This is a genomic window from Pseudoalteromonas sp. M58 (assembly GCF_042604605.1).
In the GTDB taxonomy this organism is placed as follows: Bacteria; Pseudomonadota; Gammaproteobacteria; order Enterobacterales; family Alteromonadaceae; genus Pseudoalteromonas; species Pseudoalteromonas tetraodonis.
Genome location: NZ_CP152390.1, coordinates 460369 through 518039, shown reverse-complemented (window position 1 = coordinate 518039; position 57671 = coordinate 460369). Strand labels below are relative to the sequence as shown.

At 39.1% G+C, this 57671-nt stretch carries 54 protein-coding genes and 1 tRNA gene (1 of these 55 running past the window's edge); 11 read left to right on the top strand and 44 right to left on the bottom strand.

What is annotated here, in order from left to right:
- The 4 genes from AAGD16_RS02420 to dolP all read left to right on the top strand — a co-directional run.
- Nucleotides 1-206: the final stretch of a penicillin-binding protein activator gene (locus AAGD16_RS02420; RefSeq protein ID WP_013464046.1), read on the top strand. It extends 1675 nt beyond the left edge of the window; the window shows 206 of its 1881 coding nt (coding positions 1676-1881); its start codon lies beyond the left edge, outside the window; its stop codon occupies nt 204-206.
- A gap of 9 nt (nt 207-215) precedes the next feature.
- Complete coding sequence (locus AAGD16_RS02415; protein WP_013464045.1) at nt 216-587, top strand: YraN family protein; 372 nt, start codon at nt 216-218, stop codon at nt 585-587.
- A gap of 151 nt (nt 588-738) precedes the next feature.
- Nucleotides 739-1332, top strand: a complete 594-nt coding sequence (locus tag AAGD16_RS02410) for an SIS domain-containing protein (RefSeq protein ID WP_013464044.1) — start codon at nt 739-741, stop codon at nt 1330-1332.
- Nucleotides 1325-1891, top strand: coding sequence for a division/outer membrane stress-associated lipid-binding lipoprotein (gene dolP, locus AAGD16_RS02405; RefSeq protein ID WP_013464043.1), 567 nt, complete (start codon nt 1325-1327; stop codon nt 1889-1891). Before AAGD16_RS02410 ends, dolP begins: the two co-directional genes overlap by 8 nt.
- 681 nt (nt 1892-2572) lie before the next feature.
- Here the strand turns inward: dolP and AAGD16_RS02400 are convergent.
- The 9 genes from AAGD16_RS02400 to rplM all read right to left on the bottom strand — a co-directional run bounded on the left by AAGD16_RS02400 (nt 2573) and on the right by rplM (nt 8553).
- Nucleotides 2573-3010, bottom strand: coding sequence for a ClpXP protease specificity-enhancing factor (locus tag AAGD16_RS02400; protein WP_028834446.1), 438 nt, complete (start codon nt 3008-3010; stop codon nt 2573-2575).
- Nucleotides 3010-3636 carry a stringent starvation protein SspA gene (gene sspA / locus AAGD16_RS02395; RefSeq protein ID WP_013464041.1) on the bottom strand — a complete coding sequence of 209 codons (627 nt, stop codon included), beginning with the start codon at nt 3634-3636 and terminating at the stop codon, nt 3010-3012. The genes AAGD16_RS02400 and sspA overlap by 1 nt, the downstream gene beginning before the upstream one ends.
- Before the next feature lie 79 nt (nt 3637-3715).
- Nucleotides 3716-4459: a cytochrome c1 gene (locus AAGD16_RS02390; protein WP_008110862.1), complete on the bottom strand. Its 744-nt coding sequence runs from the start codon at nt 4457-4459 to the stop codon at nt 3716-3718.
- The gene (locus AAGD16_RS02385; protein ID WP_008110864.1) at nt 4456-5721 is read right to left on the bottom strand and encodes a cytochrome b N-terminal domain-containing protein; all 1266 of its coding nucleotides are present in this window, start codon (nt 5719-5721) and stop codon (nt 4456-4458) included. Before AAGD16_RS02385 ends, AAGD16_RS02390 begins: the two co-directional genes overlap by 4 nt.
- On the bottom strand, nt 5721-6311 hold the full coding sequence (gene petA / locus AAGD16_RS02380) for a ubiquinol-cytochrome c reductase iron-sulfur subunit (RefSeq protein WP_008110867.1): 591 nt from the start codon (nt 6309-6311) through the stop codon (nt 5721-5723). Before petA ends, AAGD16_RS02385 begins: the two co-directional genes overlap by 1 nt.
- A 565-nt stretch (nt 6312-6876) precedes the next feature.
- Nucleotides 6877-7224 carry a four helix bundle protein gene (locus tag AAGD16_RS02375; protein WP_036955980.1) on the bottom strand — a complete coding sequence of 116 codons (348 nt, stop codon included), beginning with the start codon at nt 7222-7224 and terminating at the stop codon, nt 6877-6879.
- Nucleotides 7225-7239: 15 nt separating this feature from the next.
- Nucleotides 7240-7689 carry a hypothetical protein gene (locus tag AAGD16_RS02370; RefSeq protein ID WP_377113396.1) on the bottom strand — a complete coding sequence of 150 codons (450 nt, stop codon included), beginning with the start codon at nt 7687-7689 and terminating at the stop codon, nt 7240-7242.
- A gap of 34 nt (nt 7690-7723) precedes the next feature.
- A complete protein-coding gene (rpsI, locus tag AAGD16_RS02365) occupies nt 7724-8116 on the bottom strand; it encodes a 30S ribosomal protein S9 (protein ID WP_024600778.1) in 393 nt (130 codons plus the stop codon).
- Between the two features lie 8 nt (nt 8117-8124).
- Nucleotides 8125-8553 carry a 50S ribosomal protein L13 gene (rplM, locus tag AAGD16_RS02360; RefSeq protein ID WP_002957960.1) on the bottom strand — a complete coding sequence of 143 codons (429 nt, stop codon included), beginning with the start codon at nt 8551-8553 and terminating at the stop codon, nt 8125-8127.
- Nucleotides 8554-8974: 421 nt separating this feature from the next.
- On the opposite strand from rplM, the gene AAGD16_RS02355 reads away from it, so the two are divergent.
- A complete protein-coding gene (locus AAGD16_RS02355) occupies nt 8975-9322 on the top strand; it encodes a four helix bundle protein (protein ID WP_024601818.1) in 348 nt (115 codons plus the stop codon).
- A gap of 44 nt (nt 9323-9366) precedes the next feature.
- Here AAGD16_RS02355 and mutM read toward each other — a convergent pair whose 3' ends face one another.
- Both mutM and AAGD16_RS02345 read right to left on the bottom strand, forming a co-directional pair.
- The gene (gene mutM / locus AAGD16_RS02350; protein ID WP_024601819.1) at nt 9367-10176 is read right to left on the bottom strand and encodes a bifunctional DNA-formamidopyrimidine glycosylase/DNA-(apurinic or apyrimidinic site) lyase; all 810 of its coding nucleotides are present in this window, start codon (nt 10174-10176) and stop codon (nt 9367-9369) included.
- Nucleotides 10177-10189: 13 nt separating this feature from the next.
- Nucleotides 10190-10690 carry a hypothetical protein gene (locus AAGD16_RS02345; protein WP_128583748.1) on the bottom strand — a complete coding sequence of 167 codons (501 nt, stop codon included), beginning with the start codon at nt 10688-10690 and terminating at the stop codon, nt 10190-10192.
- Nucleotides 10691-10807: 117 nt separating this feature from the next.
- Between AAGD16_RS02345 and AAGD16_RS02340 the strand changes: the two genes are divergently transcribed.
- The 3 genes from AAGD16_RS02340 to AAGD16_RS02330 all read left to right on the top strand — a co-directional run bounded on the left by AAGD16_RS02340 (nt 10808) and on the right by AAGD16_RS02330 (nt 14939).
- Nucleotides 10808-11731: a manganese-dependent inorganic pyrophosphatase gene (locus AAGD16_RS02340; RefSeq protein WP_013464036.1), complete on the top strand. Its 924-nt coding sequence runs from the start codon at nt 10808-10810 to the stop codon at nt 11729-11731.
- Nucleotides 11732-12043: 312 nt separating this feature from the next.
- A complete protein-coding gene (locus AAGD16_RS02335; RefSeq protein WP_377113389.1) occupies nt 12044-13426 on the top strand; it encodes an MBL fold metallo-hydrolase RNA specificity domain-containing protein in 1383 nt (460 codons plus the stop codon).
- A gap of 217 nt (nt 13427-13643) precedes the next feature.
- Nucleotides 13644-14939 carry an MFS transporter gene (locus AAGD16_RS02330; RefSeq protein ID WP_377114760.1) on the top strand — a complete coding sequence of 432 codons (1296 nt, stop codon included), beginning with the start codon at nt 13644-13646 and terminating at the stop codon, nt 14937-14939.
- A gap of 233 nt (nt 14940-15172) precedes the next feature.
- Here the strand turns inward: AAGD16_RS02330 and galU are convergent, their stop codons facing one another.
- From galU to AAGD16_RS02220, 22 genes are all read right to left on the bottom strand, one after another.
- Nucleotides 15173-16057, bottom strand: coding sequence for a UTP--glucose-1-phosphate uridylyltransferase GalU (gene galU, locus AAGD16_RS02325; protein WP_377113386.1), 885 nt, complete (start codon nt 16055-16057; stop codon nt 15173-15175).
- A gap of 169 nt (nt 16058-16226) precedes the next feature.
- Nucleotides 16227-18203, bottom strand: coding sequence for a polysaccharide biosynthesis protein (locus tag AAGD16_RS02320; protein WP_377113383.1), 1977 nt, complete (start codon nt 18201-18203; stop codon nt 16227-16229).
- Nucleotides 18204-18298: 95 nt separating this feature from the next.
- Nucleotides 18299-19474, bottom strand: a complete 1176-nt coding sequence (locus tag AAGD16_RS02315; RefSeq protein ID WP_377113380.1) for a DegT/DnrJ/EryC1/StrS family aminotransferase — start codon at nt 19472-19474, stop codon at nt 18299-18301.
- A gap of 45 nt (nt 19475-19519) precedes the next feature.
- A complete protein-coding gene (locus tag AAGD16_RS02310) occupies nt 19520-20158 on the bottom strand; it encodes an acetyltransferase (RefSeq protein WP_377113377.1) in 639 nt (212 codons plus the stop codon).
- Nucleotides 20151-20747, bottom strand: coding sequence for a sugar transferase (locus AAGD16_RS02305; RefSeq protein ID WP_377113374.1), 597 nt, complete (start codon nt 20745-20747; stop codon nt 20151-20153). The genes AAGD16_RS02310 and AAGD16_RS02305 overlap by 8 nt, the downstream gene beginning before the upstream one ends.
- A complete protein-coding gene (locus AAGD16_RS02300; protein ID WP_377113371.1) occupies nt 20731-21969 on the bottom strand; it encodes a glycosyltransferase family 4 protein in 1239 nt (412 codons plus the stop codon). Before AAGD16_RS02300 ends, AAGD16_RS02305 begins: the two co-directional genes overlap by 17 nt.
- 53 nt (nt 21970-22022) lie before the next feature.
- Nucleotides 22023-23135 (bottom strand): glycosyltransferase, encoded by a 1113-nt coding sequence (locus tag AAGD16_RS02295; protein ID WP_377113368.1) that lies wholly within the window; start codon nt 23133-23135, stop codon nt 22023-22025.
- On the bottom strand, nt 23128-24273 hold the full coding sequence (locus AAGD16_RS02290; protein WP_377114757.1) for an N-acetyl sugar amidotransferase: 1146 nt from the start codon (nt 24271-24273) through the stop codon (nt 23128-23130). The genes AAGD16_RS02295 and AAGD16_RS02290 overlap by 8 nt, the downstream gene beginning before the upstream one ends.
- A gap of 5 nt (nt 24274-24278) precedes the next feature.
- Entirely contained in the window at nt 24279-25037 is a 759-nt protein-coding gene (locus tag AAGD16_RS02285; protein WP_273002845.1) for an AglZ/HisF2 family acetamidino modification protein, read from the bottom strand.
- On the bottom strand, nt 25024-25668 hold the full coding sequence (hisH, locus tag AAGD16_RS02280; protein ID WP_377113364.1) for an imidazole glycerol phosphate synthase subunit HisH: 645 nt from the start codon (nt 25666-25668) through the stop codon (nt 25024-25026). Before hisH ends, AAGD16_RS02285 begins: the two co-directional genes overlap by 14 nt.
- The gene (locus AAGD16_RS02275; RefSeq protein WP_377113361.1) at nt 25665-26864 is read right to left on the bottom strand and encodes a glycosyltransferase; all 1200 of its coding nucleotides are present in this window, start codon (nt 26862-26864) and stop codon (nt 25665-25667) included. The genes hisH and AAGD16_RS02275 overlap by 4 nt, the downstream gene beginning before the upstream one ends.
- On the bottom strand, nt 26827-27936 hold the full coding sequence (locus tag AAGD16_RS02270) for a hypothetical protein (RefSeq protein WP_377113358.1): 1110 nt from the start codon (nt 27934-27936) through the stop codon (nt 26827-26829). The genes AAGD16_RS02275 and AAGD16_RS02270 overlap by 38 nt, the downstream gene beginning before the upstream one ends.
- Before the next feature lie 13 nt (nt 27937-27949).
- Nucleotides 27950-29365: a lipopolysaccharide biosynthesis protein gene (locus AAGD16_RS02265; protein ID WP_377113355.1), complete on the bottom strand. Its 1416-nt coding sequence runs from the start codon at nt 29363-29365 to the stop codon at nt 27950-27952.
- Nucleotides 29355-29870 (bottom strand): acyltransferase, encoded by a 516-nt coding sequence (locus AAGD16_RS02260; RefSeq protein ID WP_377113352.1) that lies wholly within the window; start codon nt 29868-29870, stop codon nt 29355-29357. The genes AAGD16_RS02265 and AAGD16_RS02260 overlap by 11 nt, the downstream gene beginning before the upstream one ends.
- 18 nt (nt 29871-29888) lie before the next feature.
- Nucleotides 29889-30953 (bottom strand): DegT/DnrJ/EryC1/StrS family aminotransferase, encoded by a 1065-nt coding sequence (locus AAGD16_RS02255; protein WP_377113349.1) that lies wholly within the window; start codon nt 30951-30953, stop codon nt 29889-29891.
- Between the two features lie 7 nt (nt 30954-30960).
- Nucleotides 30961-31542, bottom strand: a complete 582-nt coding sequence (locus AAGD16_RS02250) for an acyltransferase (protein ID WP_377113346.1) — start codon at nt 31540-31542, stop codon at nt 30961-30963.
- Between the two features lie 2 nt (nt 31543-31544).
- Nucleotides 31545-32501 (bottom strand): Gfo/Idh/MocA family protein, encoded by a 957-nt coding sequence (locus AAGD16_RS02245; RefSeq protein ID WP_138687241.1) that lies wholly within the window; start codon nt 32499-32501, stop codon nt 31545-31547.
- Nucleotides 32502-32514: 13 nt separating this feature from the next.
- Nucleotides 32515-33795, bottom strand: coding sequence for a Vi polysaccharide biosynthesis UDP-N-acetylglucosamine C-6 dehydrogenase TviB (gene tviB / locus AAGD16_RS02240; RefSeq protein ID WP_377113342.1), 1281 nt, complete (start codon nt 33793-33795; stop codon nt 32515-32517).
- Between the two features lie 59 nt (nt 33796-33854).
- Nucleotides 33855-34817 carry a Wzz/FepE/Etk N-terminal domain-containing protein gene (locus AAGD16_RS02235; RefSeq protein ID WP_377113339.1) on the bottom strand — a complete coding sequence of 321 codons (963 nt, stop codon included), beginning with the start codon at nt 34815-34817 and terminating at the stop codon, nt 33855-33857.
- A gap of 912 nt (nt 34818-35729) precedes the next feature.
- Nucleotides 35730-38396: an SLBB domain-containing protein gene (locus AAGD16_RS02230; RefSeq protein ID WP_128583717.1), complete on the bottom strand. Its 2667-nt coding sequence runs from the start codon at nt 38394-38396 to the stop codon at nt 35730-35732.
- Between the two features lie 122 nt (nt 38397-38518).
- The gene (locus AAGD16_RS02225; RefSeq protein ID WP_215521926.1) at nt 38519-39301 is read right to left on the bottom strand and encodes a YdiY family protein; all 783 of its coding nucleotides are present in this window, start codon (nt 39299-39301) and stop codon (nt 38519-38521) included.
- A 106-nt stretch (nt 39302-39407) separates the two neighbouring features.
- On the bottom strand, nt 39408-40226 hold the full coding sequence (locus AAGD16_RS02220) for a mechanosensitive ion channel family protein (protein WP_013464003.1): 819 nt from the start codon (nt 40224-40226) through the stop codon (nt 39408-39410).
- 1127 nt (nt 40227-41353) lie between these two features.
- On the opposite strand from AAGD16_RS02220, the gene AAGD16_RS02215 reads away from it, so the two are divergent.
- Nucleotides 41354-41429: transfer RNA gene (locus tag AAGD16_RS02215), tRNA-His, on the top strand.
- Between the two features lie 290 nt (nt 41430-41719).
- Here the strand turns inward: AAGD16_RS02215 and AAGD16_RS02210 are convergent.
- From AAGD16_RS02210 to trmJ, 11 genes are all read right to left on the bottom strand, one after another.
- A complete protein-coding gene (locus tag AAGD16_RS02210) occupies nt 41720-44272 on the bottom strand; it encodes an EAL domain-containing protein (RefSeq protein ID WP_215521925.1) in 2553 nt (850 codons plus the stop codon).
- Nucleotides 44273-44276: 4 nt separating this feature from the next.
- Nucleotides 44277-45818 (bottom strand): PAS domain-containing methyl-accepting chemotaxis protein, encoded by a 1542-nt coding sequence (locus AAGD16_RS02205; RefSeq protein ID WP_215521924.1) that lies wholly within the window; start codon nt 45816-45818, stop codon nt 44277-44279.
- 473 nt (nt 45819-46291) lie between these two features.
- Nucleotides 46292-47719 (bottom strand): NAD-dependent succinate-semialdehyde dehydrogenase, encoded by a 1428-nt coding sequence (locus AAGD16_RS02200; protein ID WP_013464000.1) that lies wholly within the window; start codon nt 47717-47719, stop codon nt 46292-46294.
- Between the two features lie 564 nt (nt 47720-48283).
- Nucleotides 48284-48622 carry an ISC system 2Fe-2S type ferredoxin gene (fdx, locus tag AAGD16_RS02195; protein WP_008113929.1) on the bottom strand — a complete coding sequence of 113 codons (339 nt, stop codon included), beginning with the start codon at nt 48620-48622 and terminating at the stop codon, nt 48284-48286.
- An 11-nt stretch (nt 48623-48633) separates the two neighbouring features.
- Nucleotides 48634-50496, bottom strand: a complete 1863-nt coding sequence (gene hscA / locus AAGD16_RS02190; protein ID WP_215521923.1) for a Fe-S protein assembly chaperone HscA — start codon at nt 50494-50496, stop codon at nt 48634-48636.
- 41 nt (nt 50497-50537) lie between these two features.
- Entirely contained in the window at nt 50538-51065 is a 528-nt protein-coding gene (gene hscB, locus AAGD16_RS02185) for a co-chaperone HscB (protein WP_008113925.1), read from the bottom strand.
- 70 nt (nt 51066-51135) lie between these two features.
- A complete protein-coding gene (iscA, locus tag AAGD16_RS02180; protein WP_008113924.1) occupies nt 51136-51459 on the bottom strand; it encodes an iron-sulfur cluster assembly protein IscA in 324 nt (107 codons plus the stop codon).
- Between the two features lie 9 nt (nt 51460-51468).
- Nucleotides 51469-51852, bottom strand: a complete 384-nt coding sequence (gene iscU, locus AAGD16_RS02175) for a Fe-S cluster assembly scaffold IscU (RefSeq protein ID WP_008467675.1) — start codon at nt 51850-51852, stop codon at nt 51469-51471.
- Between the two features lie 40 nt (nt 51853-51892).
- Nucleotides 51893-53110 carry an IscS subfamily cysteine desulfurase gene (locus AAGD16_RS02170; RefSeq protein ID WP_008113922.1) on the bottom strand — a complete coding sequence of 406 codons (1218 nt, stop codon included), beginning with the start codon at nt 53108-53110 and terminating at the stop codon, nt 51893-51895.
- A gap of 24 nt (nt 53111-53134) precedes the next feature.
- Nucleotides 53135-53626 (bottom strand): Fe-S cluster assembly transcriptional regulator IscR, encoded by a 492-nt coding sequence (gene iscR / locus AAGD16_RS02165; protein ID WP_008113921.1) that lies wholly within the window; start codon nt 53624-53626, stop codon nt 53135-53137.
- A 202-nt stretch (nt 53627-53828) separates the two neighbouring features.
- The gene (gene trmJ / locus AAGD16_RS02160) at nt 53829-54554 is read right to left on the bottom strand and encodes a tRNA (cytosine(32)/uridine(32)-2'-O)-methyltransferase TrmJ (protein ID WP_013463999.1); all 726 of its coding nucleotides are present in this window, start codon (nt 54552-54554) and stop codon (nt 53829-53831) included.
- Nucleotides 54555-54935: 381 nt separating this feature from the next.
- Between trmJ and AAGD16_RS02155 the strand changes: the two genes are divergently transcribed.
- A protein-coding gene (locus AAGD16_RS02155) for an IS3 family transposase (RefSeq protein ID WP_273180556.1) occupies nt 54936-56086 on the top strand; the annotation gives its coding sequence in 2 pieces (ribosomal slippage) (nt 54936-55206 and nt 55206-56086; 1152 coding nt in all).
- A 441-nt stretch (nt 56087-56527) separates the two neighbouring features.
- Nucleotides 56528-57469 (top strand): cyclase family protein, encoded by a 942-nt coding sequence (locus AAGD16_RS02150; protein WP_377113326.1) that lies wholly within the window; start codon nt 56528-56530, stop codon nt 57467-57469.
- Nucleotides 57470-57671 lie beyond the last annotated feature (202 nt).

Sequence of the window (57671 nt, the reverse complement as noted above, 5' to 3'; positions counted from 1 at the left end):
ATATTAGACAATTGAGTGTTACACCCGATAAATACTTTTCAGGGTTGAGCGGTAAATTGTCGATTAATAGTGCCGGTGATATTGAACGTTCACTGCAATGGGCTCAGTACAGCAACCGCCGAATAAAACCGGTGGAGTTAAAAACACAACGCCCTGTACCGCTATTTATGCAATCAGCTAACGATGGCATAACCATAATTAACTAAGGGGTCGACATGTCGTGGTTTAAACAGCTGTGGCAAAATAGTCGTGAAAAAGGCCAGTATTATGAGCGCCAAGCGCAAAAGTATTTAGAAGCACAAGGCTTAAAAGCGATTGAGCGTAATTACTACTGCCCCTATGGCGAACTTGATGTCATTATGAAAGACGGTGACACCTTAGTGTTTGTTGAGGTTAAGTTTCGTAAAAATAATATAAAAGGCGGCGCTAATTATGCTTTAAGCCCGCAAAAGCAAGCAAAATTAAGACGAGCTATTTATCATTACCTCGCGGCTAAAAATTTAAAAAATCAGCCATTACGTATTGATTATGTTGCTATAACAGGCGAGCCATCACTACACATAAACTGGCTAAAAAACGTATTTTAATACCGAGCACATACAAATGAGTGAGCAATTATTACAACAGCTAAATTGCATAATGCGTAGTTAAAAATTAACAAGCTGCTTCTAAAAATCATCATCCTTAATAAAGCGGGTGTGAGCTCACACAGAATTAGATATTAATTGTTGGTAATCCATGCAAGACACAATAAAAGAAATTTTTAAAGAAAGTATTCAAGTTCAAATTGCAGCAGGTGAAGTACTTCCTAGCGCATTGGAGTCAGCGGCATTCACCATTGCACAAAGCCTGATCAATGGTAATAAACTGATATGTTGCGGCACAGCAAACTGCCACATGTTGGCACAACACATGGCTGGCGTATTAGTAAACTTTTACGAAACAGAGCGCCCTTGCTTACCTGCAATTGCCCTTTCGCAAGAAAATATTAACCTAGGTCAAGGCCATCAAATAGATGACCACGATACCTTTGCACGCCAAGTACGTGCCTTTGCTCAGCAAGGTGATTTGCTCCTTGCATTAGCAATTAATGGCAATGAAAAACATATAATTTCTGCAGTAGAAGCGGCACTAACCAAAGATATGAAGGTCATAGTAATGGTAGGTGATGATGGCGGCGAACTCGTTGGCTTACTTGGGCACAACGATGTAGAAATACGTACACCGTCTAAACGCCCTAGTCGCATTATTGAATCGCATTTAGTTAACCTTCACTGTTTAAGTGAATTGGTAGATTTAACTCTTTTCCCGCAGGATGAAAATTATGTTTAAACGCTCCCTGATTATTTTAGGCACCGTTGTGTTATTACAAGGTTGTGCTGCTGCTGTAGTGGCTGGCACAGCCAGTGCTGTTACTGCAGCAAACGATAGACGAACCATTGGCTCGCAAATAGACGACAACAACATTGAAATAAAAGCCAGCATTGCTATTAGTGAAGATGAACGTCTTAATAAGTTTGCTCATATCAGCGTTATAAGCGTTAATGGCGTGGTTTTAATGGTAGGGCAAGTTCCTAACCAAGAAATGAAAAACCAAGCGTTTAAAACCATTGAGAACCTATCTGGCATTCGTAAAATTCACAACCAACTACGCATTGGCTCTAATATTGGTATTACCACGCAAACTCACGACTCATGGTTAACCTCAAAAGTAAAAGCGCAGCTTTTAGCGGCTGAAAACATCAGCAGTAATAATATAAAAGTAGTGACTGAAAATGCCGAAGTATACTTAATGGGGCTAGTATCTGACGCTGAAGCAAACCAAGCCGTTAATATTGCCCGTAATATCTCTGGCGTAGAGCGCGTTATTAAAGTGTTTGAGTATTTGTAAAGAATAAGGTTCGAGGTTCGAGGTTCGAGGTTCGAGGTTCGAGGTTCGAGGTTCGAGGTTCGAGGTTCGAGGTTCGAGAAGTTTAAAAACCTTGCGGTTAACATCGCAAGGTTTTTTTATACCTGTAGCAGCGGGTTCACCCCGCGTGTGTATTAGGTTCAAGGTTTTAGGTATGAGGCCCGTAACTCGTCGCTCGTGAACTTAAATCAAACTTGCACGGCGTAAGCCCCACTTAAAAAACATTTTTACCACAGAGTACACAGAGACGCTTCGCGCTACACAGAGAAGACAGGACAAATAAAGCATGTCTTTAATCATTTCCTCTGTGTGCTCTGCACCCTCTGTGGTAAATAGAATCTCTTTAAGATCTTTTTGCACAAAGAGAAGTGAATGAGGAGTAAATGAGAAAACAATAACCATGAGCCCGAGTGATTAATTGTTTTTTTCACTAGATCTAAAAGCGCAGCGCCTCTTACCTCTTTGTGAATAAATTTATTACCTAAAACCACATGCGCGGAATAAACCCGCAGCTACACCAATCAATCTCAACCCGTTTCTCACAGCTCGTCGCCCGTGAACTTTCACCTTTCACCTTTCACCTTTTCCCTTTCACCTTTCGCCTACTTTTAATCAGGTATAAAAAAACCGCTTATTAAGCGGTTTTTATCTAACATTTACGGGTTATTTTATAACGCGTAAATGTGAGCCTTTTTTCTTTTCAGGCTTAGGATCAGGTGTTTCATCAACTAGTTCAGGTGATGAATCAACACTTTCAAGCTCTGGAGCAAAATCGTCTTCGTCCTCTAAAAACTCATCTGCAGTAAAGACTGTGCCTTCGCCATTTTCGCGTGCATATATTGCAAGTACAGCCCCTAAAGGCACGTACACTTGCATTGGCTGACCGCCAAAGCGTGCGTTAAAGCTAAGCTGAGAATTATCTAACGAAAACTGCGTAACCGCTGAAGGGCTTATGTTCAATACAATTTGGCCGTCTTGGACAAACTGTGTTGGCACTTGCACTGCAGGAAAATCAGCATTAACCACTAAGTGTGGTGTGCATTCGTTATCAACAATCCAATCAAAAAAAGCGCGTAGTAAATAAGGACGATTAGAGGTCATTATAAACGGATCTCACGCTCTGCTTCAGTTAAAGAAGCTTGGAATGATTCACGTTCAAATAAACGGATCATATATTCTTTAAGTTCTTTAGAGCCTGCACCATTTAGCTCAATACCAAACTCAGGTAAACGCCATAATAGTGGAGCTAAGTAACAATCAACCAAGCTAAACTCTTCACTCATAAAGTAAGGCGCTTCACTAAAGATGGGTGCTATTGCAAGTAATGCTTCTGTCAGCTCTTTACGCGCTTGCGCTGCTTCAGACGTGTTGTTAATGATTTTTTCAGCTAGGCTGTACCAATCAGTATCAATACGGTGCATCATTAAACGACTACGACCACGCATGACCGGGTATACAGGCATTAGTGGAGGATGAGGAAAACGTTCATCAAGGTATTCCATGATGATGTTTGCCTGATATAAACCAAGCTCACGGTCAATCAGTGTTGGCACTGTGCCGTAAGGGTTAATTTCGTGAAGTGCTTCTGGCAGATTATCCTTTTCAGCCATATGAATATCTACACTTACACCTTTTTCAGCAAGTACAATGCGTACTTGGTGGCTATACATACAGTTAGCACCAGAAAAAAGGGTCATTACAGGGCGCTTATTGGCAGCTACGGCCATGCCTACCTCCATTAAATAACTAAAACAGCAATAGGGGCTTAAGCCCCTATTGCAAAATTACCTTTAAATATGTTCAAACTTAATGAACATCTCTCCAGTATTCTTTCTTCAGCATAAATGCCAAGATAAATAGAATCACTAAGAATCCAAGTACCTTAATACCTAGCGCTTCCGATTCGAGACGTGTAGGTTCACCTACATACTCTAGGAAATTCGTTAAATCACGAACTGCTTGGTCATATTCATCTACACTTAATTCGCCCGTACCATCTGTTTCTGTACCAGTAATATGAGTGGTTGTTTTACCATTTACTGTTACTTCTTCAGTAATTGCAGTAGGAACACCTTGCAACTCTTGAAGAACATGTGGCATACCCACCGATGGGAATAACGTATTATTTACGCCAAACGGACGAGATTCATCTTTGTAAAACGATTTTAAATAGGTATAAATCCAATCACTGCCACGCACACGCGCAACATTTGTTAGATCCGGCGGAGCCGCACCAAACCATTTTGCAGCATCTTCTTTCTTCATTGCATTATTGATATGACTACCTACTTTTGAACCATCAAAAATAAGTTGCTCTTGACCAATCTCTGTTGGAATACCAATATCGCGGAAAGTACGTTCATAACGTTGATACTGCATTTGGTGACAACCAAGACAGTAGTTCATGAACAACTTTGCGCCACGTTGCAAAGAAGGTTGATCAGATATATCGTTACCCGCTTCCATTAGAGGAACTGACGGGCCTGCCGCCATTGCTGGTAATACGTTTACTGATAAAGCGAATAAACCAATAAGTAGCTTTTTCATCATTTCGTTAACCTCTCAGGCAATGGCTTAGTTTTTTCATTCTTACTGTAAACAAATAACAGTACGAAGAACATAAAGTAAGTCACAGTACAGATTTGCGAAACAAGCGTTTTAAAGTCAGTTTGAGGTGTAGCACCAACCCAACCTAAAAGAACGAAAGTAACTACAAAGCCTGCAATGTTCCATTTGTGGAAACCACAACGGTAACGAACTGAACGAACCGAACCACGGTCAATCCAAGGCAATAATGCTAGCACGACAATAGATGCACCCATTGCTGCAACACCCATTAGCTTGTCTGGAATCGCACGTAAGATTGCATAAAACGGCGTAAAGTACCAAACAGGGAAAATATGCGCTGGTGTTTTAAGTGGGTTTGCCGGTTCAAAGTTTGGCGCTTCTAGGAAGAAACCACCCATTGCAGGCATAAAGAACACCACCCAACAGAACAAGATTAAGAAGCCAACCACACCCACAATATCTTTTACTGTGTAATAAGGGTGGAACGGTATCGCATCAATAATGTCTTTTTTATCTGTGTAGTATTCATGGAACTTAAATTTAGGCTTGTCTTCTTCAGCCACGGTTCCTTTTTTACGTTTGTTATCAATACCGTCAGGGTTGTTAGAACCCACTTCGTGCAATGCAACAATGTGTAAAAATACTAAGATAACAATAACCAGTGGTAATGCTATTACGTGTAATGCAAAGAAGCGGTTAAGCGTTGCACCCGAAATAACGTAGTCACCACGAATCCACAGTGTTAAATCATCACCAATTACCGGAATAGCGCCGAACAGTGAAATGATTACCTGTGCACCCCAAAACGACATTTGACCCCATGGTAATAAGTAACCCATGAACGCTTCAGCCATTAGGGCTAGGAAAATAAACATACCGAATAACCACAGTAATTCACGTGGTTTTTGGTAAGAACCGTAGATCATGCCACGGAACATATGCATGTAAACAACGATGAAGAACGCAGATGCACCCGTTGAATGCAAATAACGTAATAACCAACCGTACTCTACATCACGCATGATGTATTCTACTGATGCAAACGCACCTTCAGCAGATGGTACATAGTTCATCGTTAACCAAATACCGGTAAGGATTTGGTTAACTAGTACTAACATAGCGAGTGAGCCAAAGAAGTACCAGAAGTTAAAGTTTTTTGGTGCTGGATACTGTGCAATGTGCATGTTCCAAACACGTGTCATTGGGATACGGTCGTCTATCCACTCAACAATTTTTCCAAACATTAGGCCACCCCTTGTTCTTCGCCCACTAAAATAGTGGTCTCATCAAGAAAAGTATATGGTGGAACTTCTAAATTTAATGGTGCAGGTACCGATTGAAATACACGGCCGGCCATATCAAACTTAGAACCGTGACATGGACAGTAAAAACCGTCATCAGTCCCTTCCACTTTCTCACCAAAGCCACCTTGTAAAAAGCTAGGTGAACAACCCAAATGCGTACAAATACCTACAGCGACAAAAATCTCTGGGCGTAATGAACGGAAATCATTGGTTGATGATTCTAATTGTTGTGGCTCTTGCGATTGCGGATCACGAAGTTGACCTTCATGTTCTTTCATCTGCTCAAGCATTTTTGGGGTCCGTGATACAACCCATACAGGTTTACCACGCCACTCGACACGTATTAATTGTCCTGGCTCAAGTTTGCTGATATCTACTTCTACAGGCGCACCCGCAGATTTAGCTCGCTCACTTGGATTCCAAGACGCAATAAAAGGAACAGCAGCCCCAGCCGCACCAACACCACCAACAACAGAGGTAGCTATGGTTAAAAAGCGACGTCGGCCATTGTCTACAGGCGCATTGCTCATCCACTTATCTCCACTATGATTCTCAACACTTGCTATATTGAGAACATCAGTTACAGCAGGTTAATTTTTCGAATTTTAAAAGAGAAACGATCATAATTAAAACCCTTGTTTAAAACAAGGTTATTCACAGCCTCCTGCTCGAATAATCCTGACTTGCTCAAATAGTTGATTAAGTTAGCTCGAGTATGAAACCAAATGACTATAGTATCGCTTCCGTAAAAACAATTTGTAAACAAGTACAATCTCACCAACTAAGTACAGTAACCACTGAATTTGGCGACATTAAACTCATTCACTTTATTTGCCCGCCAATTGTAGCAAAAAAATTCACCAATTAACTGATGGATTTAAACTAATTGCGATAATTATTTAACTTTTTTTGCGTTAGTCGGCCATTTTTAAGCTTTCGTTCAATAAATACGCATACTTGGCCTATTTTGATCAAGCTAATGTCGACATTAGTCTTAAAGGGAAAATTGAAGATGAAAGGCGAAAGGCGAAAGGCGAAAGGTGAAAGGCGAAACATACTCATATATTTTTGAATGAATATTAAATTTTGAACCTCTTATTCCCAAGCATCGATTGATTTCATCAATGCTGAAATCATACGGGAAAGCTCACGAGTTTCCTCAATCCATTCAGTGGCCTTTGTCGTATCAACCTCTCCTATTTTTAATGCAATGTAAATTTGAGAGCGTAATTCTCCACAACTCCCCTTAGAATATGATAAAAATCGAGTATAATCTTTAGGTGTTACCCGTTCATAACCCTCTGCTATATTTGAAGAAATTGAAAGCGCAGATCGTGTTATTTGATCTTTTAAACCAAACTCTTTACTCTGCTTAAAATGTAAATAAATCTCGCAAGCTAAATCGGCTGAACGTTGCCATACCCTTAAATCTTCAAACCTCATAACATAACCAGTCAGCTAAAACATGCTTAACTTATAACTGTAAAATAAGAAAGACACAAAGCTTAGATCAAACTTATAGCTTGAACCTTGAGTCTTGAACCTTGAGTCTTGAACCTTGAGTCTTGAACCTTGAGTCTTGAACCTTGAGTCTTGAACCTTGAGTCTTGAACCTTGAACCTTGAACCTTGAACCTTGAACCTTGAACCTTGAACCTTGAACCTTGAGCTTTGAACCTTGAGCTTTGAACCTTGAACCTTGCTCCTTGAGTCTTGAACCTTGCTCCTTGAGTCTTGAACCTTGCTCCTTGAGTCTTGAACCTTGCTCCTTGAGTCTTGAACCTTGAACCTTGAACCTTGAACCTTGAACCTTGAACCTTGAGTCTTGAACCTTGAACCTTGAACCTTGAACCTTGAACCTTGAACCTTGAACCAAAATCTTATAGCTACAAAACAAAAAACCCAGCATAAGCTGGGTTTTTGAATTCTTGATAACGTAAAAATTAACGTTTTGAGAACTGTGGACGCTTACGCGCTTTCTTAAGACCCACTTTCTTACGTTCAACTTTACGTGCATCACGAGTAACGAAACCTGCTTTACGAAGTTGTGGACGTAATGACTCGTCAAACTCCATAAGTGCACGAGTGATACCGTGACGGATAGCACCAGCTTGACCAGTAGTACCACCACCAGCAACGGTGATGTGTAAGTCAAACTTTTCAGTCATGTCAACAAGCTCAAGAGCTTGACGAACAACCATGCGTGCTGTTTCGCGACCAAAGTACTCTTCTAAAGAGCGCTTGTTGATTACGATGTTACCAGTGCCTGGGCGTAAGAATACGCGAGCACTTGAACTTTTACGACGACCTGTACCGTAGTATTGATTTGCCATGATAGTGCTCCTTAAATGTCTAGAACCTGAGGCTGTTGTGCAGCATGATTGTGCTCAGTACCCGCGTAAACTTTAAGTTTACGGTACATAGCGCGGCCTAAAGGACCACGTGGCAACATGCCTTTAACAGCTTTTTCGATGATCATTTCAGGCTTTGCAGCTTGAAGTTTATCAAAAGTAGTAGACTTAAGACCACCTGGGAAACCAGAGTGAGCATAGTACACTTTGTCTTTGAATTTATTACCAGTAACAGTAACTTTCTCAGCGTTAATAACGATGATGTAATCACCAGTATCTACGTGCGGTGTGTACTCAGCTTTATGCTTACCGCGTAGGCGATGAGCGATTTCAGTAGCGATGCGACCTAAAGTTTTACCTTCAGCGTCAACTACGTACCAGTCACGTTTTACTGTTTCTGGTTTAGCAACAAACGTTTTCATTTATAAAAATCCAATGTTTTTCAATTAAAACCACAGGTAGTTATGTTTAACTACCGCTCTAAGTTTGCTACAACCCCTTCGAGTTTTAGACTTTTGCGCCGCTCACAAGTGGCTAAACTATATGAGGACATAGAACGCAACGTGGCAGACGCGGGAGTATACCAGCACTTAAATAACATTGCTACCGGCCGGTTGTTTTTTCCTCAAGAAAAGTTATTACTCAGCGGTCAGCGGTCAGCGGTCAGCGGTCAGCGGTCAGCGGTCAGCGGTCAGCGGTCAGCGGTCAGCGGTCAGCGGTCAGCGGTCAGAAAAGCTAATTATAACTTTAGAGTCAACAGAAAATACTTCCTTGCTGAAAATAGATATTTGTAGTTAATAAAATATCAACTAGGATAAAAACTGAGCATAAGGATTTTGTATTATGAACTTTGAAAACTTAGATGTATGGAAGCGCTCAGCTCGCCTTAGCGCTGGTATTTACAGAAATACACAACTAATTAAAGACTTTAGCTTTAGAGATCAATTAACACGCTCTGGTTTATCTGTTCCTAGTAATATAGCTGAGGGCATGACAAGAGAGAGTGATAAAGAAAAAACACGCTTTTTAGATATCGCTCGCTCTTCGCTTGCTGAGGCAAGAACCCAAATATATATTGGCATCGATATTAACTATATTGATACCGACATAGGTAAGTCTTGGCTAAATGAAACAGTCCAGCTGTCAAAAATGCTAACAAGTTTGATAGCAAAAATAAAAACAAGTGAGTAACCATTCTTACTGACAGCTGAAAACTTACAGCTGACAGCTATTCTCTACTTCTGACACACCTCACAAAAAACAGTGCTGCGTTGCCCTAGGCGGATTTCGGTTAATTCGCTCTCGCAATTTACACAGGGTTGGCCTTTTCGGCCATACACTAATAACTGTTGCGCAAAGTAGCCAGGCTTACCGTCACTTTGGGCAAAGTCTTTCAACGTTGTGCCGCCTTGAGTAATTGCAGCGGCTAAGGTGTCTTTTATAATTGGGATTAACGCTTGGTAGCGTTTAAGGCTTACCTTACCTGCTTCTTTTCGCGGATCGATACCTGCTTTAAATAATGATTCGTTAGCGTAAATATTACCAACCCCCACCACCACGGCGTTATTCATAATAAACTGCTTAACAGGCACTTTTTTATTGCGAGATTGCTCATAAACACGTTTAGCAAAAAAGTCATCGGTGAGTGGCTCGGGGCCTAATTTAGCAAGTAACTTATGCTTTTCATTGGGGGCTTGCCATAAACAACAACCAAAGCGGCGTGGATCGTTTAAACGAAGCGCCTTATTGTTCGCTAAAATAAACTCAACATGGTCGTGTTTTTTAAGTGGCTCGGCTTTATTTACTACGCGCAAGTTCCCTGACATCCCTAAGTGCAATATAGCCGCCCCAAGCTCACATTCTAGTAGCAAGTATTTTGCGCGGCGTTCAATACTGCTAACCACCAACCCCTCAAGTTGGTATACCTCATCTGGCACAGGCCAGCGCATACTGGCATTATGAATGTTTACCTTAGTAACGACTTGGTTTAGCACATGGGGGGTAATGCCCATGCGGCTAACTTCTACTTCTGGTAATTCAGGCATTTATAAAACTCACTTATGAAAAGGTAAAACTAGGAAATAATTGCTTGGCAGTGCTTAAATCAAGCAACATTAGCCGCTGACTGGTTTTCTCGAGAAGATAATACTCACCATTTGCTTTATATAATAAGTACATCCAAGGTAGGGGCTCACCCGCGAGTTCAAACGTCGCTGCCGATAGTGGCTTATTAATATCAAGCGCATCAGGTGTGGCTGTCGTCATTAACGCTGTATTTTGCCATAAATAAACAAGCTCACTAAGTTGCTGCTCTGAACCTTGCCAACTAAGCGGTACCTCTTTGATCAAAGCAGTAGTACGCCAGCTTGTACCAATGCGCTCAATTTTTTGGTCGCTAAATTTAAGTGTTAATACAAAGCTTTGCACAGGAAGTAGTGGCTGCAGTTGCGCCTGCGTTTCATCGGATCCAATCTTTTTATGAAGACCATTTAAAAAGAAGATCATGATCAACATAGAAAAAATAATAACATTGTTCCAACCTTTGCGGCTTAATCGCATATGCAGTTCCTAATTTATATAAGGTTTTCAAGTTTAGCTAAAACTTAATTGCACTGTCTATATGTTAAAAGCTGGATACTTTGCTAGAATATCGGCAAATTTTAAGGAGTTTAGTCAATGTCAATGTATGTAGTGGGCCATAAAATCCCAGATTCAGATTCAATATGTGGTGCAATTGCACTGGCTTATTTAAAAAACCAAATTGATGAGCCGGCAATTCCAACCCGCCTTGGTGAAGTATCACCAGAAACACAGTTTATTTTAGATAAATTTGGCTTCGAAGCACCTGAGCTTAAACTTAGCTACGCTGGCGAAGACGTTTACATTGTAGACCACACAGAAAAAACCCAAGCACCTGATGATATCGACCAAGCTCGCGTTGTTGGCGTGGTAGATCACCATAAGTTAGGTGACCTAACCTCATCAACCCCGCTTGAATGCTGGATCCGCCCTGTTGGTTGTTCTAACACCATTATTAAGATGATGTACGATTTTTATAACGTAGAGATCCCTAAAGATATTGCTGGCATTATGCTTTGCGCCATATTAAGCGACACGGTTATTTTTAAATCACCAACCTGTACCACTGCCGACATTAAATGTGTTGAAGCCCTTGCTGAAATTGCAGGCATTGAAGACTTTAAAGAACTAGGCATGGACATGTTCCGCGTTAAATCAGCCGTTGAAGATACGCCTGTACGTGATTTAGTAATGCGTGACTTTAAAGACTTTAACATGAACGGTAACCTTGTTGGCATTGGTCAGTTAGAAGTTATTGACCTTGCAGTATTTGACGAGATTAAAGCTGACCTTGAAGCTGACATTGCCAAGCTTAAAGAAGAAGGCGGTCGTCATTCAGTATTTTTACTACTAACCGACATTATGAAAGAAGGCTCACAAATGCTGATTGCATCAGACGATGCCAGCCTTGTTGAGCAAGCCTATGGTGAAAAGCCAGAAGACGGTAAAGTATGGCTAGATGGCGTATTGAGCCGTAAAAAGCAAGTAGTACCACCACTACAAGACGCTTTTAAGAGCTAGGTTCGAGGTTCGAGGTTCGAGGTTCGAGGTTCGAGAAATTTAAAAACCTTGCGGTTAATATCGCAAGGTTTTTTTATACCTGTAGGCGGGAGTTTACCCCGCGTCAGTATTAGGCTCAAGATGTTAGTTGCTAGGCTCGTCGCTCGTGGCACGCTGCCCGCCCGTTACGGTATGAAGTCCCACTAACATTAAAATACCTGCTATATTTACTTATAAAATAAAGGCGTTAGGCTCTAAGTGCTAGGCTCGGGCTTCAAGCCGTAACCCGCAGCCCGCAGCCCGCAGCCCGCAGCCAAAACATAAGGACATAAAATGCAAATACTTCACCACGGAGCGGCAAATGGCGTAACAGGCTCATGCCACCAGCTGATAATAAACGACCAAAGCTCTTTTCTAATTGATTGCGGACTATTCCAGGGTGAAGATTCTGTAGATGATCTAAGCATTGAATTTAATATAGACACAGTTCGCGCATTAATAGTTACCCATTGCCATATTGATCATGTTGGCCGAATTCCCTATTTGTTAATGGCTGGCTTTAAAGGCCCTATATTTACCTCTGTTGCATCAGCAAGCTTATTGCCTTTAGTCATTGAAGATGCATTAAAAGTGGGCGTTACGCGAGACCAAAAAATAATAGATACCTGCTTAAGGCTGCTTAAACAACAAGTTGTAGCTGTAGACTTTAAAGCCTGGTTTGAGCTTCCTTGCAAAGGTGAACACACAGCGAAAGCCCGACTACAACGAGCAGGGCATATTTTAGGCTCCGCTTTTGTAGAAATAGACATAAGCACGCCTCCTTATAAAGCGAGCAAGATTCATAGAGTGGTTTTTTCTGGTGATTTAGGGGCGCCCTACACGCCTTTACTACCCGCACCTAAAGCGCCCTATAAAGCCGATACCTTAGTGATAGAGTCGACCTATGGTGATAAAAATCACCAAGGCCGCAAGCAGCGTACGCAAACCTTAAAAAACGTGATTGAACGCGCTGTTGCCGACAACGGCATCGTTCTTGTGCCTGCCTTTAGTATTGGCCGCACGCAAGAGCTGTTATACGAACTTGAACAGCTAATTCATGCCTCTACAAAAAATTCACCTTGGCGCACAATACAAGTAATACTCGACTCCCCCATGGCAGCTAACTTTACTCAGCAATACCGAAAATTTAAATATTTATGGGATGAAGAAGCCAAACAAAAAGTAGCCAAAGGTCGTCATCCACTCGACTTTGAAAACCTCACTACAATAAACACCCATAGCGAGCACTTAGCGTTAATAAATTACTTAGCCAGCCGCCAAACACCTGCCATTATTTTAGCAGCAAGCGGTATGTGCACCGGCGGGCGTATAGTTAATTACTTAGAGCGCTTTTTAACCGACAAAACCACCGATGTACTCTTTGTAGGTTACCAAGGGCGCGGCACGCTGGGTCGCGATATACAAACCTATGGCCCACAAAATGGCTATGTGTTGATAAATAATACTAGGGTGAATATTAACGCCAAAATACACACTATAAGCGGTTATAGTGCTCATGCTGATCAAGCAGGTCTCATCAAATTTGTAACCGGTATGCGCAAAAAGCCCAGCCATATAAAAATAGTTCACGGCGATGATGACGCTAAAAATACACTCGCAGCAAAATACAGAGAAATATTGGGAGATGAGGTGACGGTAGAAATTGGCAAGGGATAGGTTCGAGGTTCGGTGTTAAGCTCTAGGCTCGTAGCTCGCTCCCCGTTGCCCACCGCTCGTCGCCCGCAACCCGCTGCCCTTTAAATCCTGTACAAGCAAGTATATTCACGTATCATTTTAAGGCCAGTAAATAAAAGGATACCTCTTGTTTAATCTCCCCCCCACTACGATTGCACTTATTATCGTTTGTAGCGGCTCTATTATTGGACCGCTTGGCATGGCAGGCGTTAATATCGCTATTCCTGACCTTGCTGAAGATTTACACGCAAGCGCAAAAATGATTGCGTGGATGCCCACCTTGTATTTACTCAGTAGCGTTATCTTTATGCTGCCGTGCGGTAAAATAGCAGACAACTATGGTCGCAAACGCGTGTATGCATTTGGTTTAGGCTTAAATGCACTGGCCTCGCTAATGTGTGCGTTAGCAAACTCTATTGAGTGGGTGCTTTTTTGGCGCTTTATACAAGGGGCTGCAGGCGCCATGATTTTTGGTATAGGCGTTGCCATTATCACCTCTGTTACGCCTGATAATAAACGCGGAATGGCACTCGGCATCTCTGCGGCGTGTGTATACATAGGACTCAGTGCAGCGCCTGCGGTTGGTGGCTGGCTCACTGAAATATGGGGATGGCGCGCTGTGTTTTACTCGCAAATCCCCTTGGTACTTATGCTACTTATTGCCATTAAACTATTTTTACATGGCGAATGGAAAAACGATAAAAAATCGCCGTTTGACTGGTGGGGTATGGTTATTTTCTCGCTCTTTGCACTGTGCATAGTATTAGGATTAAGTGATTTACCGAATATAGCTGGCTGGCTATTAACCGCACTTTCAATCATTTGTTTAATGCTATTTATTGTTCACCAAAGTCGCAGTCGACGCCCCTTAATTAGAGTACAAATGTTTTTAGAAAGTCGTGTATTCAGCCTATCGTTGACTACTTCGTTTCTCATGTATGCGAGTAACTTTTCACTAGCCTTTTTGTTAAGTTTGTACCTGCAATATATAAAAGGATTAAGCCCCGCACATGCAGGACAAATAGTATTACTACAAGCGGTTTCAATGGCTATCATGGCGCCCCTAGCAGGTAAACTTGCCGATAAAATACAACCACGCTTACTAGCCACGCTAGGCTGCGTAATTGTTCTGGTTGGATTTTTTCTGTTATCCCAGCTATCGGTTAGTTCAAGCACCGCTTACATTAGTGGCTCACTGTTATTATTAGGAATTGGGTTTGGCTTATTTTCGACCCCTAACAACAATGCCATTATGGGAGCGGTGGATAAAAGTGAGCTAGGTGTGGCGTCTTCCTCAATGAACTTATCACGCACTATTGGTAATTTATTTGGCATGAGCTTAATCAACTTAATTGTGCATTATTACCTTGGTGACAGCACCTTCTCAGCGCAAAATAGCTACGCACTAATGAGCACCATTTCATTGGCGTTTAAAATGTCATTAGGGTTTGTCATGCTGGCAAGTTGTATTTCTGCGCTGCGAGGTCGGGCTTAAAAGGCTGCTAGGTTCGAGCTGCAAGGTTCCAGGTTCCAGGTTCCAGGTTCCAGGTTCCAGGTTCGAGGTTCGAGGTTCGAGGTATTTAAAAACCTTGCGGCTAATATCGCAAGGTTTTTTATACCTGTAGCAGCGGGTTCAACCCCCGTCTGTATTAGGATTTAGGTTCGAGGCCCGAAGCTCGTCGCCCGTAACCCGTTGCTCGATGCCCATCGCCCAGAGCTCGCAACCCTTTAACCTTTAACCAACTTTTTCATATATTCAGTAAACTCATCGCCTAAGCTTTTATCGCGCATGCTGTATTCTACAATCGCTTTTAAATAACCGAGTTTATCGCCACAGTCGTGTGAGCGGCCACTCATATGAAACGCTTCTACCGTATCAATAGCCAATAATGCATCAATAGCATCTGTTAGCTGTATTTCACCGCCTGCGCCTACATGAGTTTTAGCGAGTAATGGCCAAATATTTTTACTTAAAATATAACGACCAACAACGGCTAAGTTTGAAGGAGCAACCTCTGCGGCTGGTTTTTCAACCATTTTTTTAATTGCTGCACTTTCACCAGCAGCAAGCTCTACACCATTAATATCAGCAATGCCGTACTTACTTACATCTTCAATAGCAACGGGCTCTAACATAATTTGGCTGGCATGGGTTTGCTTAAAGCGTGCGATCATCGCCGCTAAGTTTTCAGTTTTTTGATCTGCCGTATAAGCATCTAAAATTACATCGGGTAACACCACAACAAAGTCCCTATCACCAACTATTGGCTTGGCACATAAAATAGCGTGCCCTAAGCCTTTAGCCTCACCTTGACGTACATGCATAATGGTTACATCAGGCGGGCAAATAGAGCGCACTTCTTCAAGTAGGGTACGTTTTACGCGTTTTTCTAACGTGGCTTCTAACTCAAAACTGGTATCAAAATGGTTTTCAATGGCATTTTTAGAGCTATGTGTTACGAGCACAATTTCTTTAATACCCGCCGCCACACATTCATTTACTATGTATTGAATCAGCGGTTTATCAACCAAGGGGAGCATTTCTTTAGGGATTGCCTTAGTCATTGGCAACATACGGGTGCCTAAACCAGCAACAGGAATTACAGCTTTCACAAATAGTCCTTTAATATAAGTGAGTATATTTGCTTACAAAAGTAGCATAGCTAAATATATACAGCCTGAATCAGCTAAAGGTAAGAATAAATTATAGGTGCATAATATTACACAAAGTAAAACACCAAGTTGCTAACTCGGTGTTTTGATATGACTAACTGATAAATTATTAAAGCATAGCGCCTTTACCAGTTTTAGGTAAGTTAACTACATTGCAGCCACTGTTATGCTCTTTGAAATTTTCATGTCTAGCATTCCATACTAAATCACAAATCCCATCAGTCGGATTAAAGCTAGTTGGCGCATCGAGAAGTAATTGGCGAATCTTTTCATGATCAAAGTTATGACAGGCTGTATCTAGCGCGTCTATAAACACATTAAGCTCACGAAGCGGTAACATCACTTCATTAGCAGTCATAATTCGTTCATGAGTTGTTTGCCCTACGTTATCCCCTATTAATAGCTCTTCGAAGAGTTTTTCACCTGGGCGTAACCCTGTACAAAGTATTTCGATATCGCCATGCGGGTTAGATTCACTTTTAATTTCAAAGCCAGATAGCCTAACCATTTTAGTGGCTAAATCTTTAATTTTAACTGAATCGCCCATATCGAGAACAAATACATCGCCCCCTTTGCCCATAGCACCTGCTTGTATAACAAGCTGTGCGGCTTCAGGTATGGTCATAAAAAAGCGAGTTATGTCTGGGTGAGTTAATGTTATTGGACCACCCTCTTTTATTTGACGTCTAAATAAAGGTACAACAGAGCCACTTGAGCCTAGTACGTTACCAAAGCGCACCATGCAAAAGCGTGTATTATGCTTAGCACCTTGTTCTTGAGCTAACCCCTGTAAAACAAGCTCAGCCATTCGCTTGGTTGCTCCCATAACATTGGTAGGGCGAACAGCTTTGTCGGTCGATATAAGTACAAAGGTTTCTACTTTGGCATTTACCGCTGCCTTTGCCGCATAATAAGTACCAAATACATTATTACGCACTCCTTCAACTACGTTGTGCTCAACAAGTGGTACATGCTTGTAAGCAGCGGCGTGATAAACCGTGTGAACACCAAAAGCCACCATCACAGTTTCAAGTCGGTTAATACGCTGCACGGAACCCATAATAGGAATTAATTCTATTGAAAGTTGATTATGAGCAACATATTCACACAATTCTTTTTCTATTGAATATAGAGCAATTTCACTGCGTTCAAATAAAATTATTTTTAACGGGTTTTGTTTAATAATTTGTCTGCACAACTCAGAGCCTATAGAACCACCTGCACCTGTAACCATAACCACTTTATTGGTAATATTAGCCGCCATTAAATCGGTTTTAGGAGTTACAGGGTCTCGGCCTAATAAATCCTCAATTTCAACTTCTCTAAATTCAGAAAGTTGTGCTTTGCCCTCAATAACATCGGCCATACCAGGTACAGACAACACCTTAATCGAAAGCGGCTCTAATTGGGCCAATACTTCTTTTCGCCTTGCTCTAGATACACTAGGTATAGCTAAAAGCACTTTAGTGGCATTGCGCTTTTCAATTAGTTCCTGAACATCTTTAAAAGCAATGACAGGTATACCTTGTACAATAGAGCCATGCTTTGCAGTATCATCATCTATAAAAGCACTTACAAAATACTCAGGGCCTGCATTTAAACCAGTAGCTAGCTGCCGGCCTGCCGATCCTGCTCCATATATAATGACTGACTCTTTATTATTCGTCATTATTTTACCAATAATGGCCCTCACTAAAATCCGAGAACCACCGACTGTAAGCAAGCATAACCAAGCAAATATAAACGGCATAGTTCTAGGTATGTTTACACCAGTAAAAAAAGCCAGCAACACTAAGCTTATAGTCGTTATTAATGTGCCTAATATAATTGCCCATAAAGCCTGTGAGTTCATATACCTGAGTACAGCGCGGTATAAACCTAACTTAATAAATGCACTCAGACTTGTGGGAATAAGTAATGCTAGCAACAACCAATTATTTATACTTTTAAGAGGCTCTAAGCTGTCGAGCCTTACAATAAGCGCCAACCAAAAAGCTAACATAATAAAAAGCGAATCAATACATAACGTAATTATTCGTTTCTTTGCACGTGAGGCGTTAATAATAGAACGGATAATACTATCCAAAACAAGTTCCTTTAATACAAGACTCTAGGCTCTAGAGCTATACAAAATTTATTTAATATCATAAGTACAAAAAACTACACCTGAAACTGTTATTGCTATTTAGATGCAAGCTCAAATACTTCTTTCATTACTTGTGCCGTTTTAGCCATTTCGGTTTCGGTCAGTGTGGGGTGAACTAAAAACATAATTGATGTTTCACCCAGCTCAACCGCATTAGGTAAACGCTTGCTTGGTCGCCATGATGTATTATCAAACGCTTTTTCAAGATAAACCTCAGAACAACTCCCCTGAAAACAAGGAACGCCACGCTCAACAATTTCATTAATTATGCGATCGCGGCTCCAACCATCGGCCAAGTGCTGAGGTTTAACAAACATGTAATGTTTATATTCAGCATGTTTAGTATAGTCAGGTACTTCAACTAAGCGAATACAGCTGAAACCTTTTGCCGCCTGATCTAATAATGCTCCATAAGCTTGGCGTTTTGCAGTCCAATCATCCATTCGTGTTAACTGTATTCTGCCTATTACAGCCTGCATTTCAGTCATGCGCCAGTTTGTGCCAAAACTTTCATGTAACCATCTAAACCCAGGTGGATGCTCACGATTGTAAATAGCATCAAAACTCTTGCCATGATCTTTATAACTCCACATAGCAGACCACAACTCTTTTGAGTTAGTTGTAACCATGCCACCCTCACCACCTGTAGTCATAATTTTATCTTGGCAAAAGCTCCACGCACCAATATGCCCTATGCTACCTACCGAGCGACCCTTATACTTTGCACCATGCGCTTGTGCACAGTCTTCAATTACATAAAAGCCATGCTCTTTACTCAATGCCATTATGTCGTCCATTTCCGCAGGCATTCCCGCCAAATGCACCACAATAACCGCTTTAGTTTTAGGTGTTAATACCGCTTTTATTGACTCTGCCGTGATAGCTTGACTATTTAAGTCAACATCTGCAAATACAGGCGCTGCTCCAGCAGTTACAATACTTGATGCCGACGCTAAAAAAGTACGAGGTGTGGTTATTACTTCATCGCCAGCGCCTACACCGAGCGCTTTTAGGGCTATGTCGAGCGCTAATGTACCGTTACCTAGGGCAACTGCATATTCACTATCAGCCCAAGTAGCAAATTCTTTTTCAAACTCGCGGCCTTCAGTACCCGTCCAGTAATTAACTTTATTTGAAAGAACAACACGGCTTACGGCATCGGCCTCTTGTTGAGTGAAGCTAGGCCAAGGAGAAAATGGGGTATTTAACATGGTATTCCTATTTATTCTGTATAGAAAAAATCATACAAAGTATTTTTAGTGACTTTTTATTACGACAGCGGGAGAGCCAAATGCTGTTATGTTGCTAGGCATATTTTTTACAACTGTACTACCTGCGCCTATTAAACAATTATCGCCAATCGTTATTAATTGTTTTACTTGGCTGCCTATACCAACCCAGCTTTTTGTACCAACAGATACTCCACCGGCTAAAACTACATTAGGGCAAATATGGCTAAAATCACCGATACTGCAATCATGTTCAATAACTGCAGCTGTATTTATAATACACCCAACACCAATGTTCGCAAAAGCGTTAATAATAGCGCCTGCAAAAATCACTGTGCCCGGCGCTATCTTAGAATATTGACTTATAACCGCTGTTGGGTGAGTTAAGGTAGCCAAGTTAAAGCCATTTTGTTGTAATAACTTTATTTTTTGTTGGCGAATATCGTTATTACCAATAGCAACTACAACGTCATTACTAGACGTTACAGTTGAATTATTAAGGGCTATTAAGTCAGCGCAAGTTCCCTTAATTGGCCAATGCTCAATATGCGTTTTTTTAGGATAAGCATCATCGTAAAAGCTAAGAGTAAAACCAAGTTGTTCAGCAATATCAGCAGCAACCTTACCATGACCGCTTGCACCTACTATAGCGAGCTTTTTAATCATTATTAGAGCCCTTAAATGGCTCTATTGTGACATGTCCATCAGCATTAATGCCATCGCGAATAAATACCTTTTTTACTGTTAACAACAAAATTTTTAAATCTAACCACATGCTTTGATTATTCACATACCAAACATCAAGCTCAAATTTTTGTTCCCAGCTAATAGCATTTCGACCATTAACTTGGGCCCAACCAGTAATGCCTGGGCGCACATTATGCCTGCGAGCTTGTTCTTTGTTGTATAAAGGCAAGTATTGTACAAGCAAAGGCCTTGGCCCTACTAAACTCATATCCCCCTTCAATACATTAAATAGCCCTGGTAACTCATCTAAGCTAGTTGAACGTAAAAATGAGCCAAACTTAGTCATACGCTGTTCATCAGGTAATAAATTTCCCTGTTTATCTTTAGCATCTAACATGGTTCTAAACTTCATCATTTTAAAAATATCGCCATTTAAACCTGGGCGATTTTGAGTGAATAATATAGGCGAACCTAATTTAAAACGGATAAGTGCCGCAACAACGATTATTACTGGTAATAAAGTAAGTAATGCGCAAAGAGCAACTATAAAATCAAAGAGACGCTTCATTGAATAATTCCATATACCTTTTACTTAACACGCCAAAGCTTCTTTCGCTTATAAGAAACTTATAACCAAGCTCACCAATCTGCTGTCTATCTAACGGAGTCATTAGTTGGTATTTCTTGATCACACTAGCAAACTCATTACTGTTCTCAGCAGGCGTAAACTCCCCACATTTAGCTTCATTTACCATAGATGGGTAACCAGAGTACATACAAACAATAGGCTTTTTTGCATACATGTAATCGATAAACTTATTCAAAGACATTCCGTATTTATAAATTTTTTCATCTCGAACAGAGGCAACTAGTAGATCTGATAAGCTAAGTAAATGTTGTACTTGCTCTTTTACTACTTTAGGAGCAAAAGTTATATTCGTAAGCTCGCTAGCATTATCTTTCAGCTCCTCTTTTAAATAACCTTCCCCAACTAATAAAAAATGTATTTTACTTGTACGCTTCAATTTTTTTGCGGCTTCAATTATATACTCTAAAGCATTAGCTTCCCCAAAAGTCCCGGAATAAGTCACAATAAACTTATTCTTGGGTATGTACTGTTCAACATACTCTTCGCTTAATTTTTGTTGACTATTGTCATAAAAAGCTAAGTTTACACCTTGTGGAATACAATGCACTTTAGAGCCAAGACCTACCTCATTTTCAACATGGAGCTTTAAACCTGGCATAGTACCAACAATGGCGTCAGAATATTTATAACCTAATCGTTCTATTTTATTTAAAAGCCAAATTAAAGGGTGGTTTGAGCTAAACCCTTTTAAATCTATTAACGTTTGAGGCCAAATATCTCTAACTTCAAATATAAACTTAGCTTTATAAAATCTCTTATAAAAACAACCAGTTAAAACAGTAAACAAAGATAACGAGGAAGCGATAACAACATCTGGCTTTTCATATTTTTTTTTAAAAGCCATCATCAACACAAAAAAATCAAACCACAACCAACTACAAATTCGTTTAATACTTGTAGCTTTGGAGTATTTTAAAGTGTTTACCCAAGTAACATTAAAGTTATTACTTATTTCGTCGTAATAACGATTCTTGAATTTTGGTAAGTTATTATATAAATGAGAAGAGTTCGATGTAATCAGTCTCACTTTATGCCCAGCTTTTGCAAATTCTTCGCAAAAGCTGGCGTGTCTAGTATCTGCTCCATACTTTTTTATATTGGCATATTTTGATATATACCAAATATTTTTTGATTTAATCATCTATGTCAGCTTGCTCTAAATATTTTGATAATATATTACACATAGTTAATAAACTAAGATGATATTATTTTTGAATATATAGAAAATAATTTAATTACCTCGATATCCCAATTATACTTTTCTATTACAGCTTTTCTTCCATTACGACCCATAACCTCAGCTATGTCTGGATTATCTGCAATATGATTAACAGCATTTGCTATTGATTTGGGGTCAAGAGGATCAACACAAATCCCACATTCATTAGACTCTATAATTTCTTTCCAAAGAGGGAAATTTGAAGCAATAACAGGGAGACCGCAAGCCATATACTCAAACATCTTAACTGGTAAAGAATCCAAATAATTAATAATAGGGTGTAAGGTAACTAATCCAGCAATAGATTCATTTAACACTTCTTTTATGCCATCTCGATCTAGCCACTCTTTATCTATGACATGACTCCATGATTTGTGAGATTTGACATAACTCTCAAAGTTAACTTCTGTGAATTTACCACCAATAGCGAGCTTTAGGCCTGTATTATAATACCCTACAGAACTTACTATTTCACTAATACCACGAGCCGCATTTAATCCACCTACATAGCACACTTGTGACTTTTTATTTTGCCAATCATAATTTGGAATAAATAATTCATTCAATAATGGATAGTTATTAATATCCACAGAATATATTTTTTGTTTAGTAAATTTATCACAAATAAATGGAGTAGCAGAAACAACTGCATCTAACTTTCTACAAGCATATGTTTCGTATATAGCCGCAACCTCAGATAAAAATTTCCTAATAAAAAAATTTAAGTAAGGCTTGGATAGTATTTGCTTAGGAAAATCTTCATGTGCGTCAAAAATGACTTTTTTACCTAATTTCTTAAGTTTTAGACCTATTGGTATCAATTCGGGATCATGCAAATGGTATATTACGGCATTCAACTTCAAAGCTGCGCTAAGTATTTGTTTAGGTGTTTGCGTAATTCTATTAAACCGGCCATTTACCTTACCAACATCAAGAATATTTACATTTTGATTAACTTCATTACCTTTCCCATCAGCGACAATAAGATAAACTTCATAGCCCTCTTTACTCAAAGAGCGACATTGCTTCCAAAAGATACGTGTATCAAACCTTGGATGCGCTGAGGTTAAATGTGCTATTTTATCCATATTTGCTAACGCTTTTACCTAGAAGTTTCTGTAACATTTTCTGTATACCTTTTAACTTTGCATAACGAGAATCCCAGTTCTTATAATCTGAATAAAGATTACCTGGAGCTGAAATAAGCTTGTCAAGCTCTAGTTCTGGTATATCAAGTTTTTTTGCTATAAAAGCTTTATCCTCCTTAAGCTCATTTGGTTCATATAATGGCTTAGAAAGAAGTTCAAGAGCTTCATCTCGAGATATTTCACCAGACAATATCTGACTAGAAAGATGTGGTAGCCTTTTGTCTTGGTTGAACTTTGTTGGCAAATAATAATTTTGGAAAAACTTAGTAAAGCGAGATTCTCCATGTTTACGACCATATTCTTTATAACCAACTTTAGCTTTAAGAATAGATAACGCAGCTTCTTTACTATAGGGTAAATAATTAAGCGGTCTAATAGGCGTCATTTTTTTTATGAATGGATAATAAATATAATACTTCCAAAATGAGATGGTCTTATAGGTTTTAAGTTTAATTTTCCCAAATTTTTTATGAATATCATTAATATTAATAGCATCCATAGCGGAATGATGCCAAGTACTGGGAAATACAGACTCAGTTGCGATATTTCCACCGTTAATAACATATTTAATGTTATTTTTCATGGCAAATTGATAAAGCGTAGAGAAAAAAGCGTGATCTTGCACTACATCTTGATTTGCCACACCAGCTTTAAGATATGAAATTTGTAGATCTTTAATTTCTTCCCAATTCATGACATGAGTATATAATTCAAAATTACAAAATTTAACTATTTGCTCAATATTATAAACAGCTAGTTCGCTATTCCAACCAGCATCCACATGAACAACTAGAGGCCGAAGGTTATGCTCCTTTAAAATTAATGCTAAGTATGCACTATCAAGCCCACCACTCAAACCTAATATACAATCATAGTCTTTGCCTTTTCCATCTTTTTTAACTTTGTCAAAAGTTTTTTTTAACTTTTTTTCCCCCTCTAAATTTGGAAACCATCGTTTTGAAGTCTCTTCGTCAAATTTAATACAGTGATTACAAACACCTTCACTATTAAATACTATTTCAGGGTCACTTGTATCCATTACACAACGGGTACAAACTTGATAATTCTTATGATTCATATTTTTCAAAATAAATTCTCTAATTCTTGATATTTGGGGTAAGTAATCAATACAGCTTTATGCTTCCCATAAAAAACAAACATATCTCCAGCAGCAACACTTGCAGCATGCCCTTTATGATATGCATCAGCAAAATCATTTAATGAGCCGGCACCACCAGAAGCAACAACAGGAATATCAACTGCATTAGATATTACTTTTAAAAGCTCGTTATCATATCCAATTCTTTTTCCTTCGTTAGCAATATTACATACGATTAACTCACCAGCCCCCAATTCTTGCATTTTTATTGCGAACTCAACAGGATCCATTTTCGTATTTACCTTTCCATTCCTGACGTATACGCTATATTTACCGAATATTGAACGTTTAACATCTATAGACACAACAATGCTTTGATTTCCAGATATTGTACTAGCCTCACGAATTAATTCTGGCTTGTAAAATGCTGCTGAATTTATTATTATTTTCTCCACACCAATTGAGAATAAGCGTTTTATCTGTTCAAGATTATCAACTCCTCCCCCATAACCAAAAGGCATAAAGGCTTCTGAGGCGATATCTTTCAATAATTCAAAATTAGGGCCTTTGCCTGTTTCTGTTGCACTTATATCCAAAAAAACAAGCTCATCAACTTCTTTTTCATTAAAAATTTTTACTGCGTTAATTGGGTCGCCAACATATTTATGATTTTTAAATTGCGCCCCCTTTACTAGCCCTGAATTTTTAAGGAGTAGTGTTGGAATAACCCTAACTCTTAACATTAACTAACTCCAAGAAATTTTTAAAAAGCTGCATGCCAAATTTATGGCTTTTTTCAGGATGAAATTGCACACCATAAATATTGCCTTTATTAACTGCACAAACAAAATCATAGCCATATCGTGAACGAGCCAAAACATTATTTTCATTGTCACACTCAACTGCGTAGGAATGAACAAAATAAAACCTTAACTCTTCAGCTAAACCAAAGAACATGTTTTGCTTATCATTAGGATTCACTACGTTCCACCCCATATGTGGAATTTTTAAGCGCTTTGATTCGGGTAAATGCCTTAAAGAACTGAAATCAAACCTTTTAGCTCTTCCAGGAATCCATCCTAATCCAGGGATTTCACCTTCCTCGCTACAGGTCATTAGCATTTGCATACCTAAGCAAACACCTAAGAAAGGTACTTTTTCGATAAGAACTTTCTGCTCTAAATCATGCAAAATACCCAATTCCTTAAGGCGGGTCATACCATTGTCATATGATCCAACTCCAGGCAGAATAATACCAGTTGCTTTTTTAATGCTATCACTATCAGCGGCGATAACAGCATCTCCACCCACTCTTCGTATCATATTTAGTATGGAGCCAGAGTTTCCCATACCATAATCTAAAATTACTATCATAAGCTAGCCTCTTTTATTATGGTACAAATTTTATTGAGATATTCATTACCACCATACTTACTTAGGGTTTCAGCACTAATTATTGAATTATCGTATTTTGAATAGTTTTTTTCTATATACAACATTGCTTCAGCCATCGCGGCAGCATTATTCTTATCAACAAGCAGACCATTAGACTCTTTAATTATTTCTTCAGGTCCACCCGATTTTGTTGCGATAAGAGGAAGCCCAATAGCAGCAGCTTCAATTAAAACCACTCCAAATGTTTCAACATTACTCGATAAGATAAAGCAATTTGCTTGCTTTAATTCTTCAAATAACGGTTCTCGATTTAAATAACCTAAGAAAATCACCTGTTTATTTATACCTAATTTCTTTGATAAATCACGAAGTGAGTTAAGGTTGATGCCACTTCCAATTATTTTTAATAAATATGGCTTACCTTTAAACTCAGAAGCAAAAGCTTTTAAAATTATTTGTTGATTTTTGTTATCGTCTAAGGATGCAACGTTAATAAATATGAATGGACTACTCTTAGCTTTATTCTTGGGCTTCAACTTCGAAGCGTAATGGGTTAACTTCTCATCAAGCAAATTATATAATATAAGAGTATCTTTAACTATCTCAAAGTTTTTATCGTTAAATATTTTATTAATAGTATTTGATAGCGACTGACTAACAGTAGAGAAACACTCTGCAGAATTAATTGTTTGACTGTAGCATGCCAAATCTTCGGCCTCATTTTTGAATCGAATAAAAGAACTGCTATGTTCAGTTATAAAATATGGGACACCAAATTTCATTTTTATTTCATAAGCTAACAAGGAAGCATACTTTAAGTTGTGAGCATGGATCATACATGGTTGCCCATACTTGTTGATATATTCTGAGTAGCAATGTAGTCCATTAGAAATAAATATATCTCGTGCGCTCCTTTTATTTTTAATTCTATTTGGAATAATAGTTTTTTCATATTTTCTTATAATGTTTATACCTCCACATGATTCCCAAAGAGGGCTGGAATTTCTGTGAAAAAGGTACCTTGGTGTTATTATACCTACGGACAGTACACCAACTTGGAACCCATTTTTACTCAACAGCTCAGCCTCATGACGTTGAAATATACCTCCTAGAGGTTGCATATCTGTTTGATATAGTTCAGATGGAATTATTAGTATATGTTTTTTTGTATTCATTATTAGCCAATAGACAAAAAAGAAAAAAAGATAATGACAAGCCTTTAAATAAAGTTGTTTCGAAAAAAGCATACCCTAGCAAAAAGATCATATATAACATACTTTTTCTCTCTACATTACGTAAAATTAATATTATATAAATAAACAATAAAGAAAAACACAATAGACCAAAATCTGAGAAATAGCTGATATAACTGTTATGTGCAGAAAGAGTATCTCCATGTAATTCAAAAGTTGTATTATTTACACCTATCCCAAATAATAAAGAGCCTATATTATCGGATTTATCTAAAAAAACTTGATTAACAAATTCGAGTCTACCTGATGAGCCGGCCTCTAAAGCCTTTGATTCAAATCTACTATAAAAATCTGTTGGTAAAAAATATAGACCTATTGCCGGTAAAAAAGGTAAAAAAGGTAAAAAAATAATAAATCTATTTTTACCAAAAAATATTAAAGAAACAAAAATAGAGAACAATATTCCAGCCCTAGACATTGTCAAAAATATAGATATGAAAATAATTATAATTAACGGAATTAAATAATATTTATTCTTTTCATTAACAATCAAGCAACCGATGATACTTAAGCAAAATAGATTAACTGACATAGTATTTTGATTAAGATAAGGTCCACTTAATATATATTGAGTATGGGAGGTGGCGAATTGAGCTCCTAAAATGTATAAAATGTAACTAATCGTTAAAAAAGTAATGGTTATAAACAAATAAATTTTTTCAATTTTATATAGATTAAAACCATCACTCCCCTTCTTAATTGAAGAGAGTATAAATAAAACAAAAATAGTCATTAAAGCGTTCCATCCACCGCTTTTTATGCTTTCAAAATTATAGAAGGAAGAAACTAACATGCAAAAGAAAAGACTCAGTAGTATAAGCAAATTAGTCAGTTTTACTTTTATGTTTTTATTAATGATAAGTAAAAAAAGAAAAAAGGTAATAGCAACAAAAGTTAATACATTTAATAATGAGTATAAAGCAGGGCTTACAACCTCTAAGTAACTTCCTTTCAAAAGCAACAAGCATATAATTATAAATGTTAGAGCATTCATATATAAATAATTCTCAATTTTTAAGCTTAATAATAAACTTTACAGTTTGCTTAAATGTTCTTCTGAAAATTAAAAAGCCAATTACGTAGTAAATAAATACAGCAACAAGGGTGTATTTATATTCATCTAACTTTAAAAATGCAAAAATTGAAGCAAATGATAAAGCTATTAATGTGACAAAATAGATTTTAAGTCGATCAACTTTTTTCCACACCCAAATACTTACTTCTGTCCTTAAAACCAAATAGATCCAGTATGAGATAAGCATACCTATTGCAGCCCCAGTAGCTGAGAAGTAAAGCACTAAAAAGTAACTAATTGATATTCCTAAAATAGCAGATATAACTGTAGCGATTAAACCTTTGAAGGTTTTTTTCTCAATATTAATACCTATTGCCGTCATTTCCGATAATGAATAGAATAAGAATCCCAATGCGCAACAAGCAATAATGTATTTTATCGAGTTGTATTGTTCAGAAAAAAACAATGTAATTACAGGTGAACAAGCAATAACAAGGCCTAAAAATAAATATGTAAACATTAAATAAAAATTAATAAAATAATCCAAGTCATCAAGTTCACTATTAGAACTTAACTTTTCATATATGTAAGGAGACCAAAGCATATTAAAAACATTCGAAAAAACAGCGACTCCTGCTGCAATGCTAAAGGCAACACTGTAAACACCTAAATCAGATAAAGGTGAAAGCATCTTTAGTAATAACTTGTCTGATGATTGGAATAACCAGAATACGACTCCAGAAAAAGCTGCCGGCACCCCAAATTGAAACATTTTTTTATATTGAGTAGTTGGTGTATCAAATGAACTAAAATTGAACTTAGGCTTTCCTAAAATAAGAAAGTTAATTAGCAAAGCAAATAACAGTGAACAACTATGAGCAACTAGCAACCAAAAAAAATCACCGAATTCTATACCAAAATGATACGAGATAAGCAAAAAAACAAACAAAAAAGCTTTGGGAATAGATTGAACTAAAGAAAAAGACTTCCCTTTATTTTCCATTCTAAGTGGAAGTGATAAAAAGCGAATTAGAAATGAGGATAGTACAGCTAAAGCAGAAACATAAAAATATGCGCTGCTATCCACTTCAAATAACTCATTTACTATTAAAACTGGATCAATAAGTAAACAGGTAAGTATAAAAAAAATTAAGAGTCCACCACCAGGAAGTAAAACCTTGAAAAGTAGTAACTTTTTTTCTACAGTCTCGTGATAGCTCCTTATGTAGGATAAATCTAAACCAAAAGATAAAAATACTATAGAAAAAGTTATTAAAACTTGTAGAACAGCAAATTTGCCGATAGTTTCTGGTGAAAATAGACTTGCCATTAACGGTATTGATATAAAGCTTAAAATTACAACAAAAATAGGCCCTAGTAAGAAGTTAATAAAAGTCTTAGGATTCATTTTTGCTTCTTTTTTTGATTAATTTTGCTGGGCTTCCAGCTATTATAATATTACTTCCAAAATCAGTCGTAACTACTGAATTAGCACCAACTATTACATTAGAACCAATGGAGACGCCCTCTCTAATAAAAACGTTATCTCCGATCCAACAATCATTTCCTATTTTAATCGTTTTCTCATTATGTACTAGAGTTCCATTAATATTTGTTGTTGGTTTTTCCATAGAGTGTGTTAATGCTTTTATAGATACATTATAACCAATTGCACAACCTGAGCCTATGAACACATTTGACTCATCCCCACACGTTATATGCGCCTGATTTATGTATGTATAATCACCTACATGTATATTTTGCACATTACCAGTAAACACTGAGTTCACCCCAAAAGAGGCTAAACTCGAAACATTTTTCATTTTTTCCAATTGGGCTAAAAAAATAGTTTTTTTAGCCCAATTGAATAATGAGAAAATTAATTTGGCCATAAAAAAATTTATTTTATGCATTAGAAGCCCTAAGAGTAATCATAAGTACGAGTGCATTGGCAAGCTAAATACTTGCTTAGCTAATTTCGATGCAACAGGAAACGCTTCATCGGTGTAGCTTAATTGCTTAAAAGCAGTTTGCTGATGCATACAAGTACCATAGTAGATCATGGTTGGTATACCTTGCGCTTTATAGGCTGCCATATCTGCATCACGGTTTGTTGATACCAATGTGTATTGTGCCCAAGAGCTAATATAACCTTTTGGTACTTGCGGAGTTTTATATTTTCCTGCTAGTGTATTTTCGTAATTGTCAGCGGCTTTATTACGATTTATAAGCTCAGTTGGGAATTCTGCTAACTTTTCAAGCAATATCGCAGCCTGAATAGTATCTAACCGAGAATTCATGCCTATGCGAACATTGTCGTATTTATCACTACCTTTTCCGTGTACACGATAAGATTTAATTAACTCTGCATATTCGTCATTATTAGTAAATATAGCACCGCCATCACCATAACAACCAAGAGGTTTAGCTGGGAAAAAACTGGTTGTTGCTATATCACCAAAACTTCCTGCTTTTTTATCATTAATACTGCCACCAAAACCTTGCGCAGCATCTTCTACGAGTTTTAAATTGTATTTATCGGCAATTTTTTGTATTTCAGGATAATTGGCAGGTAAACCAAACAAATCAACCGCAATAATTGCCTTTGGAGTTAGTTTACCTTCAGCAATTGTTGCTTGAATACGCTTTTCAAGATCGATAGGGCAAATATTAAAAGTAGCCTCGTCTGAATCAACAAATACAGGTGTTGCGCCTTCATAAGCAACAACTTCTGCAGTCGCAAAAAACGTAAACGTCGGGCAAAATACAGCGTCGCCCTTTTCAATGTTTAGCACCATCATAGCAAGTGTAAGAGCATCTGTACCATTAGCACATGTTATGGCATGCTTTACGCCAACATACTCAGCTAACTTTTCTTCAAGCTCTTGCACCTCAGGGCCCATAATATATTTACCATGGTCTAATACATCTTGAATTCGTTTATCTATTTTTGTTTTTAAGTGCTTGTACTGCGCTGCTAAGTCTATAAATTGCATTTAATGATTACTCGTTAATTAAAGTCAGTGTTGAACCAGCTAGTTGATAAGTATCGCCTGTGTGCTCGCACTTTTCAGTACCCGTTCCGCTAATGGGTAACTTAAGCTGCTCACCATATTTACTGATCCAACCAATCTGCTTTGCAGGAACACCCACCATTAACGCAAATGCGGGTACATCTTTATTTATTACCGCACCAGCACCAACGAGTGAATACTCACCAATAGTGACACCACATACAATTGTACAATTAGCGCCGAGCGTTGCGCCTTTTTTTACTAATGTATCGCGGTATTCGGTTTTTCGTTCAATAAACGAACGCGGATTATACACATTAGTAAAAACCATGCTAGGGCCACAAAAAACATCATCTTCAATATGTACATTATCGTAAACCGATACGTTATTTTGTACTTTTACATTATCACCAATAGTAACTTTATTACCTACAAATACGTTTTGCCCTAGCGAACAACCTTCACCTATTTGCGCACCACTACACACGTGCACAAAATGCCAAACACGCGTGTCATTGCCTATTTTAGCTCCATCATCAACAATGGCGCTTTCATGCACATAATAATTCATAACTACAATACCTTCGATAGTGACGGGTGTGCTTTGTTACCCGCTTCAACAATTGGCATTTCACGAATTTTTTCAACTGTTTCAATAGCAACTCTATTTTCATCAATTCCAAAACCGTTACCTGCTAATATATTTTGGTAACTTTGAGTATGTAAGTCGGTAAAGCCACCTGAAAACTCAAGTTCTTCAGTGTCATTGCCGTCATTAATAGTGATACTCCGGTAAGTAAGCTTTTCACCTTTAACCGCATTTTCAGGTAAGTTATTTGCATCAATCGACAAGAACCATTTTACACGAGCTCGCTCGTATTCAAGGTAGCCACTAGTCGTTTTTTCATCTCTAAAATGAACTTCGTTGTGTTTAAGCTCACCAAAAATAAAGTGCAACATATCGTAAAAATGCACGCCAATGTTGGTAGCGACTCCACCTGACTTGTGGTCAAACCCTTTCCAAGATTTCATGTACCACTTACCACGCGATGTCATATAAGTTAAATCTACATCAAAAACTTTATCTGCTGGTGCTGAGGCCACTTTTTCTTTTAAAGCGATAATTGATGGGTGTAATCTTAATTGTAATATTGAATTAACATTCGCCCCGTATTTTGTTTCGTAATCTTTAAGAATATCCATGTCTTCTGAATGAAGTACCAATGGTTTTTCACAAATTACATCAATGCCATTTTTTAATGCGTACTTCATATGCGGGGCATGTAAATAATTAGGACTACAAATGGCAATGTAATCGAGCTTTTGACCCTTCATTGCACAGTCTTCGACATATGCAGTAAAGTCTTCAAACTCAGTAAAAAATTCGGCATCAGGAAAATGGCTATCCATAATACCTACAGAATCATTAATATCCATGGCCACTAAAAGGTTATGGCCTGTTTCTTTAATTGCTTTTAAGTGACGTGGTGCTATGTAACCTGATGCACCAATTAATGCAAAATTTTTCATTTTAAGTCCTTTATTATAAGCGGATATCTGAATCTTTAGTGCCAAACACATGCTTTACATCATATAAAACATGCTTTTGTTTGCCGAATTTACGAATAGAATCGCTACCCATTTCTTTAAATTCACTGTGATCTACAGCTAATACAATGCCATCGTAGTGATTTTCTTTTAATTCACTTACTAATGACAGACCATATTCATGCTCTACTTCCGCAGGGTTCGCCCAGTCATCATAAACATCAACCGACATGTTAAAGTCTTTTAACTCATTTACTATGTCAATAATTTTAGTATTACGGACATCGGGACAATCACCTTTAAAAGTAAAACCAAGGACTAATACTTTTGCTTCATCAACATGAATTTTTTGGCTTGATAGCTTTTTAACTAATTGCGTTGCTACATATTCACCCATACCGTCATTTATTCTGCGTCCAGCTAAAATAACTTCAGGTCGGTAGCCTACTTCCTGCGCTTTGTGGGTTAAATAATACGGATCAACGCTAATACAGTGCCCACCTACTAAGCCAGGTTTAAACTTTAAAAAGTTCCACTTTGTGCCTGCTGCATTGAGGACTTCTTCTGTATCAATACCTAAGCGATTAAAGATCTTTGCAAACTCATTAATTATGGCAATATTTAAGTCTCGTTGTGTATTTTCAATTACTTTTGCCGCTTCGGCTACTTTTATTGAGCCAGCTAAATGCGTACCTGCTGTTATAATTGAGCCGTATAACTCATTTACAAATTCACCAATTTCAGGCGTAGAACCCGATGTGATTTTCATAATTTTAGTTAGCGTATTCACCTTGTCACCAGGGTTAATTCGTTCAGGTGAATAACCAGCAAAAAAGTCTTTATTAAATACTAAGCCTGATACTTTTTCGATAATAGGCAAACATACTTCTTCAGTAGCACCTGGGTATACTGTAGATTCGTATATCACAACATCCCCTTTTTGAACAAACTCACCTAATAATTCAGATGCTTTACGAAGTGGTGTTAAATCAGGCGCATTACTTTCATCAATAGGAGTGGGCACTGTTACAATATAAACATTACAACTAGCTAATTCCTGCTTATCACAAGAAAAAGTTAATTGTTTGATATCTTTAAGCTCTTCATCGCTAACTTCTAACGTCGCATCATGCCCTGCGCTTAGCTCATCTACTCGCTTTTGGTTTATATCAAAACCCAAAACTGGATATTTTTTACCAAACTCTACGGCTAGAGGCAGGCCTACATAACCTAAACCAATTACGCCTATTTTAATTTTTTTACATGGTATAAACATTTAATTTTCTCTTAATTTAGGTTTTTTACATAGGAAGATGGGGTAAACCAAAAACAACTTTAATCCCTTTTAATATAGTGACGTATTAAAACGAGCAACGCCCCCAAAATACCCCCCAAAAAAACACCTAATACACATATTAACGCTCTTTTGGGCTTAAACTTTTGCTCAGGCACTATTGCAGGGTCTATGTTTTTAAATACATATTCATCACGAACATTGGCAAACATAATTGTTTTTGTTTGCTCTTCTACAAGTTTATATAAAACAGCACGTATATCAGCTATTTTAGTTTGTTGTATTTGTTTTGTTAAAAAATCGGTGCTTTTGTTTGCTTCGACGACATCACGTAGTTTCATGGTTGAATTAATATCTTGTATTAGCCAATTTACCCATTTCTGTGCTATGTAAGGCGATACATGCTCTATGGCAACTGTGACCATGCCAGTTTCTGTGTTTTTATTTGTAGTAATAATTTTACTAAATTCTTTATACGCCTCTTGCATTGAAGGCTCGGGTTTAAAGGGTAATTCAACTTTACGTATCCATTTATTTTGCTCTGCAATATAAAGCTCTTCGTCGTAAATAACCGTATTAGTTTCACGGTTCCATGTTTTTGCTGCCATTAAGTCGGGCAGTATATTGTGCTTTTTAATAAATTCGCTTGTGAACTGGCGTGATTTTAGTACTTCAAGCGCCATTTGCGTTTTATCAACCCCGCCGCCGGCACCTAAGTTAACACCTGCTAAACTTGCAAGCCCACCAAACTGGCCGGCTAATGCGCCTAAGCCACCTTGCTGATCTTGCTCTGCAGGGGCAAGTAACGCCTCTGATTTATAAATGTTTGGCTGGTTTATGGCGTAAAAAACAGATGCCACAGCAAATAGGGTAGTTATAGCGATAATTATCCATTTGCCTTGCCAAATAGCGGTAAATAGTTCGCGTAGGTCTATTTCGTCATCAGCAATGTTGTTTTGCATTGGTGTATTTGCCTGATTTTGGTTGTTTGAGTTGTTTTCCATTTAAATCTCATAAGTTCAGCTATCAGCTATCAGCTATCAGCTATCAGCTATCAGCTATCAGCTATCAGCTATCAGCTATCAAAAAATTGTATAACAAGAACATTAGGGCAAGTTATTGTTTTAGGAACTTTAGCTCGTCCCTGGTAACACCAAACCTGCTGCTACGTTTGCGCGGTATAAAGCCCCGCTTTAAAAATCATATGCACAAAGAGAAATAAATGAGAGTAAATAAGGAAACATACCCATTTTATTTATGTCTTCCTCTTAAGCGGAGCGCTCTCTTAACCTCTTTGTGAATAAATTTATTATCTTTAACGCGACATAAAGTCGCTGCTACATTTGCGCGGCATAAGCACCCGTCTACAAAACCATTTTGAACCACAGAGTACACCGAGGCGCTGCGCGCTACACCGAGAAGAAAAGCTTATATTGATGAAAGCCTTTAACTTTAATCTCTTCCTCTGTGTTCTTTTTACCCTCTGTGGTGAATAAAATCACTAACAGACGCGACATAAAGCCCCGCATATAAAACCATTTTGAACCACAGAGTACACCGAGGCGCTGCGCGCTACACAGAGAAGAAAAGCTTATATTGATAAAAAGCTATAACTTTAATCTATTCCTCTGTGTTCCCTTTACCCTCTGTGGTAAATAAAATCACTAACAGACGCGACATAAAGTAGCTGCTACGTATACGCGACATAAGGTCCCGTCTACAAAATCACTTTGGACCACAGAGTACACCGAGGCGCTGCGCGCTACACAGAGAAGAAAAGCTTATATTGATAAAAGCCTTTAACTTTGATCTCTTCCTCTGTGTTCTCTTTACCCTCTGTGGTGAATAAAATCACTAACAGACGCGACATAAAGTCGCTGCTACATAAGCGCGGGATAAACCCGCGCTACATTATATTAAATACCGCTTATGGCTGCTACTGCTACACCTAACTGGTAAAGTATTTGTGTTGCGGTGCTCCAAAGCGTTAGCTTATCCATATGACCTGCATCTAGTGGGACAACAATGGTATCGCCAGGTTCAAGTTGGTTTGAGTTATTAACTGCAAACCAGTTGCCGGTATTTGGTATTTTTACTGAGCCGTTGGCTTTTATAATGTAAATACGGTCATCAGCAGCGCGCTCTTTTAAGCCACCGCTTAGGTCTATATATTCGTCTACGCTGATACCTGCTTTATATAGGTGCGATGTAGAGTAATTAACCTCACCTATTACACTGATTGAGTCGCGTTCACTAGGCACATAAAGTACATCGCCATCTTGCAGTACTAGGTTTTGCTCATTGTTAACAATAAGCGGTAAATCTATAACTAAACGGCCTACGGCATCAACGTTAGCCAGGTCCTTTAGCAACTTATTCATTTCATCGTAAGTAAGTGTGTTGCTACTTACTGAACTTTGAAAGCTTTTTGATGCTATATCTCGGCGAAGCTCGGTAGATAAACGCGTTAGCTGTTGTTGCTCTTGCTTTTTAATTGATTGGCGAGTAAATACAGCGGCATTGGTTGCAGCAAACTCAGAAAAGCCACCGGCGCGCTTTAATAAGTTACTTAAGGTTTCACCGCGGCGAATAGTATAGGTGCCCGGAAATTTAAGCTCACCCTTTAGCTCTACTTTTAAGTTTTCTTGCCAATTTGGGATAGCAAATATATTTACGCTGTCTTTACTTTGTAATGAAATATTAGATGCCGTTTTACCTTGCATAGCACTTTTTAAATCAAACTTAATATGCTCAATGTTTGATACATCGTTATTGGCAATTCTTGTTACTTCAGCTTGTTGTGTGTAAGCCGATTCTAACAAGCCACCCGCTGCAGTAATTAGGTCTTTTACTTCACCGCCTTCCATTAACGGGTAAATGCCTGGGTACATTACACTGCCGCTAATTTCCACTATTTGCATCGCCTGCATTACACCGGCCTGCTGCTCTAACTTAGCAATTACGGGTTTAAGTAAATTATGGCGGCTAAACAACGCATAACTTTGCGCATTTTCTTCTTGCTCTTTAAGCTTTTTCTCAAGCATTTCCGCCATGCTTAAATTTGGATTTACCTCTTCAAACTCTGACTTTTTAACCGCCACACCAACGTATTTTTCAAACTCTTTTTGTTGGTATTCATGCCAAAGCTCTGCTTTGCGTTGTTGATCTTGCTGCTCTTTAGTTAACGCTAAATTTGCAAGCGCTATATCTTCTAAAGTTTTTTCTTCAAAACGACTGAATACAATAATTTTATCGTTAGGGTTAAGTTGTAAGTTGTTCTCAGTATTTTTTGTAATGGCTTTTGCTAAATCAAACTGGTGAATTTCAATATCACCATTTACGTTGGTTTCGCGCACTACTAGCGCATAATCTAAATCGGCCTGTGGTAGTAAGTCACCACGTACTGAGCCTAATATGTCTGAAATACGTTTACCCTTGTACCACTGGTAATTACCTGGGCGTACTACAGCACCAATTAAACTAATTGAAGTTTGGTATTGCTCACCAATCGCGCTAAAGCGAATACGATCGCCATCTTTTGGAATGTAGTTAACTTGCTCTTTGCTAAAATCTACCGAAAGCACTTCTTTATGTTGGTTATTAAAACGTTCAACTATCACGCTTTTAGCGTAAGCATTTGGCTTGATGCCGCCCGCCATTTTTAATAATTGTTCTGCCGTTTCGCCTTTTTTAAGCTCAAAAATAGCAGGGCGTTTTACTAAACCATCAACGGTTACTTGCTCGCCAACCGACGGTATAAATACCACGTCACCCGGCTTTAAAATAATATCGTTACTGCTATCACCGCGAATAAGTAAATCGTATAAATCAAAGTTAGTAACAACCTTACCACCGCGCTTTACTTGAATATTACGCAGTGAGGCTATATCAGACACGCCACCACTTACAAATAATGCATGCGACACTGTAGTCAATGACGACACACTATAGCTACCTGGTTTGTATGCTTCACCCAATACTAAAATACGAATACTGCGAAGTTTACCAAGCGAGACAAACGCTTTAACACCTATAATCTCTTGTTCAACTTTTACTTTTATTAACTCTTTAACTTCAGCAAAGGTTAAACCAGCTACCTGAACAGGACTTAAGTCGGGAATGTTAATACGTCCTTCCCTATCAACGATGACTTCGTAGCTTGCGCTTTCTTTACCGTAAAAGTTGATTAATAGCTGATCGCCACGCCCCACTAAATACGTATCGGGTACTGCGGCGTTTTCGTTGGGCATGAATGTGGTGGGTTCGCCGGCAAATAAGTCATAACCGAATGGTTTTACCGTGTTATCTTCTGGCTTAAAGCGTTCTTCATCTGTAAAAGCTTGTTCGTCGGCGGTATTACGCTCACCTACTGTGGGTTTATCTTGTTCGTTATTTTTGCCACTGGCATTGCCTGCACCTTCAAGGCTTGAAATATCTACGCCATATTGCTTTGCAAGTGCCTGCTGTTGAGACTTAGGCAACTTTTGAAACTGCTCTAGTTGAGCGGCTGTTGGCGCAAATGCTAATGTGCTAAAGCTACATATAAGTACAAAAGCACTTAATAAATGTTTAATAACGTTCACGAGTAGGTATTTCCCTAGGTCTACAACCAAAATTGGTGGGTATCATACATTATTTATGGGCAAATAAAAAAGGGACTTTAGCCCCTTTCATAGTTTTATTACAATTAATTTACTACTTGATGTTAAAAGCTGTAAACCAATGTTAATGAGGTCTCAGTGTCGGTTGCTTCTTTGTCATCAGCCACATCTGAGTTATTGGTGATATTGTAGGCTACTTTCATTTGTAATGAGCCATTAATTTTAGTAAGTAGCGCAGTTTCTGAGCGAGTTTTGGTATTGGTATCACCATATTCTACCGATACTAACTGGGTAAAACGCGCGTTGTCTGAAATTTTCCAGCTAAAGTCTAATTTACCTAAAGCAATTACTTCGCCTTCGTATTCACCCGCTAGTGAGTTGCCGTTTTCATCAACCTCTTCGCTTACATCTGGGTATTTAAAGTACTTATAACCTGGACCAATTTCAGCATTTAGTTTCATGTTTGACTCGTTTAGTAAACGTAAACCATAACCCGCTGAAATAACCGACTCACTTCGGTATGCACCAAAGTAGTCAGATACGTGTGACCCATAAATAAATAAGTGGGCGTGCTTTTCATTTAACTTGTAATTACCTTGTGCTGAAATAGAGTACTTTTCGTTAGTACGCTGTTTTTCTTTTATGCCGTTTTCGTTCTCTACTTCATCTTCTTTGTAGATGCCGTCTAACTTATACTCGTTATTCCAGCTTTCTAAGTTATGTAATACTTTAATACCGCCTTTTAAGGTCGTTGTTTCGGTATTACCGCTGGTAATAATAGCGCCTACTTCGCTGGTAACTTCCCAGGTTTTTTGTTCATCTTCTGCTGCAAATGCATTGGTTGTAGCTGAGGCTGCTACTAAAATTGATAAAAGCTTAAGTTTCATTAAAAAATAACCCTGTAAAAAATGTATTAATACCTATTAAAAAAACAGCGCGCATATTAATAAATCGAATTTGAGCGCTGCCTTAATAAATAAGTATTTTAAAAAATTAGTCTTGCTTGTGTAAATGTACATCCATTTGCGGGAATGGAATGGTAATGTCTGCGTCGTCTAACGCTATTTTAATGTTTTCCATTAACGACCAGTATGTTGGCCAGTAATCTTCTGAGTTAACCCACGGGCGCACTATAAAGTTAACGCTTGAATCGGCAAGTTCAGATACCGATACGTTATATGCAGGATCTTTTAAAATACGCGATTCGTTATCAAGCACTGATTTAAGTACTTCTTTTGCTTTTCGTAAGTCGGCGTCGTAGCCAACACCAATCACAAGGTCAACGCGGCGTGTTGATTCGCGCGAGTAGTTAATAATTGCATCTGACATAATTTTTGAATTAGGCATTACAATAACTTTGTTATCGGGTGTACGCATTTCAGTTGAGAATATTTCGATTTTTTTAATCGTACCGGCTTTACCGCCCGCTTCAACGTAGTCACCTGATTTAAATGGGCGAAGTAGAATAATTAATACGCCTGACGCAAAGTTAGATAACGACCCTTGCAGTGCTAAGCCAACGGCTAAACCTGCCGCACCTAAAATAGCAATGAATGACGTGGTTTCGATGCCAATTTGTGACAGCGCCATTAAAATAGTGGCTGCAAATACAATGGCATATACAATACTAGAGACAAACGATGAAACCGCTTTATCTACTTTTTTCTTGTCGAATGCTTTTTCGGTTAACTTTGCACAAAATTTAGCAATTCGTCCACCCAGCAAAAATATAACAAGCGCTATGACTGCTTGAATACCGTAGTGTAAGATTAAGCCTGAATTTTCATTCAGCCAATTGAGTATTGAATCCATATTAACTCCTGATAGTGTTATTAAGCAGTTTAGCGGTGTTGTTTATTGTATTGTAAATCTTTAATACGTGTTTGCAACAGCGTATTTCGAGGTTCGAGGTTCGAGGTTCGAGGTTCGAGGTTCGAGGTTCGAGGAATTTAAAAACCTTACGGTTAATATAGCAAGGTTTTTTATACCCGTAGGCGGGAGTTTACCTCGCGCAGGGTTTAATAAAATGCGCGGGATAACCACCGCTCACGTTCAATACAAACATCATGCTTGGCTTAATCTCTACCTAAAACCTAAAATCTTTGTCTTTAATCTCTTCCTCTGTGACCTCTGTGGTAAATAGTGTTTTAATTTTTTGCACCACAGAGTACACCGAGGCGCTACGCGCTTCACAGAGAAGACAAAAATCATTTCCTCTGTGTGCTCTGCCCCCTCTGTGGTGAATAAAATCTCTTTAAGATCTTTTTGCACAAAGAGAAGTGAATGAAGAGTAAATGAGAAAACAATAACCATGAGCCCGAGTGATTAATTGTTTTTTCACTAGCTCTAAAAGCGCAGCGTCTCTTAACCTCTTTGTGAATAAGTTTATTGCCTAAAACCTACCTGCGCGTGATAACCCCCGCCTACAAACCATTTTGAACCACAGAGTACACCGAGGCGCTTCACGCTCCACAGAGAAGACAAAACAAATAAAACATGTCTTTAATCATTTCCTCTGTGTGCACTAACCCTCTGTGGTGAATAAAATCTCTTTAAGATCTTTTTGCACAAAGAGAGGTGAATGAGGAGTAAATGAGAAAACAATAACCATGAGCCCGAGTGATTAATTGTTTTTTCACTAGCTCTAAAAGCGCAGCGTCTCTTAACCTCTTTGTGAATAAGTTTATTGCCTAAAACCACCTGCGCGTGATAACCCCCGCCTAAAAAACCATTTTGAACCACAGAGTACACCGAGGCACTTCGCGCTACACAGAGAAGAAAATCTTGCGCGGAATTAGGGATTCGAGCTGCCCGTTACCCGTTGCCAATAGCTTAAATATAGAATACTTAAAATAAGTTTAATTTTTTTGATTTTTTGCTTCACAAGCATGGGGATATTATGTATTATGCGCGCCACACCAAACAAGGTGTATGTAGTGGCGGTTGTAGCTCAGTTGGTAGAGCCCCGGATTGTGATTCCGGTTGTCGCGGGTTCGAGCCCCGTCAATCGCCCCACTATTTTCTAAGTTTCCTCAGTAATATCTAAAGCTAATCTCTAAATTATATTTACCCGATACGAAGCCAAGTCAGAAATAAAGAAACTACGCCAACTTGTCTGTAGGCATGAGTTTACCTTACGCATTTATTAGATCTTAAACCTGACGCGACATAACGTCGCTGCTACCATAGATTTAAAAACTACACACGTAGCAGTGGATTTACCCCGCGTCTCGAAGCCCGATGCCCGCATTTGAAGCTTTGAACATATAAACTTAATAAACGCAAAATAAAGTCGCTGCTACATATTATTTAAGGCGTTCTTTCCACTGTGCAATAGGCAGTGGCTTTGAAAATAAATAGCCTTGAAATAAGTTGCAACCGCGCTGCTTTAAATAATTAAATTGCGCAGGTTCCTCAACGCCTTCAGCAACGCTATTTACGCCTAAAGCACTGGCCATGTCGATGATCATATTCACAATAGTTTTACTTGAATTATCGTCAGTATCCATAATGCCATCGACAAAGTATTTATCTATTTTAAGCTCAGAAATTGGCAACTCTTTCAAATAACTCAGGCTTGAATAACCCGTTCCAAAGTCATCAATTGAAAACCTAAAGCCCTTTTTATTAAGTTCAAGCATAGTCTCTTTTACTAGTTCGATGTCTGACACTAAAGTCGTTTCGGTCAGCTCAATCACTAAGTTACGTGGTGACACTTGCCACTTATGAACACTGGCGAGCAATTTTTCCTTAAAATCGGGGGCTACAATTTGTTTAGCGCTAATGTTAACGGCAATACAGGTGTTTTTTCCTGCTCGGCTGACTTCATGCAGCAACTTACATACTTGATCAACCACCCAATCGCCAATTTTAATAATGGCTTCACTTTCTTCTGCTAGGGGTATAAATTCCCCAGGGCTTATTACGCCTAATTCCTCAGAATCCCAACGTAATAATGCTTCGGCTGAATTAAAGGTATTTTCATTAATAAATTGTGGCTGTAGTACCAGTGTTAATTCATCACTTTTATCAACATTTATTAGTAAGTAACGAATTTTATTGGTACGTTCGTAACGTTTTAATGCATCTAAATCTGCAAAGTAATAACCAAAAGGAGACAACTTTTTGGCTTGTTTTAGTGCGTATTCCAACTTATCAAACATAGAGCTATAGGAGTCTCTACTCGCATTAATAATTGTACTGCCCAAAGAGGCGCTTAGTACCACATCAAGATCACTGATCTTATGTGAGAAGTTATCTAGCGCTAATATTTTAGAGTCTATAGTTGGTTGTTGTTGCTCTAGGTAGGATAAGTCATTACTTATATTGGCGCTTATAATTAAAAAAGAATCAACTCCGCTTTTGTATAGCTTGTACTCGCCCTGTACCGCATTTGATAGTTTTTTAGCCGTTAAAATGAGTGCTTCGTTGCCCGCCTCAATACCGTACTTAAAGTTAAATTGCGCTAACTTATCCATATCTAATAATGCAGCATATATATAGCCATTATTAATGCTGGCACTTTGAAGTAAACTTCTGCATTCGCGCTCAAACCACCGCTTATTTTTTAATCCTGTTATGGGATCTGAATAAGCTAAATTATAAATGGTATCTTGCGCTTTGAGTTTTTCACTAATATCTCTAACTACACCAATATATTCAACGCTTTGCTCATTAACTGCTTTGGTAAGTGACAATTCTATTTGAAAAATAGTGCCGTCTTTTTTTCTTGCAGGTAGTTGCCTACCAACACCAATAATTTTAGCCTCACCTGTTTGCTCATAATTTCGCATATACGAGTGATGCTTAGATGCATAAGGCTCAGGCATTAAGTTGTTAATCGACAAGCCAAGCATTTCATTTTGCTTATAGCCAAACATAGTTAATGCGGTTGAGTTACAGTGAACAATAACGCCTTGCTGATTAATAGTGATCACTGCATCATTTAAGTTATTTAAAATAGCTTCAAGGCGATTATTTTTATCATCAACCTTGGCCTTTAACTCATACTCTAAAGTGACATCTTCAAAAGCACCATGCACTTTAATAACCTGATGATCATCATTAAAAACAGGGTGACCACTCGTACGTACCCACTTTTTATTGCCATGAGCATCTACAAACTCAAAGTCTTCACAATAAGGAAGGCCATGTGTTTGCAAACGATTAAAAAAATCACGAATACGCGCTTGCTCTTTTTCACCAGCATAATGCGCAATCGCTTGTGTGGTCGTGAGCGGTTTGCGCTTATCAAGGCCATAAATATTATAAACCTCGGGTGAATAATTTAGCTCGCCGGTTGAAATTGTGTATTCCCACGTGCCTACCTTCGACATAGCTTCAACAGCACTAAATAGTGATTGCTGTGAGCTTGATTTATCTTCTAAAAAACACTTTTGCAGGAACACTGCTGTATAACTCGCAAAGCTAATTAGCCTTGGTAGGTAGCGTTCGATTGTTGGATCACTATTTAAATAAAGACCAACCAGTACGCCGCTTAATTGGCCTTCATCATTGCTTATAGAGACGCCAATGTAAGCTTGCGCATTTATAGTTTTTAGTAGCTTATTTTCAGGATAGTGTTGTTGTAATTCATCCGTTATAAAACACGCACTTTTTGAAGGCAGCTGTTCACAAGGCGAGCCTTCTAGCGAATAAGAAAAGTTATCAACGACCTCTGCGTTATGTAAAACCAACTGCGTAGTTGCTAATTTATCTTCATTTACAGAGGCAATAAATAAGTAATCGGCTTTAATTTCGTGCTGCAGTACTCTCAATTGTGCACTTAAATTTGCACATTGAGAATACGATACATCATAGGCTGCACCTATATCTAACTGCTTGCTATCCTTGCTCACTTTACTAACCTACTTTGAAAGAAAGACCTAATGACGCTAATGCTTTAGAGTGCTTTTCAATCGCATCAGACTCTGCTCCTACACAATGCGCTTGGGCTAAGTTTTCTGAAGACGCACTACTAATATTGGAAATATTGCGGCTAATTTCTTGCGATACCATGCTTTGCTCTTCCGCAGCGGTTGATATTTGCGTTGCTAAATCGGAAATATCTGTAATTGCCGCATAGACTTTTGAGACGATATCTTGGCTATTACGGGTTTCTTTAACACATGTTTCAGCAGCGTGTTTACCCGCTTCCATTGTTTTGGACCAGTTGAGTAGCGTAGATTGCATTTCAGATATTGAGACTTGAATTTGCTCTGTGGCGGTATGCGTTCTGCTTGAGAGTGCACGTACCTCATCAGCAACAACCGAGAAGCCTCTACCATGTTCACCAGCACGCGCAGCCTCAATAGCGGCATTGAGTGCAAGTAAATTTGTTTGATCGGCAATCCCTTGTATCTCTTGCATTATACCACCAATTTTTTCAGCCTCTGTTGCTAACTCACTCGCAGAGCTTGCTGAGTTATCAACTTCAGTTGCAAGTAACGACACCTCTCGCATTGTCCCAGACATCGCTTGCGTTGCGCTTTCGCAGTCTTGGTGAGCTTGTTGCACTCGTTGGTTAGTTACTAAAGTATTTTTTGCTACTTCATCAATTGAATGCACCATTTCCTCAACGGCAGACGACACTTGATGTAATTCAGACGCTTCTTTTTCAACACCGGCCTGCGCAGCTTCAGCACAAGTTTTAAGGGAGTCAGCACCTTTACTCAGGCTTAAAGTACCATCAATAATACGGCCAACAATGGTCGTTACTTTACCCTCAAGTAATTTAATCTGAAAATCACTATAGCTGAGGCTGTCGCTACCAGAATAAATATGCCGAGATACGCTATCTGGACCTGCTTTGGTTTTTTTGATTGTGCTTTGCGAACGAATTAACTCTTCATAAAAAATAACAAAAGGCAGAGGAACAAACAGTAAACATAACCAGAACATATAACTTGTTAACCAAGCAATTAAAGCGGCACACCCAATAAATAGAGGCAATTTAAATGCAGCTAATTTTTCAGTTAAAGGCGTAATTGATTGACCGTTGTTTAAACGTTGGTAAAGCTTTTCTGCGCGGCTTTTATATTCTGGAAGGAGTTGTTGGCGAACTGATTGATAACCTACTTTTTTACCGTTTTCGTAAATAGGGGTAACAAATGCATCAACCCAGTAATAACGCCCATCTTTACATCTATTTTTTACAGCTCCTCGCCATGCGGTATCGCTTTTTAAATTAGACCACATATCACCAAATGCCGCAGGTGGCATGTCTGGGTGGCGAACCATGTTATGGTTTTTCCCTTTTAATTCATTAATGGTATACCCTGAAACTTTACAAAAGCTATCATTTGCATAGGTGATAACCCCTCGTAAATCTGTTGTAGAAACTAACTCTTCGTCAATGCCAAACGAAACTTCCTGGTCTACCGTTGCTTGATTTCTTCTACTCATAGTGGGTGCTTCATTATTTTTTAATGGATGAATTTGCGGAATGTTAATTTATAAGTGTATAAAACACAATTATACATTATTACTATATTCTAACAGTTCAAAAGAGCCTGAAACTTCATATTACACCTCAGCTTAGTAAAAATATACATTTAAAAACATGAGGTTACAAAAACTCACAAAAACAAACGAGAATAGTTATTACTTTATTTTAAGCTTATATACAAAGTTTAAACACCAATCACTGCTTATAGAGTAATTTTAGACCGAAGCGATAAGGTTCGCCAAAAAAGTGGCTAAAAAAAATGCCACCAAATGGTGGCATTTACACACGGGGGTATTTCTACTTATAGAAATTTTTTTACTATTTTGTTACGAAAAATATATATTAAAAAGGTAACATTTAGCCCATTATCTAGCAACATTTAACCGAGTTTTATCTTACAACCATTAACTCATCGGAACAGTCTTAATCATTACAGCTTAATACATACGTATTTTTCTTCTAAGTACTCATCTAAACCCTGATGCCCGCCTTCACGACCAAGACCTGATTGCTTTACACCACCAAACGGCGCAACTGGGTTTGATATAACTCCCTCATTTACACCTACCATGCCAAACTCTAGCCCTTCGCTTATACGATAGATTTGTTTAATGTTTTGGCTATAAAAGTACGCAGCTAACCCATAAGGGACGTCATTAGCGAGCGCAAGTACTTCGCTTTCTTCATCAAATGGGATCACCGTTAATACAGGACCAAACACTTCTTCGTGATAAATATCCATTTGTGTAGTGACATTGGTGACTATTAATGGGTTTTGAAAACTGCCACCTAAATTGCTGTTATCTCCAATTAGCGTAGCGCCTTTATCAAGAGCGTCTTTAATCAGTTGTTGCACTTTCTCTTTTGCTTTGGGGTAAATAAGCGGCCCTATGTCGGCATTTTCATCAAAACCGTTCGCAACTTTGAGCGCAGCGACTTTGGGTGTAATTTTTTCAAGCACGTCATTTAATATATTACGCTGAATAAAAATACGATTTGCTGCAACACAAGCTTGTCCTGAGTTTCTAAATTTGGCCGCCATTAATCCATCAATCGCATCGTCAATATCAGCATTATCAAATATTATAAACGGGGCATTTCCCCCCAATTCCATTGAAGTACGCTTTATTGTAGATGCACATTGAGAGAGTAACTGCTTACCTACACCTGTAGAGCCAGTAAAAGTAAACTTACGTACCACCTCTGAGTCTGTCAGCATTTTGCCAACCTTTTTGGCATCTTGTGACACAAGCACATTAAATGCACCTTTAACAAAGCCAGCCTGATCAGCTAAATAAGCTAAAGCGATAGCACATAATGGTGTGTGCTCAGAAGGCTTGAGTATAAAACTACAGCCCGCGGCATAAGCCGGCGCGACTTTTCGAGTCACCATAGCAACAGGAAAATTCCATGGCGTAATACCTGCTACCACGCCAATAGGTTGCTTGAAGCTAGTTAAACGATGACTGTTATCGGTGGCGGGGATCACATCGCCGTAGCTGCGTTTAGCTTCCTCTGCAAACCATTTAATAAAACCGGCGCCATAATCTATTTCACCAAGAGATTCTTTAAGCGGTTTTCCCTGCTCTTTAGTCATAAGTGTAGCTAGCGTTTTTTTGTGCTTTATTACTAGATCATACCAACGCATCAGGGTTTCGCTTCGCTCGGTCGCATTGGTGGCTTTTAATTTTACAAAAGCGCCTTGTGCTGCTGTTATGGCATTTTTTACGCCTTGCTCGTCAATATCACTTACATCAACAATACTTTGTTCGGTGGCCGGATCATCAACGCTAAAGCGTGAGTTGGTTTGATAAAATTCACCGTTAATAAACGAGTCTGAAAAAATAAGATCACTCAAAATATACCTCCAAAATGGGTTTTGGGTTTTGGGCTTCGGGTTTTGGGCTTCGGGCTTCGATAAATTAAAAAAGCCTTGTGGTTAACGCTACAAGACTTATTCATTTTAATTTACCCGCCGCCCGTAACCCTTTACCTTCAACCTTTGTATTTATTCACTTCCTCTGCGCACTCTGTAATCTCTGTGGTAAATAAAATTACTAACAAACGCGGGATAAAACCGCTTTAAAAAGCATATGCACAAAGAGAAGTGAATGAGAAGAAAATGAGAAAACACTAACCATTAGCCTGAGTAATTAATTGTTTTGTCACTTCCTCAAAAAGCGCAGCGTCTCTTAACCTCTTTGTGCATAATTTTATTACCTTTAACCACATTTGCGCGGCGTAAATCCCCGCCTACAGGCTATTTTAATTTACCCGCGTCTCGCAGCCCGCCGCTCGTAACCCTTTACCTTTCGCCTTTAACCTTTAAAAAGACGCGGGATAAACCCGCTGCTACCAAATACAAACAAAAAAGCCGCTGTATCAAACAGCGGCTTTTAATATGATAGTCATTAATTAAAAACTAGTGTTCTTCATTAACGATATTGAGATTGTACTTAGGTATTTCAACCACTAAGTCTTCATCTCTAATAATTGCCTGGCAACCTAAGCGCGATTCAGGCTCTAAACCCCATGCTTTATCTAGCATGTCATCTTCTAGGTCATCACTTTCATCTAATGAGTCAAAACCTTCACGGATCACTAAATGACACGTTGTACATGCACATGATTTTTCACAGGCATGAGGAATGCTAATGCCATTTTTAAGCGCGATATCAAGTACCGTTTCGCCAGCGGGCGCTTCTATTGCTGCACCGTCAGGACACAACTCCGGATGGGGAAGAAAAACAATTTGTGGCATTCTAATCTCTCTTATATATTGTCTACTGACTGACCCGTTAAGGCTTTTTTAATTGACGCGTCCATTCTGCGCGCGGCAAAATCACTGCTCGCATTATCCATTTTTTCAATGGCCGCTTTAATTTCGCTTGGCTCTTGCGCACTCTCGCGTACTTTCGCAAGTTCGCTTATTTCCACTTTTAGCGTCGCTAATTGCTCAGGCTCAAGTAAATCGCCATCAGCAGCTAATGAGGCTTCCATCGCTTCTATTACACGAAGCGCTTCAACTTGTTGCTCTTTAAGCATACGCGCTTGCATATCGCCTTTAGCGTTACTCATCGACTCTTTAAGCATATTAGCAACTTGGTCGTCAGACAAACCAAACGACGGTTTTACTTGTATTTCTGCTTGAACACCCGTTGATTTTTCCATTGCCGACACGCTTAATAAACCATCAGCGTCTACTTTAAAGGTAACGCGAATATGCGCCGCCCCCGCCGCCATAGGAGGAATGCCTTTTAAGCTAAATTTAGCCAGCGATCGACAATCGTCAACCAGTTCACGTTCACCTTGTAATACATGCAACGACATGGCCGTTTGACCATCTTTAAACGTAGTAAATTCTTGCGCACGCGCAACCGGAATCGTGGTATTGCGTGGAATGATTTTTTCAACCAAGCCACCCATTGTTTCAAGGCCTAACGACAACGGTAACACATCAAGTAATAACATGTCTGAATCTGGCTTGTTACCAATTAATACGTCAGCTTGAAGCGCAGCACCAAGTGCAACAACACGATCAGGGTCAATTGAAGTTAGTGGCTGTTTATTAAAAAACTCGCCAACTTGAGTACGAACCAACGGCATGCGGGTTGAACCGCCAACCATTACAACTTGTAATACTTCTTGGTTTTCAATACCGGCATCTTTTACTGCACGACGACATGAACGAAGCGTTTTTTTAACCAGTGGCATAGCGAGCTCATTAAATTTTTCTCGCGTTACTTCAACCATGTATTTTTCATCGTCAAACTCAAGGCCAACATTCACTTTTTCGTATTGGCTTAGTGCTTCTTTACAGGCTTTGGCTTTATTAATGAATAAGCGTAATACCGAAGGAGATAAGCCTGTCACGCCGGTTTCTTGTTTTAGGTAATCAACTAATAATGAGTCAAAGTCGTCACCGCCTAGGCTAGAATCGCCACCGGTGGCCAGCACTTCAAACACGCCTTTATTAAGACGCAGAATAGAAATATCAAAGGTACCGCCTCCTAAATCATAAACGGCGATAATACCTTCTTGCCCTGAATCTAAACCGTAAGCAACGGCAGCGGCAGTAGGCTCGTTTAGTAAGCGCAGTACATTAATACCGGCAAGCTCAGCCGCATCTTTGGTGCTTTGACGCTGTGCATCATCAAAATAGGCTGGTACAGTAATCACTGCCCCTAAAATATCTTGATTACCAAAGCTTTGCTCAGCGCGTACTTTTAATGCATTTAAAATATGACTTGAGGCTTTAACTGGGCTGATCTTTCCCGCAGCCGTTTCGATAGCCAATGCACCATCATCATCGCAAAACTGATAAGGCAGTTGACCATAGCTTTGTTCTATTTCGGTTTGCGTTTTACCTAAAAAACGCTTCACTGAAATAAGCGTATTAACCGGATCGAGTGTAGCCGCTTGCATTGCATCATTACCCACGGTAATGCCGCCAGCTTGATAACGAACCACTGAGGGTAACATCGCTTCGCCTGACTCATCAGTAATAGTGCGTGCTTCGCCGCTTTGTACGGTTGCCACTAATGAATTTGTAGTGCCTAAATCAATTCCAATGGCTAATTTGTGTTCATGTGGTGCCGCGCTCTGCCCCGGCTCAGCAATTTGCAATAATGCCATAATGCTCTTTAAACTCGTGTTGCTCGCTTTGCAGCAAGTAATTAATCGTCAAATAAACTGTCTTCAATGCGTTCAAGTTCGTCTTGTAACTTATATACAAATTTTAATTTGCGAATGTTGTCAGCAGCGTGTTGATATTGTTGCTCATCGTTGCTTGCAAGTTGCTCAGCTAATTCGTTGCTATACTGGGCTTTTAATTGCTTTATTTGCGACTCAAAATTAGCAATAGCGATATCTGGATCACTTGCAGAGGGAAGTTCTTCAAGCTCTTCGCGCAGTTCCATTTGTTGCATCAAGAACATGGGATCTTGCAGTGTTTGCTGCTCAGCGCGAATATCAACGCCCAGCTCACTCAACATATATTCAGCACGTTTAACCGGATGCTTAAGTGTTTGTAATGCGTCGTTAATTTCAGCGGTACTTTGTACGGCCATTAATTTATCACGACTGCTGGCATTAGCATGACGATCAGGGTGTACAGCACGTTGAAGTTCTAAGTAGTGCTTGTTGATCATTGCTAAGTCAATATTGTAGTCAACCGGTATTGCAAATAACTCAAAATAACGCATAACTTCTCACAAATGACAAAGCCCTACATTAACTGGCAGGGCTTATTTATATCTTAAAACAAGTTTGAGCTTAAACGGTAAAGCTTTCGCCACAGCCACACTCATCAGCTTGGTTAGGGTTATTAAATTTAAACCCTTCATTTAAACCTTCTTTAGTGTAGTCGAGCTCAGTGCCGTCGATATAAACTAAGCTTTTAGCGTCAACAATTAAGGTAACGCCTTTGGCCGCAAATGTTTCATCGTCATCGTTTAGCTCATCAACAAACTCTAGAACATAAGCAAGACCTGAACAGCCCGTCGTTTTAATGCCAACTCGCAGGCCAATGCCTTTACCACGGTTTGCTAAAAATGATTGTACGCGGTTTGCTGCCGCATCTGTCAATGTCACTGCCATGAATATCTCTTAGTTTGTATGTTTGCTTTTGTAATCTGCAATTGCTGCTTGAATTGCATCTTCTGCTAAAATTGAGCAGTGAATTTTCACTGGTGGTAATTCTAGCTCTGCGCTGATATCGGTATTTTTGATAGTCGCAGCTTCGTCTAATGTTTTGCCTTTAACCCACTCTGTTACCAGTGAAGATGAAGCAATTGCGCTACCACAGCCGTACGTTTTGAATTTTGCATCTTCAATAACGCCGTCTGCCGATACTTTAATTTGCAATTTCATTACGTCACCACATGCTGGTGCGCCTACCATACCCGTTGCCACTGACGGATCGTTTTTATCTAGAGCACCTACGTTACGTGGGTTTTCTACGTGGTCGATTACTTTATCACTGTAAGCCATAATTCTATCCTCACTACCTGCTAGGTATGGGCACCACTAATTAGTGGTGCGCCCATTCAACTGAATCTAAATCAACACCTTCTTGGTGCATTTCCCAAAGAGGAGACATTTCACGTAAACGGCCAATCGAGTTTTTCATTAGCTCAACGGTGTAATCAATCTCTTCTTCGGTGGTAAAACGGCCAATACTAAAACGAATCGAGCTGTGCGCTAGCTCGTCGTTGCGACCTAATGCACGTAATACGTAAGAAGGCTCTAAACTTGCAGATGTACAGGCTGAACCTGACGATACCGCAATATCTTTAACAGCCATTAATAACGACTCACCTTCAACAAAGTTAAAGCTAATGTTGACAATACCAGGTACTGATTGGTCTTGCGTGCCATTAAAGTACACTTCGTCCATATCTGTTAAAATGCCGTCGATTAGGCGTTTACGCAACGCACTGATGTGTGCGTGATCTTTTTCAAAATCTTGTTTTGCAATTCTAAATGCTGCGCCCATACCCACTAATTGATGAGTTGCTAATGTACCAGAACGCATACCACGTTCATGGCCGCCACCGTGCATTTGTGCTTCTAAACGTGCACGTGGTTTACGACGAACATACAAAGCACCTACGCCTTTAGGGCCGTATACTTTGTGCGCCGAGAATGACATAAAATCTACTTTGGTTTGTTGCACATCGATTAAAACTTTACCCGCGCTTTGTGCTGCATCTACGTGGAACATAATTTTACGTTCGCGACACATTTCACCAATGGTGTTTATATCCTGGATCACACCTAGCTCGTTATTTACATGCATAATACTTACAAGCACGGTGTCGTCACGCATCGTATCTGCTAATTTTTGCAGATCAAGTAGGCCGTTTTCTTCAACGTCCATGTAGGTTACTTCAAACCCTTGACGCTCAAGTTCACGACAAGTGTCGATAACCGCTTTGTGTTCAGTTTTAGCGGTAATAACATGCTTACCTTTTTTCTTGTAAAACTGAGCTGCACCTTTAATAGCAAGGTTATTTGATTCTGTTGCACCCGATGTGAATACAATTTCACGTGGGTCTGCATTAATTAAATCAGCAATGTCAGTACGTGCTTGGTCAACGACTTCTTCAGCTTGCCAACCAAAACGGTGTGAACGCGATGCTGGATTACCAAAATTACCGTCCATAGTCAGGCACTGCATCATTTCTTTGGCAACTCGTTCGTCAACAGGCGTAGTTGCTGCGTAATCTAAATAAATCGGTAACTTCATTTCTCTCTCCGCTGCAGGTCAACCTTAAAGTTGACAGCTTACTTGAATATTTTCCAACTGCTTAATTGCATCATTAACGCTGTTTTCTTGGCGAAGAGCGACCGCTTTAACGTCCGACTTTTCAACCAGTTCAGCTAAGGTAATATTATTTAAAAATTCTTCAATTCGTGCGCTTAAGTCTGACCACAATGTATGGGTTAAACAACGCATGCCACTTTGACAACCAGTATTGCTTCGCTGACACCGTGTAGCGTCAACAGATTCATCTACCGCATTGATAACATCGCCAACTGAAATTACATCGGCCTCACGTCCTAGTAAATAGCCCCCACCAGGACCTCGAACAGAACTCACTAGCCCATTTTTACGTAAACGGGCAAATAACTGCTCAAGATAAGACAAAGAAATTTCTTGGCGCTGCGAAATATCTGCAAGCGCTACAGGGCCTATATTTGCATGTAGTGCAACATCCAGCATGGCTGTAACGGCGTATCTGCCTTTTGATGTTAACTTCATAACGCCCCCCGCACAAAAGAGTGCAAATTTTAATTACCAGAGTAGATTAGTCAAGTATTATCCTGATTGGCTAGCCTCGAATGCCAGCCGATAAACTTGTAATACCCGACTGTTTTGGTCAAGTATTGGGTCTATTGTAATTACCTGAGTAATTTAGTCAAGTATTAGTAGAGCAATAAAGGGCGCTATTTATAACTAATTGCTATTTTATAGACTTATTAATTGAGGTAAGAATACCTCGTAATATGTTCATTTCAGCATCTTCAGGGCGAGCACGATTAAACAAGCGACGTAGCTTTGTCATTACCATGCCTGGGTGCTGCTTAATGATGAAGCCTGTTTTAAACAAAGTGTCTTCAAGATGTTCGTAAAACAGTTCTGTTTGTTTAGACGATGGATATAGGGTGTCGTCTTCTTCTTGAACAGCCTTAGGTTGCTGATTTAAAAACGCCATACGCGTTTCATAACATAAGGTTTGCACAGCCATGGCTAAATTAAGTGAGCTGTATTCTGGGTTAGCAGGAATACACACATGGTAATTACACAGTTGTAATTCTTCATTAGTTAAGCCACTGTTTTCACGGCCAAACACAAGCGCTACAGGGCCGTTTACGGCTTCGCCAACAAGCTTTTCACCACATTCTCTCGGCTCTACCATAGGCCACGACAATGTACGCGAGCGGGCGCTAGTACCAATCGTTAATGCACAGTCAGCAATCGCATCTGCAACGCTATCAACAATAACAGCATTACCTAGTACATCAGTCGCACCTGCAGCAAGCGCACTAGCATGGCTATCTATTTCACAGGCTGGATCAACAAGGTATAACTTTGATAATCCCATGGTTTTCATGGCGCGCGCCGCTGAACCAATGTTACCAGAGTGTGATGTGTTTACTAAAACGATGCGAATATCATCTAAGATCATTACAGTGCTACTTATCGAGTACAAAAAAATTGCGCAAATTCTAGCATGAAAACGCGCTGAGATCCTATATTCAATAGTCGAGATCTAAAAGATCAGTTCGGGGTTCGGGGTTCGGGGTTCGGGGTTCGGGGTTCGGGGTTCGGGGTTCGGGGTTCGGGGTTCGGGGTTCGGGGTTCGGGGTTCGGGGTTCGGGGTTCGGGGTTCGGGGTTCGGGGTTCGGGGTTCGGGGTTCGGGGTTCGGGGTTCGGGGTTCGGCAGGATTGTGTTTGGTATTAATTAAAAAGCAATTCGTCATTTATTTATTCATCACCTAACCCTGATCTGCTTTAATCAAACAGGACACTTTAATAATGGAATATAATCCAATTATTGAGGTGTTAAATGACAAAACGAACAAACAGAAGTTACACAGCAGAATTTAAACAAGAAGCTGTGGCATTGGTAACCGAGCAAGGTTACAGCGTACCTAAGGCAGCAGCGTCTTTAGGTATCACAGATAAATTACTTTATAACTGGAAAGCTAAAGTTGAAGCAGAACAATCTGGTGCCAGTTTGAATGCTGATGAGCGGGCTGAGCTGTTAAGGCTTCGCAAGGAAAATAAAGAGCTAAGGATGGAAAAAGAAATTTTAAAAAAGGCCAGCGCCCTCCTGCTAAAAGAAACCAAGTAACGTTTAAAACGATTAAGCAGTTATCCTCGGTGTTTCCCGTGGTTAAGCTCTGCAAAGTGATGAAAGTAAGCCGCAGTGCTTATTATGCTTGGCTTAAGCGGCCAGCAAAAGTAATTACTGTAGAGCAGCTTAATTTATATCGAAAGGCCAAGTATTTCTTCAAGAAAAGCAGAAATAGCTTAGGCTACCGAGAGCTTAGAAAGAAGTTACGCAGTGAGGGCTTTAGCGTCAGTGATTATGGCGTTCAGAAATTAATGGCAACACTTGGTTTAGTCGTTACTCAACGAGTGGCATACAAGGTAACAACCAAGCGTAAACACAGTGATGCCGTTGCTGATAATCTTTTGAATCAGAACTTTAATCCTGTTGCGCCAAATCAGGTGTGGGCTGGTGATGTGACTTATCTAAGAACTGGCGAAGGTTGGATGTATCTGGCTATCGTCATGGACTTATATTCACGTCGTATTGTTGGTTGGCATATTGATAAACGCATGACGACTGACTTAGTTAGCAAGGCGATGATGAAAGCTTATAACTTACGGCAGCCACCAAAAAGCTTGGTGTTTCACAGTGATAGAGGTTCACAGTACACCAGTAAACAATATCGACAATTACTATGGAGTTATGGCGTCAGAGCCAGTATGGGCGATGTCGGTGCGTGTTGGGATAATGCGGTTGTTGAACGATTCTTCGGCAGCTTAAAACATGATTGGCTGTTGAAAGTTCCGCAACCAATTCGTGAGCATATGAGAAATGATGTGGCAGCGTATATGCGCTATTACAACTTAGAGCGACTTCATACTGCTCATGGTGATCTATCGCCAGTAGAGTATGAGCAAAGTTCCTTAAAAAAAGTGTCCTGATTTAGTTGTGCAGAACAAAATCTGCTGCCATTACAGATGCAGAGCTGAGTGAGGCTGAAACGATTGCAGCAATAGCAAGTACGTGTTTTTTCATTTTCATTGTGTATCTCCTAAATTAATTATTTAGAAAGCTCTATAGTGAGCCCTCTTTTTTAAAGCAAGGAGATTATGTAAGGGTTTCCAAATGTTAAAAACGCTATTGTTGTTAAATCTATTTTGTTAAAAATGAAATAATAAAATTAAACTAATTCTTATTTACAGTGATTACATAAGCTTTAATTAGGTGTATTCACTATTATTTAATATGCTCGTTAATTGCAAAAAGTGAAAAAGAGTTTTGTGTTTTCAACTATCAATTATTCACGTTGTTTTAAATATAGTAGGCCACGTCATAGCAAATATGCTTTGCACCTCTAAAATTAAATACAAGGAAATAGCAATATGAAAGCACATAAAAAATTGAAAATAGCCACTGCTCTAAGTGCAGTACTTACACTTTCTGCTGGTGTTAACGCGGCCGATCAAGTACATACTTCAAAGTGGGGGGCCGATGATGAAATTGGCGCAATGAATTACATTACTCCAAGCTCTGTATTAACAGCATCAAAATTAATAAAACAAGGTAAAGTGTACGGTTTAGGCATGGCGGTAAATAAAGATACCCCAGCGTTTCGTCACCGTTACTTTGAAGTTCATACGTCGCAGCCTGAACCTAAAACATTTGGTACAAATAAATTTACTTATGTCGATGACCAAATTATTGGCTGGACTGGTGTAGGCTCTCAAATTAATGGCCTAGCGCACTATGGCCGCGACAACGTTCATTACAACGGCCATAAAGTATCTGATTTTATGACTGTAACAGGCGTTAAAAAACTCGGTCTAGAGAAAGTCCCACCAATGGTTTCTCGTGGTGTATTATTAGACATGCGTCCTTATTTTAACCAAGATATAGTGAGCGAGGGCACCACCTTTAATAAAAAAGAAATTGACGCAGTAGCCAAACAACAAGGCGTAGATATTCAGAAAGGCGATGTTGTTTTATTTTGTACCGGTTGGTCTGACTTAATGGGTAAAGATAACGAACGTTACCTTGCGGGCGGCCCAGGTATTGATGTTGAAGGTGGTAAGTACCTTGCCGAAAAAGGCGTTATTGCAGTAGGTGCCGATAACTGGTCATCTGAAGCCGTTCCGCATGAAGATCCTAGTCTTTCATTTCCTGTAAACCAAATGATGGCCACTCATTACGGCGTACACGTGCTTGAAAACATTTTGTGTGACGACCTAGCAAAAGATCAAGCCTGGGAATTTATGTTCGTACTTGGCCACCCTCTATACGAAGGCTCTACTCAGGTGCAAATTAACCCTGTCGCTATTTTGTAACACCCATTTAGACATAGTTATTTAACGGCAAACGAGATGCAACCGCACCCTGTTTGCCGTTTTTTTGTGGCTTCCCTCCCCCATTTATACTAGCCAATACCCCATACTCTGAACCCGCATAAAACCTGCCGTTTTAACAGCTTTATTAAACCTACTACTGGGCCCCTTATTTTATTGAAAATAACAAGCCAACATTTTTACT

Coding starts and splice junctions, on each gene's coding strand:
- AAGD16_RS02285 (WP_273002845.1), bottom strand. CDS start 25,037: ATGTTAAGAGTTAGGGTTATTCCAACACTACTCCTTAAAAATTCAGGG.
- dolP (WP_013464043.1), top strand. CDS start 1,325: ATGTTTAAACGCTCCCTGATTATTTTAGGCACCGTTGTGTTATTACAA.
- AAGD16_RS02355 (WP_024601818.1), top strand. CDS start 8,975: ATGAACTTTGAAAACTTAGATGTATGGAAGCGCTCAGCTCGCCTTAGC.
- AAGD16_RS02235 (WP_377113339.1), bottom strand. CDS start 34,817: ATGGAAAACAACTCAAACAACCAAAATCAGGCAAATACACCAATGCAA.
- AAGD16_RS02335 (WP_377113389.1), top strand. CDS start 12,044: ATGCAAATACTTCACCACGGAGCGGCAAATGGCGTAACAGGCTCATGC.
- AAGD16_RS02150 (WP_377113326.1), top strand. CDS start 56,528: ATGAAAGCACATAAAAAATTGAAAATAGCCACTGCTCTAAGTGCAGTA.
- AAGD16_RS02310 (WP_377113377.1), bottom strand. CDS start 20,158: ATGATTAAAAAGCTCGCTATAGTAGGTGCAAGCGGTCATGGTAAGGTT.
- AAGD16_RS02315 (WP_377113380.1), bottom strand. CDS start 19,474: ATGTTAAATACCCCATTTTCTCCTTGGCCTAGCTTCACTCAACAAGAG.
- AAGD16_RS02205 (WP_215521924.1), bottom strand. CDS start 45,818: ATGAGTAGAAGAAATCAAGCAACGGTAGACCAGGAAGTTTCGTTTGGC.
- AAGD16_RS02300 (WP_377113371.1), bottom strand. CDS start 21,969: ATGATTAAATCAAAAAATATTTGGTATATATCAAAATATGCCAATATA.
- AAGD16_RS02275 (WP_377113361.1), bottom strand. CDS start 26,864: ATGAATACAAAAAAACATATACTAATAATTCCATCTGAACTATATCAA.
- AAGD16_RS02330 (WP_377114760.1), top strand. CDS start 13,644: ATGGCAGGCGTTAATATCGCTATTCCTGACCTTGCTGAAGATTTACAC.
- hscA (WP_215521923.1), bottom strand. CDS start 50,496: ATGGCATTATTGCAAATTGCTGAGCCGGGGCAGAGCGCGGCACCACAT.
- iscU (WP_008467675.1), bottom strand. CDS start 51,852: ATGGCTTACAGTGATAAAGTAATCGACCACGTAGAAAACCCACGTAAC.
- AAGD16_RS02260 (WP_377113352.1), bottom strand. CDS start 29,870: ATGCATAAAATAAATTTTTTTATGGCCAAATTAATTTTCTCATTATTC.
- AAGD16_RS02255 (WP_377113349.1), bottom strand. CDS start 30,953: ATGCAATTTATAGACTTAGCAGCGCAGTACAAGCACTTAAAAACAAAA.
- AAGD16_RS02295 (WP_377113368.1), bottom strand. CDS start 23,135: ATGGATAAAATAGCACATTTAACCTCAGCGCATCCAAGGTTTGATACA.
- AAGD16_RS02415 (WP_013464045.1), top strand. CDS start 216: ATGTCGTGGTTTAAACAGCTGTGGCAAAATAGTCGTGAAAAAGGCCAG.
- AAGD16_RS02400 (WP_028834446.1), bottom strand. CDS start 3,010: ATGACCTCTAATCGTCCTTATTTACTACGCGCTTTTTTTGATTGGATT.
- sspA (WP_013464041.1), bottom strand. CDS start 3,636: ATGGCCGTAGCTGCCAATAAGCGCCCTGTAATGACCCTTTTTTCTGGT.
- iscA (WP_008113924.1), bottom strand. CDS start 51,459: ATGGCAGTGACATTGACAGATGCGGCAGCAAACCGCGTACAATCATTT.
- AAGD16_RS02220 (WP_013464003.1), bottom strand. CDS start 40,226: ATGGATTCAATACTCAATTGGCTGAATGAAAATTCAGGCTTAATCTTA.
- AAGD16_RS02345 (WP_128583748.1), bottom strand. CDS start 10,690: ATGCGATTAAGCCGCAAAGGTTGGAACAATGTTATTATTTTTTCTATG.
- AAGD16_RS02265 (WP_377113355.1), bottom strand. CDS start 29,365: ATGAATCCTAAGACTTTTATTAACTTCTTACTAGGGCCTATTTTTGTT.
- iscR (WP_008113921.1), bottom strand. CDS start 53,626: ATGAAGTTAACATCAAAAGGCAGATACGCCGTTACAGCCATGCTGGAT.
- AAGD16_RS02375 (WP_036955980.1), bottom strand. CDS start 7,224: ATGAGGTTTGAAGATTTAAGGGTATGGCAACGTTCAGCCGATTTAGCT.
- petA (WP_008110867.1), bottom strand. CDS start 6,311: ATGAGCAATGCGCCTGTAGACAATGGCCGACGTCGCTTTTTAACCATA.
- AAGD16_RS02270 (WP_377113358.1), bottom strand. CDS start 27,936: ATGAATGCTCTAACATTTATAATTATATGCTTGTTGCTTTTGAAAGGA.
- tviB (WP_377113342.1), bottom strand. CDS start 33,795: ATGTTTATACCATGTAAAAAAATTAAAATAGGCGTAATTGGTTTAGGT.
- AAGD16_RS02385 (WP_008110864.1), bottom strand. CDS start 5,721: ATGTTTGGAAAAATTGTTGAGTGGATAGACGACCGTATCCCAATGACA.
- AAGD16_RS02245 (WP_138687241.1), bottom strand. CDS start 32,501: ATGAAAAATTTTGCATTAATTGGTGCATCAGGTTACATAGCACCACGT.
- AAGD16_RS02290 (WP_377114757.1), bottom strand. CDS start 24,273: ATGAATCATAAGAATTATCAAGTTTGTACCCGTTGTGTAATGGATACA.
- AAGD16_RS02340 (WP_013464036.1), top strand. CDS start 10,808: ATGTCAATGTATGTAGTGGGCCATAAAATCCCAGATTCAGATTCAATA.
- hscB (WP_008113925.1), bottom strand. CDS start 51,065: ATGCGTTATTTTGAGTTATTTGCAATACCGGTTGACTACAATATTGAC.
- AAGD16_RS02305 (WP_377113374.1), bottom strand. CDS start 20,747: ATGAAGCGTCTCTTTGATTTTATAGTTGCTCTTTGCGCATTACTTACT.
- AAGD16_RS02410 (WP_013464044.1), top strand. CDS start 739: ATGCAAGACACAATAAAAGAAATTTTTAAAGAAAGTATTCAAGTTCAA.
- AAGD16_RS02225 (WP_215521926.1), bottom strand. CDS start 39,301: ATGAAACTTAAGCTTTTATCAATTTTAGTAGCAGCCTCAGCTACAACC.
- hisH (WP_377113364.1), bottom strand. CDS start 25,668: ATGATAGTAATTTTAGATTATGGTATGGGAAACTCTGGCTCCATACTA.
- AAGD16_RS02250 (WP_377113346.1), bottom strand. CDS start 31,542: ATGAATTATTATGTGCATGAAAGCGCCATTGTTGATGATGGAGCTAAA.
- AAGD16_RS02390 (WP_008110862.1), bottom strand. CDS start 4,459: ATGATGAAAAAGCTACTTATTGGTTTATTCGCTTTATCAGTAAACGTA.
- fdx (WP_008113929.1), bottom strand. CDS start 48,622: ATGCCACAAATTGTTTTTCTTCCCCATCCGGAGTTGTGTCCTGACGGT.
- AAGD16_RS02170 (WP_008113922.1), bottom strand. CDS start 53,110: ATGAAGTTACCGATTTATTTAGATTACGCAGCAACTACGCCTGTTGAC.
- AAGD16_RS02370 (WP_377113396.1), bottom strand. CDS start 7,689: ATGCTGGGTTTTTTGTTTTGTAGCTATAAGATTTTGGTTCAAGGTTCA.
- mutM (WP_024601819.1), bottom strand. CDS start 10,176: ATGCCTGAATTACCAGAAGTAGAAGTTAGCCGCATGGGCATTACCCCC.
- rplM (WP_002957960.1), bottom strand. CDS start 8,553: ATGAAAACGTTTGTTGCTAAACCAGAAACAGTAAAACGTGACTGGTAC.
- trmJ (WP_013463999.1), bottom strand. CDS start 54,554: ATGATCTTAGATGATATTCGCATCGTTTTAGTAAACACATCACACTCT.